This window comes from uncultured Fibrella sp., assembly GCF_964250085.1.
Taxonomy (GTDB): Bacteria; Bacteroidota; Bacteroidia; order Cytophagales; family Spirosomataceae; genus Fibrella.
The window spans coordinates 280,956-338,036 of sequence record NZ_CAXUEC010000005.1 but is presented as its reverse complement, the minus strand read 5'-3'; the positions used below and the strand labels follow the sequence as shown (position 1 = coordinate 338,036).

52 protein-coding genes (2 of these 52 running past the window's edge) are annotated in these 57,081 nt (G+C 53.9%); 23 read left to right on the top strand and 29 right to left on the bottom strand.

Annotation, left to right across the window (positions count from 1 at the left end):
- A protein-coding gene (locus tag ACFE8Q_RS18275) for a T9SS type A sorting domain-containing protein (RefSeq protein ID WP_375446868.1) crosses the window boundary here: on the bottom strand, positions 1–2,745 show its 5' portion. Its footprint begins 1,500 nt before the window's first position; 2,745 of the gene's 4,245 nt are visible here — the first part of the coding sequence; the start codon lies at positions 2,743–2,745; its stop codon lies beyond the left edge, outside the window.
- 650 nt (positions 2,746–3,395) lie between these two features.
- On the opposite strand from ACFE8Q_RS18275, the gene ACFE8Q_RS18270 reads away from it, so the two are divergent.
- Entirely contained in the window at positions 3,396–4,187 is a 792-nt protein-coding gene (locus ACFE8Q_RS18270) for a DUF3050 domain-containing protein (protein WP_375446867.1), read from the top strand.
- Between the two features lie 160 nt (positions 4,188–4,347).
- Here ACFE8Q_RS18270 and ACFE8Q_RS18265 read toward each other — a convergent pair whose 3' ends face one another.
- Positions 4,348–5,274 carry an LEA type 2 family protein gene (locus ACFE8Q_RS18265; RefSeq protein ID WP_375446866.1) on the bottom strand — a complete coding sequence of 309 codons (927 nt, stop codon included), beginning with the start codon at positions 5,272–5,274 and terminating at the stop codon, positions 4,348–4,350.
- A 141-nt stretch (positions 5,275–5,415) separates the two neighbouring features.
- Positions 5,416–5,811 (bottom strand): hypothetical protein, encoded by a 396-nt coding sequence (locus ACFE8Q_RS18260; protein WP_375446865.1) that lies wholly within the window; start codon positions 5,809–5,811, stop codon positions 5,416–5,418.
- Positions 5,812–6,050: 239 nt separating this feature from the next.
- Between ACFE8Q_RS18260 and rpsT the strand changes: the two genes are divergently transcribed.
- From rpsT to ACFE8Q_RS18240, 4 genes are all read left to right on the top strand, one after another.
- The gene (rpsT, locus tag ACFE8Q_RS18255; RefSeq protein ID WP_375446864.1) at positions 6,051–6,320 is read left to right on the top strand and encodes a 30S ribosomal protein S20; all 270 of its coding nucleotides are present in this window, start codon (positions 6,051–6,053) and stop codon (positions 6,318–6,320) included.
- Between the two features lie 120 nt (positions 6,321–6,440).
- Positions 6,441–7,139, top strand: coding sequence for a DNA repair protein RadC (radC, locus tag ACFE8Q_RS18250; protein ID WP_375446863.1), 699 nt, complete (start codon positions 6,441–6,443; stop codon positions 7,137–7,139).
- 118 nt (positions 7,140–7,257) lie between these two features.
- Entirely contained in the window at positions 7,258–7,890 is a 633-nt protein-coding gene (locus tag ACFE8Q_RS18245) for an HAD family hydrolase (RefSeq protein WP_375446862.1), read from the top strand.
- A 45-nt stretch (positions 7,891–7,935) separates the two neighbouring features.
- Positions 7,936–9,099 carry a site-2 protease family protein gene (locus ACFE8Q_RS18240; RefSeq protein ID WP_375446861.1) on the top strand — a complete coding sequence of 388 codons (1,164 nt, stop codon included), beginning with the start codon at positions 7,936–7,938 and terminating at the stop codon, positions 9,097–9,099.
- A gap of 8 nt (positions 9,100–9,107) precedes the next feature.
- Here the strand turns inward: ACFE8Q_RS18240 and trxA are convergent, their stop codons facing one another.
- From trxA to ACFE8Q_RS18225, 3 genes are all read right to left on the bottom strand, one after another.
- Positions 9,108–9,425: a thioredoxin gene (trxA, locus tag ACFE8Q_RS18235; protein WP_375446860.1), complete on the bottom strand. Its 318-nt coding sequence runs from the start codon at positions 9,423–9,425 to the stop codon at positions 9,108–9,110.
- A gap of 84 nt (positions 9,426–9,509) precedes the next feature.
- Positions 9,510–10,268, bottom strand: a complete 759-nt coding sequence (locus ACFE8Q_RS18230; RefSeq protein ID WP_375446859.1) for an oxygenase MpaB family protein — start codon at positions 10,266–10,268, stop codon at positions 9,510–9,512.
- Positions 10,269–10,410: 142 nt separating this feature from the next.
- Positions 10,411–11,130, bottom strand: a complete 720-nt coding sequence (locus ACFE8Q_RS18225; RefSeq protein ID WP_375446858.1) for an OmpA family protein — start codon at positions 11,128–11,130, stop codon at positions 10,411–10,413.
- A gap of 365 nt (positions 11,131–11,495) precedes the next feature.
- Between ACFE8Q_RS18225 and ACFE8Q_RS18220 the strand changes: the two genes are divergently transcribed.
- The 5 genes from ACFE8Q_RS18220 (at position 11,496) to ACFE8Q_RS18200 (ending at position 15,802) form a co-directional block, all read left to right on the top strand.
- A complete protein-coding gene (locus ACFE8Q_RS18220; protein WP_375446857.1) occupies positions 11,496–13,721 on the top strand; it encodes a prolyl oligopeptidase family serine peptidase in 2,226 nt (741 codons plus the stop codon).
- Between the two features lie 73 nt (positions 13,722–13,794).
- The gene (locus ACFE8Q_RS18215) at positions 13,795–14,202 is read left to right on the top strand and encodes a response regulator (RefSeq protein WP_375446856.1); all 408 of its coding nucleotides are present in this window, start codon (positions 13,795–13,797) and stop codon (positions 14,200–14,202) included.
- A 64-nt stretch (positions 14,203–14,266) separates the two neighbouring features.
- Positions 14,267–14,767, top strand: a complete 501-nt coding sequence (locus tag ACFE8Q_RS18210) for a methylated-DNA--[protein]-cysteine S-methyltransferase (RefSeq protein WP_375446855.1) — start codon at positions 14,267–14,269, stop codon at positions 14,765–14,767.
- Positions 14,768–14,822: 55 nt separating this feature from the next.
- On the top strand, positions 14,823–15,431 hold the full coding sequence (locus tag ACFE8Q_RS18205) for a hypothetical protein (RefSeq protein WP_375446854.1): 609 nt from the start codon (positions 14,823–14,825) through the stop codon (positions 15,429–15,431).
- 32 nt (positions 15,432–15,463) lie between these two features.
- The gene (locus ACFE8Q_RS18200; RefSeq protein ID WP_375446853.1) at positions 15,464–15,802 is read left to right on the top strand and encodes a hypothetical protein; all 339 of its coding nucleotides are present in this window, start codon (positions 15,464–15,466) and stop codon (positions 15,800–15,802) included.
- A gap of 74 nt (positions 15,803–15,876) precedes the next feature.
- On the opposite strand, the gene ACFE8Q_RS18195 is transcribed toward ACFE8Q_RS18200, so the two are convergent.
- A complete protein-coding gene (locus ACFE8Q_RS18195) occupies positions 15,877–17,208 on the bottom strand; it encodes an MFS transporter (protein ID WP_375446852.1) in 1,332 nt (443 codons plus the stop codon).
- Between the two features lie 164 nt (positions 17,209–17,372).
- Between ACFE8Q_RS18195 and ACFE8Q_RS18190 the strand changes: the two genes are divergently transcribed.
- Positions 17,373–17,915, top strand: coding sequence for an RBBP9/YdeN family alpha/beta hydrolase (locus ACFE8Q_RS18190; RefSeq protein WP_375446851.1), 543 nt, complete (start codon positions 17,373–17,375; stop codon positions 17,913–17,915).
- Between the two features lie 11 nt (positions 17,916–17,926).
- Here the strand turns inward: ACFE8Q_RS18190 and ACFE8Q_RS18185 are convergent, their stop codons facing one another.
- The gene (locus ACFE8Q_RS18185; RefSeq protein ID WP_375446850.1) at positions 17,927–18,562 is read right to left on the bottom strand and encodes a DNA-3-methyladenine glycosylase; all 636 of its coding nucleotides are present in this window, start codon (positions 18,560–18,562) and stop codon (positions 17,927–17,929) included.
- Positions 18,563–18,738: 176 nt separating this feature from the next.
- On the opposite strand from ACFE8Q_RS18185, the gene ACFE8Q_RS18180 reads away from it, so the two are divergent.
- Positions 18,739–19,092 carry a hypothetical protein gene (locus tag ACFE8Q_RS18180; RefSeq protein ID WP_375446849.1) on the top strand — a complete coding sequence of 118 codons (354 nt, stop codon included), beginning with the start codon at positions 18,739–18,741 and terminating at the stop codon, positions 19,090–19,092.
- Positions 19,093–19,224: 132 nt separating this feature from the next.
- Entirely contained in the window at positions 19,225–19,530 is a 306-nt protein-coding gene (locus tag ACFE8Q_RS18175) for a hypothetical protein (protein WP_375446848.1), read from the top strand.
- A gap of 3 nt (positions 19,531–19,533) precedes the next feature.
- Here ACFE8Q_RS18175 and ACFE8Q_RS18170 read toward each other — a convergent pair whose 3' ends face one another.
- Together ACFE8Q_RS18170 and pdxA are read right to left on the bottom strand one after the other, a co-directional pair.
- Positions 19,534–20,424: a YicC/YloC family endoribonuclease gene (locus tag ACFE8Q_RS18170; RefSeq protein ID WP_375446847.1), complete on the bottom strand. Its 891-nt coding sequence runs from the start codon at positions 20,422–20,424 to the stop codon at positions 19,534–19,536.
- 107 nt (positions 20,425–20,531) lie between these two features.
- Entirely contained in the window at positions 20,532–22,331 is a 1,800-nt protein-coding gene (gene pdxA / locus ACFE8Q_RS18165; RefSeq protein WP_375446846.1) for a 4-hydroxythreonine-4-phosphate dehydrogenase PdxA, read from the bottom strand.
- Positions 22,332–22,481: 150 nt separating this feature from the next.
- On the opposite strand from pdxA, the gene ACFE8Q_RS18160 reads away from it, so the two are divergent.
- Positions 22,482–23,435: a 2-hydroxyacid dehydrogenase gene (locus ACFE8Q_RS18160; RefSeq protein ID WP_375446845.1), complete on the top strand. Its 954-nt coding sequence runs from the start codon at positions 22,482–22,484 to the stop codon at positions 23,433–23,435.
- A 101-nt stretch (positions 23,436–23,536) separates the two neighbouring features.
- Here ACFE8Q_RS18160 and ACFE8Q_RS18155 read toward each other — a convergent pair whose 3' ends face one another.
- The gene (locus tag ACFE8Q_RS18155) at positions 23,537–23,938 is read right to left on the bottom strand and encodes a DUF423 domain-containing protein (protein WP_375446844.1); all 402 of its coding nucleotides are present in this window, start codon (positions 23,936–23,938) and stop codon (positions 23,537–23,539) included.
- 243 nt (positions 23,939–24,181) lie between these two features.
- Entirely contained in the window at positions 24,182–26,287 is a 2,106-nt protein-coding gene (glgX, locus tag ACFE8Q_RS18150; RefSeq protein WP_375446843.1) for a glycogen debranching protein GlgX, read from the bottom strand.
- A 144-nt stretch (positions 26,288–26,431) separates the two neighbouring features.
- Here glgX and ACFE8Q_RS18145 point away from each other — a divergent pair, with 144 nt between their 5' ends.
- Positions 26,432–27,475: an isoaspartyl peptidase/L-asparaginase family protein gene (locus ACFE8Q_RS18145; protein ID WP_375446842.1), complete on the top strand. Its 1,044-nt coding sequence runs from the start codon at positions 26,432–26,434 to the stop codon at positions 27,473–27,475.
- A 33-nt stretch (positions 27,476–27,508) separates the two neighbouring features.
- On the opposite strand, the gene ACFE8Q_RS18140 is transcribed toward ACFE8Q_RS18145, so the two are convergent.
- The 9 genes from ACFE8Q_RS18140 to ACFE8Q_RS18100 all read right to left on the bottom strand — a co-directional run bounded on the left by ACFE8Q_RS18140 (position 27,509) and on the right by ACFE8Q_RS18100 (position 36,664).
- A complete protein-coding gene (locus tag ACFE8Q_RS18140) occupies positions 27,509–28,573 on the bottom strand; it encodes a mevalonate kinase (RefSeq protein WP_375446841.1) in 1,065 nt (354 codons plus the stop codon).
- A gap of 124 nt (positions 28,574–28,697) precedes the next feature.
- Complete coding sequence (locus tag ACFE8Q_RS18135; protein WP_375446840.1) at positions 28,698–30,077, bottom strand: Gfo/Idh/MocA family protein; 1,380 nt, start codon at positions 30,075–30,077, stop codon at positions 28,698–28,700.
- Positions 30,078–30,173: 96 nt separating this feature from the next.
- A complete protein-coding gene (locus ACFE8Q_RS18130) occupies positions 30,174–30,629 on the bottom strand; it encodes a PA2169 family four-helix-bundle protein (protein ID WP_375446839.1) in 456 nt (151 codons plus the stop codon).
- 77 nt (positions 30,630–30,706) lie between these two features.
- Positions 30,707–31,048 (bottom strand): DUF3140 domain-containing protein, encoded by a 342-nt coding sequence (locus ACFE8Q_RS18125; protein ID WP_375446838.1) that lies wholly within the window; start codon positions 31,046–31,048, stop codon positions 30,707–30,709.
- 14 nt (positions 31,049–31,062) lie between these two features.
- Positions 31,063–31,770: an OmpA family protein gene (locus tag ACFE8Q_RS18120; RefSeq protein WP_375446837.1), complete on the bottom strand. Its 708-nt coding sequence runs from the start codon at positions 31,768–31,770 to the stop codon at positions 31,063–31,065.
- A 223-nt stretch (positions 31,771–31,993) separates the two neighbouring features.
- A complete protein-coding gene (locus ACFE8Q_RS18115; protein WP_375446836.1) occupies positions 31,994–32,752 on the bottom strand; it encodes a response regulator in 759 nt (252 codons plus the stop codon).
- Positions 32,753–32,894: 142 nt separating this feature from the next.
- A complete protein-coding gene (locus ACFE8Q_RS18110) occupies positions 32,895–33,608 on the bottom strand; it encodes a sensor histidine kinase (protein WP_375446835.1) in 714 nt (237 codons plus the stop codon).
- A 147-nt stretch (positions 33,609–33,755) separates the two neighbouring features.
- Complete coding sequence (locus tag ACFE8Q_RS18105; RefSeq protein WP_375446834.1) at positions 33,756–35,750, bottom strand: histidine kinase dimerization/phosphoacceptor domain -containing protein; 1,995 nt, start codon at positions 35,748–35,750, stop codon at positions 33,756–33,758.
- 161 nt (positions 35,751–35,911) lie between these two features.
- Positions 35,912–36,664, bottom strand: a complete 753-nt coding sequence (locus ACFE8Q_RS18100) for a DeoR/GlpR family DNA-binding transcription regulator (protein WP_375446833.1) — start codon at positions 36,662–36,664, stop codon at positions 35,912–35,914.
- A 54-nt stretch (positions 36,665–36,718) separates the two neighbouring features.
- Between ACFE8Q_RS18100 and nudK the strand changes: the two genes are divergently transcribed.
- The 3 genes from nudK (at position 36,719) to ACFE8Q_RS18085 (ending at position 38,673) form a co-directional block, all read left to right on the top strand.
- The gene (nudK, locus tag ACFE8Q_RS18095; RefSeq protein WP_375446832.1) at positions 36,719–37,327 is read left to right on the top strand and encodes a GDP-mannose pyrophosphatase NudK; all 609 of its coding nucleotides are present in this window, start codon (positions 36,719–36,721) and stop codon (positions 37,325–37,327) included.
- A 2-nt stretch (positions 37,328–37,329) separates the two neighbouring features.
- Entirely contained in the window at positions 37,330–37,683 is a 354-nt protein-coding gene (locus ACFE8Q_RS18090; protein ID WP_375446831.1) for a DUF4406 domain-containing protein, read from the top strand.
- 117 nt (positions 37,684–37,800) lie between these two features.
- Positions 37,801–38,673 (top strand): alpha/beta hydrolase family esterase, encoded by an 873-nt coding sequence (locus ACFE8Q_RS18085; protein ID WP_375446830.1) that lies wholly within the window; start codon positions 37,801–37,803, stop codon positions 38,671–38,673.
- Positions 38,674–38,704: 31 nt separating this feature from the next.
- Here ACFE8Q_RS18085 and ACFE8Q_RS18080 read toward each other — a convergent pair whose 3' ends face one another.
- The 3 genes from ACFE8Q_RS18080 to ACFE8Q_RS18070 all read right to left on the bottom strand — a co-directional run bounded on the left by ACFE8Q_RS18080 (position 38,705) and on the right by ACFE8Q_RS18070 (position 44,556).
- Positions 38,705–39,661, bottom strand: coding sequence for a glutaminyl-peptide cyclotransferase (locus ACFE8Q_RS18080; RefSeq protein WP_375446829.1), 957 nt, complete (start codon positions 39,659–39,661; stop codon positions 38,705–38,707).
- A gap of 238 nt (positions 39,662–39,899) precedes the next feature.
- Complete coding sequence (locus tag ACFE8Q_RS18075; RefSeq protein WP_375446828.1) at positions 39,900–42,860, bottom strand: prolyl oligopeptidase family serine peptidase; 2,961 nt, start codon at positions 42,858–42,860, stop codon at positions 39,900–39,902.
- Positions 42,861–42,984: 124 nt separating this feature from the next.
- The gene (locus ACFE8Q_RS18070; RefSeq protein ID WP_375446827.1) at positions 42,985–44,556 is read right to left on the bottom strand and encodes a carboxylesterase/lipase family protein; all 1,572 of its coding nucleotides are present in this window, start codon (positions 44,554–44,556) and stop codon (positions 42,985–42,987) included.
- 273 nt (positions 44,557–44,829) lie between these two features.
- On the opposite strand from ACFE8Q_RS18070, the gene ACFE8Q_RS18065 reads away from it, so the two are divergent.
- The 3 genes from ACFE8Q_RS18065 to ACFE8Q_RS18055 all read left to right on the top strand — a co-directional run bounded on the left by ACFE8Q_RS18065 (position 44,830) and on the right by ACFE8Q_RS18055 (position 49,973).
- Positions 44,830–46,311: an arabinose isomerase gene (locus tag ACFE8Q_RS18065; protein WP_375446826.1), complete on the top strand. Its 1,482-nt coding sequence runs from the start codon at positions 44,830–44,832 to the stop codon at positions 46,309–46,311.
- 33 nt (positions 46,312–46,344) lie between these two features.
- Positions 46,345–49,179 carry a family 78 glycoside hydrolase catalytic domain gene (locus ACFE8Q_RS18060; RefSeq protein WP_375446825.1) on the top strand — a complete coding sequence of 945 codons (2,835 nt, stop codon included), beginning with the start codon at positions 46,345–46,347 and terminating at the stop codon, positions 49,177–49,179.
- A 170-nt stretch (positions 49,180–49,349) separates the two neighbouring features.
- Entirely contained in the window at positions 49,350–49,973 is a 624-nt protein-coding gene (locus ACFE8Q_RS18055) for a hypothetical protein (protein WP_375446824.1), read from the top strand.
- A gap of 6 nt (positions 49,974–49,979) precedes the next feature.
- Here ACFE8Q_RS18055 and ACFE8Q_RS18050 read toward each other — a convergent pair whose 3' ends face one another.
- From ACFE8Q_RS18050 to ACFE8Q_RS18035, 4 genes are all read right to left on the bottom strand, one after another.
- Entirely contained in the window at positions 49,980–50,393 is a 414-nt protein-coding gene (locus ACFE8Q_RS18050) for a response regulator (RefSeq protein WP_375446823.1), read from the bottom strand.
- Positions 50,394–50,476: 83 nt separating this feature from the next.
- Entirely contained in the window at positions 50,477–52,684 is a 2,208-nt protein-coding gene (locus tag ACFE8Q_RS18045; protein ID WP_375446822.1) for a bifunctional alpha,alpha-trehalose-phosphate synthase (UDP-forming)/trehalose-phosphatase, read from the bottom strand.
- Between the two features lie 13 nt (positions 52,685–52,697).
- On the bottom strand, positions 52,698–52,829 hold the full coding sequence (locus tag ACFE8Q_RS18040; RefSeq protein WP_375446821.1) for a hypothetical protein: 132 nt from the start codon (positions 52,827–52,829) through the stop codon (positions 52,698–52,700).
- Between the two features lie 106 nt (positions 52,830–52,935).
- A complete protein-coding gene (locus tag ACFE8Q_RS18035) occupies positions 52,936–54,255 on the bottom strand; it encodes a sensor histidine kinase (protein WP_375446820.1) in 1,320 nt (439 codons plus the stop codon).
- A gap of 347 nt (positions 54,256–54,602) precedes the next feature.
- Here ACFE8Q_RS18035 and ACFE8Q_RS18030 point away from each other — a divergent pair, with 347 nt between their 5' ends.
- Positions 54,603–54,995, top strand: coding sequence for a DUF983 domain-containing protein (locus ACFE8Q_RS18030; protein WP_375446819.1), 393 nt, complete (start codon positions 54,603–54,605; stop codon positions 54,993–54,995).
- A 45-nt stretch (positions 54,996–55,040) separates the two neighbouring features.
- Here ACFE8Q_RS18030 and ACFE8Q_RS18025 read toward each other — a convergent pair whose 3' ends face one another.
- Positions 55,041–55,916, bottom strand: a complete 876-nt coding sequence (locus ACFE8Q_RS18025; RefSeq protein WP_375446818.1) for a helix-turn-helix domain-containing protein — start codon at positions 55,914–55,916, stop codon at positions 55,041–55,043.
- A 136-nt stretch (positions 55,917–56,052) separates the two neighbouring features.
- Between ACFE8Q_RS18025 and ACFE8Q_RS18020 the strand changes: the two genes are divergently transcribed.
- Positions 56,053–57,081, top strand: the 5' portion of a protein-coding gene (locus ACFE8Q_RS18020; protein WP_375446817.1) for an alpha/beta hydrolase family protein. 168 nt of this gene lie beyond the right edge of the window; the window shows 1,029 of its 1,197 coding nt (coding positions 1–1,029); the start codon lies at positions 56,053–56,055; its stop codon lies beyond the right edge, outside the window.

Genomic DNA, 57,081 nt, shown 5'->3' with positions numbered 1-57,081 from the left:
AAGGCCAGAACCGGCTGCTACTAGCGGACTAGCTTTGGCAAACTGGCAAAGATCAACTTTGGTGACACCTGGAGCCGAAGGCAATGCTTTTACCGTAACGGTCAACGGTGCTCTGGGTCCTTCACAGCCATCAAGGCTCTGACTGACATAATATATTGTTTGGCCAGCTTGTCCGGAGTTAACCAGCGGAGCGGTATTACTGGCTTCACCACCTGTACTAACTGGATACCACTTCAACCCCTGCCCTTCGGCGGTGAGTACAGGGGCTGTTTCATTCTGGCAAATCGACCGTGCCGACGTACCTGGCGCATCAGGTGTTCGCTTTACAGTCACCTTGATCTCAGCCCGATTGCTCTCGCAGCCATCTACAGTTTGCGTAACGAAATAGCTGACCGTACCAACAGTCTGCGCAGTAGGCGTGGGCGCATCTGTAACGGACTGATTAGTTGGTAGTGTCCAGCGTAGTTGCGTTCCTGTGGCACTTAAGGGGCTGGTGGGTTGATTCTGACAATAGGCTATTTGTCCTACCACACTAGGTTGAGCTAGTGTAGCTTTTACGGTGACTAAAACCTCTGCTCGATCGCCTTCGCAGCCATTTAATGATTGAGCTACATAGTACCGGAACGTACCTGCTTGATCTGTTGCTGGTCGGGGTGCAGTAGCGGAGCTAGTACCCCCCGTTGCATTTACACCGTACCAAACAAGGTTAGCGCCCGTATTCGCTGTTGCTGAAAGTAAATCGGCTGTCTGGTTCTGGCAATAGGTTATGGTGTTGTTCGTAATTGTCGGTTTTGTAGGTTTTGGATTGACGTCAACCTGAATAGTCGTTTCCGTTTCAGCATAACGAGGGCCACTCACATTACAAGACTTTGTTCCGTCAATTACATCATAGCGTAATCTGTAAGAAGTCCTACCTGGAGTAGATGTTGACGGGGTTGGGGCATTTGGAGTATATGTTGCCCCCTGCTCTGGGCCGAGGTATATTACCCGGTAGTTCTCAATGGGTGGTTTATGCCCGTTTGTATTTAAAGGTTGCGCCAGTTCGCCTTGGCAATATGTTATTCTGCCAGTGAATGCATCGAATTGATTTGCAGGACTTGGACCTACCCCAGGCACAAAAAGTGTACGTATGGTTGTTGGTATCCTCGCACTTTCGCACCCATCTACTGTTTGCGTCGCATAATAGGTAATCTCATTTACAGGATATTTGTAAGTACCAGAAGATCCGAATGAGTTGTAAATGAAGTTAAAACTTGACTCTGTTCTTGAAAAGTAGTTTGCTTGCGCACCATCTGCATTATAAAGCGATGCTGTTGCTCCTACGCTTATCTCTACATTAATAGGAAGCACACTTCCACCTAAATTGCCACCAATAGCTTGACAAATAGTCTTAACAGAATCAACTTTAGGGACCCCTGGTCTGCCTTTTACTGTCACCGTTACACTACTACGTGGACCTTCGCAGCTATTAATTTTTTGTGAAGCGTAATACAGTTTTGCGCCGATTGCATCTGTGTTTGGTCGCAAAGTGCTTACACCCGTGCCTCCCGATGGTTCCGTGTACCAGGTTATATTCTGCCCTGTAGCTACAAGCGAATTAGCAGTTGTACTCTGACAGGCTGCTACATTGGTTGAGCTTAGAATCGGAGCAGGCGGGATAGGATTCACTGTGACCGTTACCGGTACGCGCTGGCTCTCGCAATTGTTTCCAACTGTCTGGGCCACGTAAAAAATCTGAGTTGTAGCGTTGTTAGTTGTTGGCGTTGGCGCTGCCTGTGAACCAATACCACCTGAAGATGCTGTATACCAGAGCAGTGACCCACCACTGGCCGCAATGGCTGAAAGTGGTGACGCCTGCTGACCAACGCAGTAGGTCGGATTAGTGGCAGTTGGAACAACTGAAGCTGCCTTTACTTCCACCGTAATTTCGGCCCGGTCACTCTCGCAGTTGTTTAATATCTGCGCCGTATAGTATTTGAACGTACCTGTCTGCGTAGTTGATGGTCGGGGCACTGTTGTCGTGGCTGTGCTGCCCGTAGGCGTTGTATACCACAGAATGGAAGCTCCGGTTTCAGTGGCACTCGCAGCGAGTAGATTGGCTGTTTGGTTCTGGCAGTAAGTAAGGGTTGAAGTAGATAAGGAAGGCTTGGCCGGGCGGGCATTGACATCTACATATAGGTACGTTCGCACATTGGGCGCAGAAGGGGAATAGATGGGTGTACACGATCTTGTTGGGTCAATAGCTTCGTACTGCAACGCGTACATTGTGCGGCCGGGGGTATTAGTTGGAGGCGTAGGCGGATTGGGCGAAAAGGAAGAACCGAAACCATCTCCAAGTTGATAAATAATGCGGTAATTCTCAATAGCCGTTTCAACCCCTTTAACATTCAAAGGTACGGCAGTTTCTCCCTGGCAATATGCAATTTGTCCATACTGAGCGGTATATTGGTTAGCTGGATTTGGTCCTCCTGTAGGCCAGTAAAGTGTACGGACTTTGGTTTGTGCTCTATCACTTTCGCAGCCATCCAGAGTTTGTGTGGCATAAAATAATCGCTCAACGATAGTGAAATTTGGCGTAGTAGGTGATCGCTGAAAATCGCCGTAGCGAAAGTTAATGGTGACCACGTCGCCAAAGCGAGTAGTTGGGTAGTACCCCCCGGCTGGGTTTCCTTCAGGAGTATACATAGAAGCTGAAGCACCGGCGGCAACGGTTAGACTCACGCCAATTGAACTTGCCTGTTGCATAGCACTAACAGGCTGGCAAATCCGGTTGACAGAATCAATTTTAGGCACTCCCGGCTTAATCTTGACAGAAAGTTGTGTGTTGCTGGCTGTACCAATGACGGCGGGGTTGCTGGCCGTAACACGTACCCGGTAGGTTGTACCCGCTGCTGTACTGGCCGGAATAGTAGCCGTAACCGTGTACCGGCCCGTAGCATTATTGAAACTGGCCCCGCTCGTCGGGATGTTGACATACTCACTGCCATTCGAGAGCTGTACCGTAAACGCGTTGCCAGTCAGGTACGTACCCGAAGCAGTAAAGGGCACATCGAGGGTAGAGCCGGGGCAGATGCTGACAACAGACAGTGTCTGTGTAGTGATCGTATTTTGTGCAAATGCCACACCTACACAAAGCTGTAGCAGAACGATTAGAGATAAATAATGTAAACGTTGAAGCATAGAACGTGATTAAACAGGTTGAAAAATAGATAAAATCAAAACTACAAACGTATAGTGTGGTTACATAACGCCCGTCCATTTATCTATACGGGTTATGGGCGAAAGGTCAGTGGTGAGCGCGGAAAAAAGTGTACAGGGCAGAAACAGGGTCTCGTCAACAAACCTTTTGGTGATACAGTACGTAGATACATCGGAACATAACCTATGACTTTATCATGGAGCCGATGCTTGCTCAATTGACTACTGCGCTGGAACCCACACGCCAGCGCCTGCTCAGCCACCCCGTCTACGCCACCGTCCACGACCTCGACGGGCTGCGCGATCTGACTACCTACCACGCCTTTGCCGTTTGGGATTTTATGTCGCTCCTGAAAGCATTGCAGCGATCACTCACCTGCGTTTCTGTACCCTGGATGCCCGTTGGTGCCGGGAGTACACGATATCTCATCAACGAGATCGTGACCGGCGAAGAAAGCGACGAAGCCCCGGCCTGGCTCGGTGTGGCCAACTCGCACATTAGCCACTACGAACTTTACCGGATCGCCATGCAGCAACTGGGGGCCGATACGTCGCCCATCGATCAGTTTACAGACCGGGTTATGGCTGGAACGCCCATCCGGCAGGCACTACAGGAAACCGACGTACCTGAGGGGGTTCGGCAGTTCGTCCAGTATACGTTCGACGTAATCGCCACCGGTAAACCACACGTGATGGCGTCTGTCTTCACGTTTGGCCGCGAAGACCTGATTCCCGATATGTTCCTGCACCTGGTGCGTGCCCTTGACGCCGATGCGCCAGCGCAACTGCGGACCTTCCGCTACTACCTGGAACGGCATATCGAAATCGATGGCGATCATCATAGTCAGTTGGCCATGCAGATGGTGACCGAACTCTGTGCCGACGATGCCACCCGCTGGCAGGAAGCTACCGACTGGGCCATTCGCGGTATGGAAGCCCGCATTGGCCTCTGGAACGCCGTCTGCGAGCGCGTAGCTGTTGTGAATTAGGGGATTGATCAATTGCTTTCCTGCTCTAGGCCCTTCGACCGGCTCAGGGTGACAGGAAACTCAGGTACGTCTATGATGACCTTGAGTGGGATTGTCACCCTGAGCCGGTCGAAGGGCCTAGAGCAGGAAAACAATTGATCAATACTCATTAATCAACTAATCATCTACTCAACCCTTTTGCCTGCTTCATGAAGTCGGCGAGCGTGCCTTTGATGGTTGTCACTACCTTGCTCTCGTTAAACATCGGGTTGTCGCTCTTATCCAGAATCTTACAGCGAAAAGCGACTTCAACGGGCGTGTCTTTCTTGTCGAACAGCATTTTGGGTAACAAGCCCAGCGACTGGCCCGGCTTCACGGTCATGGGCACCACGAAGGGCGTTGATCCCTGCTTCTTGATCAGGATCGGCTCCGGCTGGTCGCCTTCGGCAATCTGTTTGCCATCGATCGTTACGGTATAGTGCGTATCGGTGATGTTGAACGGAAATTTGTTTTTGTTGGTGCAAACGATTTTGGTTGCCACGTCGGTCCGGTTCAGGCCAAATTTGCCCAGATCAATATCCGCGATCTTGAATTCCGGGATATAGAAGACCGGAGCCCGTATCGACTGGCTTACCGTGAAGGTACGTTCACCTGCAATGGGTACGTCCAGATCAAACGTGGTGCGTATCCGGTAATCGGTGCTGTCGGTGCCCGCTGCTTCGAGACGTTTCAACACACCGACCATCTTTTTGGTGTAGAGTTTTGCCGGTAATGACAGCAGCGTACTGTCCTGCGATTTCACATCGATGGTTTTGTCATAGGCGTCTTTGGCGACTTCCTCGTTGTTGATATACAGCGTGTAGTCTACTTTTCGGGCCTTGAAACCAACGGGCAACGGGTTGTCGATGAGCAGGTGCATGTTCAGTTGAACCGACTCATCCGTCAGGTTGGTCACATCGAAGCGGCTCAGTTCCAGCCGGGGTTTGAGCGTTCCGTCATAAGCACCCCCTTCCGACTGCGCCTTATTTTTCAGCGTGTTGTAGTAAACGTACCCGCCGATACCGAGCAATAGTAGTATGCCAATTGTAATGATCCATCCCTTTTTCATAGCGTCGCGTTTAGATCAGAACCCGCGCAACAGCCAATGGTTGTAACTAGTTACGCTACGTACCTGAAGCGATGGTCGCCCGCACTGCCGGTTTACAATGGCATTCCGACAGCACGAGGACAGTGATAGAAAGAAGGTCTATTAATTCAGGTGGACCAGCGCTGATTTATACACGCGCAACTCCAGTGTGTCGAGCCACTGATTGAGCGGTTCGCTCTTGTCGCGGGCATTGATCAGTTCGGCATCGACCTGGCGGAGCAGGAAATACAACTCATGAATGTGGCACCATTGCCGGTTCAGGGCGTCGGCCTGATCGGTGGTGGCAGGCAATTTGCGGCTTTCGGCGGTAAGCCGACGCAGGCTCTGCCGCAGGTGGTACCGCAGGGTCATCAACCGGCTGGCGATTGGCAGTGTTTGCGGCTGTTGCTCTAGTTTCGAGATACTCCGCGAGAGCAGGGTGTTGCGCTGATTCAGTTGATCAGACACAACCATCCAGGCCTGATCGGCCTGAAGTGATTCAAACGTTACGGTTCTCATGTTAGGTAGCTGTTACAATAGCAAATCTATTCATTTGACAGAATATGACAATAGTCCGTTTAGTCGATAGCCTAATTAAATTTTGACAATTGGTTGTTTCGCCAAACAGAACGGAGGGATGACGTAAATTCAGTGATATTGACTGGTTTACCCGTAAACAATACGGCTTCTATTTGTGATAATGCGCTCAAAGGCTTACCTTTGCGGACTCATTTCGGAAACCGAACCAAGTCCTGTCAATGGCAAATCATAAGAATACCAAAAAAGCAATCCGTACCAACGCCAAGAAGCGTCTGTTGAACCGGTACCAGGCTGTCACTAGCCGTAACCTCGTGAAGAAACTTCGCGCCACGTCAGATCACGCTGTTGCCAGCGATCTGCTGAAGACCGTGATCTCGAAACTCGACCGCCTGGCCAAGAAAAACATCATTCACAAGAACAAAGCAGCCAACAACAAGTCGAAACTGACTCGTTTGGTTAATAAACTGGCTCCTGCTACTGCTGCGTAAGTAGCACAGCCCCGGTGCATGTTCTTCCGGAAACAGACCTTATCTGCCAAAGCGGGTAAGGTTTTTTGTTTGTAGGTACGTTACTTTTAGGCAACGAAAGTTGTCGCTAAACCGTAACCTATGAACCCATATCAGCCGCTTCGCAGCATCAAAAGCTGGGCAGAAGAAGACCGCCCCCGCGAGAAATTAATGCTGAAAGGGACCGCCGCCCTGTCTGACGCCGAACTGGTGGCCATCCTGATAAACTCCGGCACGGCCGAACTGTCGGCAGTCGATGTGGCGCGGAAGGTGCTGGAAGGCGTGGGCAACAACCTGCACGAACTGGCTAAACGGAGCGTCAAAGACCTGTCGAAGTTTCGCGGAATTGGCGAAGCAAGGGCCATTAGTATCGTCGCCGCGCTGGAATTGGGCCGTCGTCGGCGGGAGCAGGCGCCTGTCGAGCGGCACCGTATTACCTGTTCACGGGATGCCTACGAAGAGTTGCGCCCTTACTTGATGGATAAGCAGCATGAAGAGTTCTGGGTGTTGCTCCTCAATCGGGCCAATGAAGTGATGCGACCCGTTCAGGTCAGCGCCGGCGGCGTATCGGGTACCGTTGCCGATCCTCGTTTGATCTTTAAGGTAGGGCTGGAATATTTGGCGAGTGGCGTAATTCTGGCGCATAACCACCCGTCGGGTAACCTCACGCCCTCGCAAGCTGATAAAGACCTGACCCGTAAACTCAAAGAAGCCGGCCGTTTCCTGGATATTCCCGTTCTTGACCACCTCATCATCACCGATCGAACGTACCTGAGCTTCGCTGATGAAGGAATTTTGTAATTGGTTAATTGGGAATTGGTTAATTGCTTACGCTGGGCCCTTCGACTAGGCGTAAGCAATTAACCAATTCCCTCAATCCCCAATCAACCAATCCCCTAATAACCAATACACCAACTCCATGAAAAACATCATTTTCGACCTTGGCGACGTCATTATTCCGATTGATCTGCGGGCGCCGCTGCGGAATTTCGCTCAGCTAGCCAATCGGTCTGAGGAAGAAATGGAAGCCCTCTGGAAAGAGCATGGCATCTGGAAACAGTACGAAACCGGCCTCGTCGATGATGAGGCATTCAGGGCGGCTGTCCGGTCGCTGGTCCGGGATGAATCGGATGAGCCTGACCGCTGGGCCGATGAGGTGATCGACACCGCCTGGAACAGTGTTCTGCTCGATTTACCGGTTGAGCGGATCGAGAAGATAAAGTCGTTGAAGGGCAAATACCGGCTGCTTCTGCTCAGTAATACAAACCCGATTCATATTCGGGAGGTGGATAATCGGCTGGCAGAGTTAGGGCAACCGTCGCTGGAGTCTATCTTTGACCAGGTCTTTTATTCGCATATTGTCAGGATGCTGAAGCCGAACCCCGACATTTACGGCCATGTGTTGGCGCAGGCTGATTTAGAGCCTTCGGAGACGCTTTTTCTGGACGACAATCTGTTGAACATACAGGCAGCAGCGGCGTTAGGTATCCGGGCGGTGCATGTGGTGCCACCCAAAACAATTCTGGATTACCTCGATGAGATCGGGGAATAAATAAGGTTGCCGTTTTCAGTTAGTTGAAAGGGCAAAATTCGTTTTATGCAGACACGCAAGTACCTCATCCATAGTATCTTATTTTTAGTTACCCTGGCCACTACTACCGCATCTGGTGCCGAGTGGATGTTTGGCCGTTTCTTTATTCCGTTTCCCGGTACCACGCCTATGGGCTGGCGGGAATTTATGGCAGGCTTCAACTTCTCTATTCCTTTCCTGACGGTGCTTACCGTTCACGAATTCGGTCATTACTTCGTTGCCAGGGCCAATCAGGTACGTGTCACGTTGCCCTATTACATTCCGTTCTGGTTTGGGCTGGGCGAAAGTATCGGCACAATGGGGGCGTTTATCCGTATCAAGGATTACATCAGCAGCCGCCGGAAATACTTCGATATTGGCGTTGCCGGGCCGTTGGCGGGCTTCGCCGTGGCGCTGGTGCTGCTCTGGTACGGGTTTACGCACCTGCCGCCGATCGACTATATTTTCACGATTCACCCCGAATACAAGAAGTACGGGGCGAATTATGGCGAGTTTGTAACCAGGAGCCTGGCCGAAGCAAAAGCGAAGGGGTTAGACGTATCGGCGGTGGCCTTTGGCGATAACCTGCTGTTCTGGTTTTTCAAGAAATACGTGGCCGACCAGTCGTTGCTGCCGCATCCTTACGAAATGATTCATTACCCGTATTTGCTGGCGGGTTACCTCTCGCTCTTCTTCACCTCGCTGAACCTGATTCCCATTGGTCAGCTCGACGGTGGTCACGTGCTGTATGCCTTGATCGGCAAGCGGAAATTCAATGCGCTGGCCCCGATATTCTTTGTCGGATTCGTCTTTTACGCGGGCCTGGGCTTTTTCCGCGTCTCTGATTTTGCCACGGGCGACGATGCCACTTTTGGCGATCAGTTGTACAAACTGGTACTCTACGCCGCCGCCCTTTTTCTGGCTTTTTCCCGCATCAACGACCGACCAATTACGGCGTTACTCATTGCCCTTTCCGTCATCGTTGCTCAGTTTGCGGTAACATTTATGTTCCCCAAGGCAGAAGGCTACATCGGCTTTATGGTGTTTGCTATTGTACTGGGCCGCTTTCTGGGCGTCTACCATCCCGAAACAGAGCAGGACGAACCCCTGAGCACAGGCCGCAAACTGATCGGCTGGCTGGCATTGCTGGTTTTCATCCTTTGCTTCAGCCCCAAGCCGTTTATTCTTTGAAAGAAAGTCTACCCAAGATGAGGCTTCACCGCGGCTTCGAGCTTGCCGATCGATTGCACGCCTGACATACGCCAGACCACCTTTCCGTCTTTAAACAGGATCATGGTTGGTACACTCTGAATCTGGAATTTAGTAGCAACCGGACGGGCACGGTCAATATCGACCTTTACGATCTTCAGCTTGTCGCCGGTGCGGTCGGAGAGGTGTTTCAACGTGGGGGCCAGTGCTTTGCAGGGGGCACACCAGGTTGCGAAAAATTCGACCAGCACGGGTTCGCCGCTTTTGATGAGGTCAGAGAAGGGGAGTTGCTGATTGGCTTTGTTCATCGGTTTGTTGCCAGGTACGTTATGCCTGCAAATTGAACGTATAGGACAAACCACACCAGGTACGTGCTGAGTTCCAATGTACCGCTACGGCGTTCGTTCCAGCGCCTGAATTCGGCTCAGGTACGTGGTTGGCAACAGAATGCGCTGAACCAGAGCCCGTAAACCCAAAACGCGGGCCGTGGGGTAGATCCAAAGCAACTTTGCCAGCCAGGGGCGTTGCGGCAAATCGAGCAGGTGAATGACCGGAGTGGGCACCAGTAGGCTTTGCGCCTGCCTGAGCAGGTTGTATCGCCAGTCGCCAATTTCTTCGCGGTACCGCCGGAAAAGCGTATCGGTATACTCGCTGCGTTCCAGGTCGTGGGCCAGATGGGTTTGCCGGTCGGCCTGCCAGTCGGCATAGGTCAGGGGCAAATCAGGTACGTTCATACCGTCGCCAACGCGGCGGAATACGTCGAAGAGTTCGGTACGTTCGGCGTCGGTAAGGGGGCGGTGAAGCAACGTATAGGCCCGTTCCGAATAGTCGATGAGCATATACAGCACATCTCGGTAGGCCCAGTCGGGAATAGCGTAGCCACGTTTGTTTTCAACCCCGGTATGGATCGACGCCATTCGGCCAACGGCCTGCCGGGCTTTCTGCTCGTCGGCGAAAACGATCTGCTGCGCGTACTGCACCGTTGAAAATAACCGGCCAATGGGGTCGGCGGGTAATTTTCCGGTGAAGAAAAGCCAGTCTACCGCTTTATTGAGGGCAAATTCAGCGGCCGACCCGGCGAAGACAAGCAGAATGACGTCGGCATCGCCCCAGATGCGACGGACAATAGAAGGTTCCTGAACGAAAGCCACGGCGATAGAAGGCTGATAAAGCTACGGTTTGTTGTCATTAGGCTTCGCCGTCATTAAGTCATTACATGGTCATTTATGGTAAACAACGAATGACCATGTAATGACTTAATGACGGCGAAGCCTAATGACGCCGCAGGTTAATTCAAAGTACAACAAACTCAACGCGGCGGTTCCGGCGTTTATTTTCTTCTACGTCGTTGGGGGCGGCGGGTCGGGTATCGCCGTAACCCGCATGGCGAAGGCGTTCTTCTTTTATGCCTTTGGTAACCAAGTAGTTGGTAATTACTTTGGCCCGGTTCTCCGACAGGAACTGATTGAGCCGGCGGTCGCCTACGTTGTCGGTATGGCCCGCAATTTCGATCTTCAGTGCAGGGTCGCCCTGGAGGGTACGCACCAGCTTGTCGAGCTGCTCGAAGGATTCGGGGCGCATGCGGTAGCTGCTTTGATCGAAATACACTTTGTCGAGCTGAATGGCTTTGCCTTTCGTCAGTTGCCGGAAAACGGTGTCCGTTTTGTCGAGCGGAACCGAGTAGCCGTAGGTGGCGCAGGTATCGCAGGGGGCCACCATCACAAATTCACCTTCATCATACCCCGATGCCGACGCGATGACCAGCAGTGAATCGGCGCGGGTCATGATAAACTCAAAATCGCGGACGGGCGTGGCTGGCCCGGCGTAATCTTTTTTAGCCAGGTAGGCATGTACTTTAAATTGCGCGGGAAGACGGGTTCCGGTTTTTGCGTCGACGGCCGCTAGCGAGAATACCGTATTTGTTGGCTTGTTCGACAGGATAATTGGCGCTTGCGGGGCCTGCCCCAGCGCAAGGCAGGGCAGCAGCAACAGCAGGTAGAATAAACGAGGCATAGTTTATGTGATATGGGTCGTAGAAAGGCACTCAAATTTCGGGCCGAATTGAGCGAACGGCCGCTACCCGTTTTAGGCGCAACATACGGCCGTAGCTGATCGTTTTGTACCTTGACAACCTAAACACAGCGAAACAATGGCTAAAGCACAGGATGCCCGTTCCGAGAAAAAGAAGGAACCGGCCAAATCGCCGAAAGAAAAAAAGGCGGCGAAGCAGGAAAAGAAAAGCGAGCGCAGCCGCCGTCAGGACTAAAAGAACTGAACGAGGTTTACCAACGCACCAGGTCCCATACGATCTGGTGCGTTGTGGTTTTATGCCATGTATACGCCCCTAATGCCTTTATTTGTAGCAAAACTGCCTCTCCATGCCCAATTGCTACGCGTTTTTACTCATTGTCGCCTGTTTTACCCGAAGTGCTGCCCAGTCTGTTTCGACAACTCAACCCAGTGCACTTACACAGCCTGCCGCTGTTCAGTCAGGTACGTCCCGCTCGTTTTCCATCGACGATGTGCTATCGGCACCGTACTGCCAGAATCTGTCGGGAAGAGGCAACCGGGTGATATGGGTCGTGAATGAGCGGGGTATGCGCAATCTCTACACGGCCACATTTCCCGACCCCACGCCCCGAAAACTCACCAACTACACCGCCGACGATGGGCAGGAACTTGGTGAGGTTACGCTCTCGCCCGATGGCCGGTGGGTTGCGTTTGTGCGCGGTGGTGGAAAAAACGGGCAGGGTACGCACCCAAACCCAAGCAGCGCACCCGCGCCCGTTGAGCAGGTCGTCTATGTATTACCCACTGCCTCGCCAGCCATGCCCGTGCGGGTGGGCGTGGGCAGCAAACCGGTTTGGGCACCCGAACCGGCCGGAACGCCCGGCGGCACGCAGCGACTGCTCTTTGCGCGGGGCGGGCAACTGTACCTGGCCCGACTCGCCGATCTGACCAACCAACGTACCCGTAAAGAGCCTGCATTACTTTTTACAGCGCGGGGTACGCAAGCCGATTATAGCTTCTCACCCGATGGCAGGCGCCTGGTCTTCACCAGCTACCGGGGCTACCATAACTTAATTGGTATCTACGACTTTGGCCAGCATCAGGTACGTTGGCTGGCCCCCGGCGTTGATCGGGATCAGTACCCGGCCTGGTCGCCCGATGGGCGGCAGGTGGCCTTTATTCGGGTGCCGGGGCAGCGGCATGGTGAACTGGAAAACATTCAGGGCGGCAATCCCTTCGCTATCTGGGTCACCTCCGCCGAACCGCTTGCCGACGGCCTGCCCGATCCGGGACGCATGCTCTGGCAGTCGCCCGCCGACGATGGAGGTTTTGCCCAGTATTACCCGACTGAGCCGCTTCGCTGGACGGTCACCAACCGCATTCTCTTCTTCTCGGAACATCAGCAGTGGATGCACCTGTACGCGCTGAACCCCGCCCTTGCTGGCGCCCCCGTCGATCTGACTCCGGGCGAAGCGGAAACGGAAGAAACCACGGTCTCGCCCGACGGAACGTACCTGTACTATAGCAGTAACCTCAACGATACCGATCGGCGGCATCTGTGGCGGGTACAGATCGAAACGGGTAAGCGCGAGGCAATCACTACCGTTAACTCGGGCGTTGACGAAGAAAGTAAAGGCATCGAAACAGACCCTGTATTGCTCGAAACAACAGCCGGGCAAACGCTGGTGTACCGCTCCGCTTCCTGGAATCAGCCAACGGGAATTGCGTATCTCTCCATCGGAATTCAACCAGAGAAGAAGCTATTCCCTGCCGAGTTGCCTGCTGCCTTTCCTTCGGCGTCGCTTACCGAACCCCGGTCGGTTACGTTCACCGCCGACGGAATGGTGGTGCATGGTCAGTTATTTCTGCCACCGGCTAGCGGCAGTAAAGCCCCGGCGCTGGTGTTTATGCACGGCGGCCCCATGCGGCAGATGTTGCTGGGCTGGCATTACCGGGGTACGTACTATGCCAACGCCTACGCCATGAATCAGTACCTGGCCGCGCAGGGGTACGTGGTTTTGTCGGTCAATTACCGCGCGGGTATCGGCTACGGCCGTGCGTTCCGGCGTGCCGACAAGCAGGGGCCGAGGGGTGCTTCGGAGTATCAGGATGTGGTGGCAGCGGCGCGTTACCTGCAAAAACGGCCGGAAGTGAACGCCACGCAGATCGGCCTCTGGGGCGGTTCATACGGCGGCTACCTGACGGCCCTGGGGCTGGCCCGTAACTCGGACCTGTTTGCCTGCGGCGTTGACCTGCACGGCGTTCACGACTGGTCGTGGCGGGGTAACATGTTTTCGCCGGGTGGCGGTTGGGGCATCGGCGAGGCAGAGACAAAAGAAGCGTTTACGTCGTCGCCTGTCGCGAACCTGGATTCGTGGCGGTCGCCCTGCCTGTTTATTCACGGCGACGATGACCGCAATGTGGCCTTTGCCGAAACCGTCGATCTGGTACAGAAACTCCGCGGCCGGAACGTACCCACCGAAGTGCTGATCTTCCCCGACGAGGTTCACAGTTTCCTGTTGCACCGCAATTGGCTGGCTATTTATCGAACTATGACTAAGTTTTTTGGGAAATACATGCCCGTTTCGCGTTAATCATAAAAAGTATTGATTCGTTACGCACATCTGGTCTCGAATTTGCGGGGCCAGTAGTGTCAACTCAACAGCTATGGATAAATATCTTCACTGTATTATGCTGGTCGATGATGACCCCGATGATAACTATATCCACCAGCTAGTCATCACCGATTGGGGGAAGTGCGATACCGTCCGCGTAGCTGAAACCGGTACCGAAGCACTTACCTATCTGGCCAATACGGCCCACCCCGACTATGTTCGCCCGGAAGTAATTCTGCTCGACATTAACATGCCCGGTATGAACGGGTTCGAGTTTCTGGAGGAATACCATCAGCTTGATAACCAGTTGAAAAGTAACGTGGTGGTGATGATGCTGACAACCTCGCTGAATCCCAATGACGAGCACCGCGCCGAGAAATTCAACGAAGTGACGGGTTACCGAAATAAACCGCTGACAAAAGCCATGCTTGACGATGTGCTGATCGAGCATTTTTCGTAAGTTAGCCTGAAGCAAGCAGCGGTGGCGTATCCGGTGGGTAGCCAATCAGGCTTGCTTCAGTTGTATGCATACGTACCTGTCTTCGCCGCTTGGCACCCTTCGCATAACCGGCGACGTATCGGGCGTGTCGGCCATTTCCTGCCTGGATGATCCCATGCCCGACCTATTCCTGATCCGCAATCTGCCTGCTCCCCTGCAACAGGCCTGCGACCAGCTTACCGACTATTTCGATGGTATTCGTAAAGATTTCACCTTTCTGATGTCGCCCATCGGTACGCCTTTCCAGCAGCGTGTGTGGGAAGCGCTGCTGACGGTGCCGTTTGGCCAAACGCGCTCCTACCTGTCGCTGGCCCGCCAACTGGGCGACGAGAAAGCGATTCGGGCCGTGGCCGCTGCCAATGGCCGTAACCCGCTGGCAATTGTCGTACCCTGTCATCGAGTCATTGGCTCAGATGGAAGCCTGACAGGCTATGCGGGCGGGCTGTGGCGCAAACAGTGGCTACTGGAACATGAAGGCTCGCGCCGTAAAGCCAATGAAGGGCAGCTAAGCCTGTTTGCTTTTTGACGGGCTCCCTACCATGATGGCTATTCGGAAAGCAGTTTTGCCAAACGCTCTTTTGATGCTGGTACCGCTACTGGGTATTGGCACATTTCTGGTTCTTTTTCTGCTGGCAACGTACCTGTATCCCGGCGGTTCACAGGCGGATAAACAGGCCGTAGGGTTTAGCTGGTTGCACAACTACTGGTGTAATCTGTTGAACGTGTATGCGATGAATGGGCAACCAAATCTGGCCAGGCCCGTTGCCCTGGCGGCAATGAGTGTGCTGTGTATATCGCTTTCAATCTTTTGGTATTTTCTGCCCCTGCTCTTCACATTCAGTCAGCGTGGTTCCCTACTCATACGGTCGACAGGAATCGGGTCGATGCTGTCTGCTCTCTTCATTTTTACGAATTTTCACGATCTGGTAATAAACATTGCCGGTTTTTTAGGGCTCATCACCCTCACAGGTACGTTCATTGGCCTGTACAAATGCCGCTTAATAAAGTTACTATGGCTTGGCATTGGGTGCTTGTTACTCATGGTTGTAAATAATTACATTTACTACACCAGTGACTCGCTCTACTACCTGCCACTTGTGCAGAAAGTTACGTTTGCTTTTGTTCTGCTCTGGATCTCACTGTTGACAATCCAGATGGTTGCTCAGCGTAAAGTCGCGATTACGGATTAGGCTACCTCTTCTGTCAATATCAATTTAAAACTATGAAAAAGCTCCTCTTGCCTTTGCTGATGCTATTTGTCGTTTGCCTTGTTGGTTTCAAACGGCCGGATATCAAAGTAACCCGAACCTATACCGACAATCAGATTGAACGGGTGGAGCGCCAGGTGCTCAAGCGGTATAAGGTCAAAGTAGCCATAAATGTGCTTAGCCGGAATGAGCGAAACGAAATAACAAATCTGGAACTGGTAAGGTATCAGAAGGATGGAAACAGGGGTAGTTCCTGTTCATCAGATAAATTTGGCCTCCTTATCATTACCGAAGACGGCTGCAAAATTGCCGATCTGGGTTACGAAAGCAAACTAGCCTCACTTGGAAGGTGATATGGGTTTGGTATAAGTAAACATCTTCTGTTCGAAGCGAAGCTGTCATAAATCGTGAGCCGGGTACTCGCGAGCTATGACAGCTTCGCTTTTTTTCGACTCGTCCAGATAACGAAAAACAACGCAGTTCCAGCCATTGCAGCCGCAAACAGCCCGATGACAGGTGCCGCAACGAAGCGCTGCGCGTGACCTGATATGAAAGCGCCGATTACATCGGAGAGGTTGACCAGTGCCATGTACGTTGTGAACTGCGAGCCTTCGACATTGGGGCGGCAGAGCGACATCAGGATCGGTATGGCTGCTACACTTAAACTGGGGTCCATCATATTCCAGAAAATGGCCCCCGCTGCGGCTACAGAAGGGTTGCTCCAGTAGGGCGATAAGAGGTTGATCGTCAGCAGGTAGGCGAAATGAAAGCCGATGATATACGGCAACAGTCGTTTGGGGCCAACGCGGTCTGCCAGCCAGCCGCCCGCCAGAATAATACCGATAACGATGAGCACGCCGTAACTGCCCGTAAGCCCCGACAAGGCCGTATCGCTCCAGCCGAGTTGCTGAATCAAGTGAACGTTGTAGGCCCGGATGAAGGCGTTTTGAGCAGAATACACCAGCAGAATGGGCAGAAACCACCGCAGACTATCGCGGGCAATTAACCCCCTGAACAGCTCACGAAACAGCCAGCCAATCGGGTACGTCGGGTACGTGGGCTGAAGCGTCGTAAACCCGGTTGTTTCGTTACCCGCCCTGCCAGGCAGCAGTGTATCGGTTGCTCGTTCGCGAATGAAAAACGTGATAACCGTCAGCGTCAACAGAAAAACCGATTGCGTAACAACGGCCGTATGGAAGCCCTTATGGCGTAATACGTACGACAGACCGGCGGCTCCAAGGCCGGTGCCCAGCAGAAAACCGCCCCGCATAAACGCGTTTATCCGGCCCCGTTCGTGATCGGGAATCGTTGAAATGGCCATGGCATCGACGCTGGCATCCTGTACGGAAGCAAAGGTGCCGTGTACCAGAAACGCAATGCCGAGCATTGTCACATTACTGGCTGGGTCATCGACGAATAGCATGGCCATTGATGCCAGAAACGCGAAGAATTGGGCCACCACGACCCAGGGTCTGCGCCGCCCTAGTCTTGAGCCCTGAAACCGGTCGATGAACGGCCCCCAAACGAATTGGAAAGTCCAGGGGAGGCCCTGCATGGCTACGAACGTACCTATACGGTCGGCGCGGAGGCCTTCGGCGGCAAGGTAGTTGGCCAGTGCGGTTGTGGCAAAACCGGCCGGAACACCCTGCATCACATACAGGTAAAAGAAGGTGATGAACCTTAGCCGCCTGTTCTGGGTCAGTACCAGTGCAGGGCGGGGGACAGACGGGAAAGCCGTTGTCGGTGCGTACTCTCCCATAGATACCGTAAACTACCCATGAGCCTGCTATAGCCTGTCCCGTAGAATAAGGAATCCGTTTTGCCGTCGGTCACGCCGAATTACCCGCTGACTAGCGCGGCTGATATGACACAATAATGCCCGTTCTTTACAGCCCATCACACAATACCTCAGTCTGCTGAATTATGGACTTTACCGCACGAATACTCATCTTACCCGGCCTGGGAAGTTCGGGCGAACAGCACTGGCAGAGCCTATGGGAACGCCAGTTCCCCGACTTTCAACGGGTGGAGCAGACTAACTGGGAAACACCCGTCTGTGCCGACTGGATTCGGCAGGTCGACGAGGCCGTGATGGCTGGCGATCCGGCAAAGACGATCCTGGTTGGGCATAGCCTGGCCTGTATCACGGTGGCCTATTGGGCAAAAACGTTTCAGCGGGCCATAAAGGGAGCCCTGCTTGTGGCACCGAGTGACACTGAAGCGGCGAGTTATCCGGCTGGCACCACCGGTTTTACGCCCGTGCCGTTAGAGCAGTTGCCTTTTCCGTCTATTGTTGTAACCAGCTCGTCGGACTTTTACGTCAGTCTGGAACGGGCCGCGCAGTTTGCCGGAGCATGGGGTAGTGAACTCGTGAACATCGGCGACGCCGGGCACATAAACGTAGCCGCTGGTTACGGCCAATGGCCCGACGGATTACACCTGCTTAAACAACTGGATGATAAATAACTAGTGCCAATCTATTTTTTGCTGACAAAACGATTGCCCTTCACATAATACCGGTAGGGGAGGTCAGCACCCTGGGTGATACCGATACGGGTGGTCGTTACCATGTCGAAATCTCTCAGCACGGGCGGACGAATATAGACGGAGCCGGTGACCAGCGACGAGAAATTGTGATCGGTCCGGGTGATGCCCAGCGAAATAACCAGCTTGCCGGGACCGTTGCAAAGGTTACGAAAGCCTTCCGACGTACCTGGATCGACGGTGTTGTTGCGGTAACGCTCAAAGCCCGTTTTAAACGCTTCGTTGCGCCGTATAGCCATCAGGTCGGTGCCTTCGGTTGGCTGGAGCGCCCGGATCAATACCGCTTCGCCAACGCCTTCGGGGCCGGTTACCACGTTGATGCAGTGGTAGTGATTGTAAATCTGGTAAACGTACAACGTACCTGCGGGGCCAAACATCGCGGCGTTGCGGGCTGTAGCGCGTCGGTAGGCATGGCAGGCCGGATCGCCGGTGATGTAGCCTTCTGTTTCAACAATGATGCCCGCCGCCGTTCCCTCCGGTGACTCATGCACCAGTTCGCAGCCAAGCAGTAGCTGGGAGAGTGTAAGCGTATCGTGTTGCTCGTAGAAGTCGAGAGGAAGCCGGTTCATAAGTAGCTCGTTGAGCGGATTATATGCTTAATTCGTACGTTATTAAAAAGTTATTAGATTAAAGACAGCTATAGATGAGATATCGCCACCTTACTATCCTATTCGTACTGGCCTCATTATGTGTGGTTTATCTGTCGCGTTGCCGATCTCTTGCATGTCAGAGTGGACCTACCCCATTGAGATTCAGGCCGCTGGCAAGCAACGGGGGAGAGCAGATCACCAGCACCAATGCCAGTAAAGTAACCCTGCGTTATTACGTTAATGGCCAACCTGCCACAATTGAGAATCTGAGTGTTCAACCCCCGCTTTTTAGTACCTATGATCTGGTGGAGAAAGCGCGTCGTGGCACTGACACAACACAATTTTACCTGTCTGTAAAGGATAAACCGTTGGGTGTACTTCAACTACGCACCTACATAGACTCCAGCCCATGCGATGGGTGGGTGCATGCAAGCGAGGTACGTTTCAACGGAAAGGTGATTACTTCCACAGCGGCTCCGTTCTACGCATTTGAGCTAACTGTTCCCTGAGCTTTTCCGGTTACTTCCACATAAGATCATTTCAATAGACAACCAGTAACTATGTGTAAACCGCTTTTTACGCTATTCATCGGGCTAATTACCGCTTTCGGTGCAGCCGCACAAAACCAACCCAAGCATGATATGGTACGCACTTACACGAATGCAGAGGGCGTACTGATCGTGTCGGTGTATTCGCGGGGGGCATATCAGTATATCCTGGTCATGCCGGACGCGACGGCCAAAACCCGGTACTATCCGGTGAACTTGTCTGACAGTTTGAAAGAGCAGGCACGAAAAACCGACCCGGCTACGCCCCTTCAGGTACGTTTCTCGGGTCGGTTGACGGGAAAGAAAGAAATCCTCAAGCAAGCCACCGCCAACGATGCCGGTGAAGCCGCCGGTGAACTTCCCCAGATAAAACTCACCTCGATCAGTGTCAGAAAATGACGTTTAAATCACGTTCATCGTCTGTTCCTTGATCTTTTCCAGTTCATCTTTCATCTGCACCACAAACCGCTGAATGGTGGCGTCGTTGGCTTTTGAGCCGATGGTGTTGATCTCCCGGCCAATTTCCTGGGCAATGAAATTGAGTTTTTTGCCATTCGCCTCCTCCGTCGCCAGCACTTCCATGAAGTAAAGCAGGTGGTTCTTCAGGCGGACTTTCTCTTCCGAAATGTCGAATTTCTCCACGAAGTACACCAGTTCCTGTTCAAAGCGGTTGCGGTCGAAATCGTCGCTGCTCAGCATGTCGGAGAGGTTGGTACGCATGCGTTCACGAACGGCGGGAATGCGCGTAACGTCCTGAACCTCAATGTCGGCAAGGCGGTCGGTGATGGTCTGTATGTATTCCTGAAATTTGTTTTCCAGCGATGCGCCCTCCTGCTGACGGAACTCGTTGCACCGACGGATGGCCTCGCTCACTGCTTCCTGAATGGTAGCCCAGTCTTCCTGTGCATTGTCGGTATTGCTGCTGGTTTCGCTCAGGTACGCGTTGGGCATACCGAGCGCCAGCCTGAACAGCTCGTCGTGCGAAATGCTGAGTGAGGTGACACCGGCCGCTTCGGTCAGGTCTTTTACGTAAGCAGCCACCAGCGGACGGTTGACCGTTACGGTGGGCCGGAGGTCGGCGGTGCGGGTAATGTTGAGGTTAAACTCCACTTTACCGCGTTCCAGTTGCTGGGTGAGGGTATTCCGCACCTCGATTTCGCGGTCGGAGAAGCCGCGTGGGAGGCGGCAAAAAATATCTAAAAACTTAGAATTCAGTGTTTTGACTTCTGCAGTTGCCGACAGACCGTTGGCTTCGACTGTGGCAGTGCCAAAACCGGTCATTGATTTGAGCATGAGAAAGGGGATTTTCTGCTTACCGTTTACTGCCTTCTGTTGCGCTGCCAACGTACCTGGCTTTGATCTGACAGCACAACCGACCACAGTAAACGGCAAACAGAAGACTATTTTTTAAGTGCGTTTGCTTCTAGTTCCTGGTATTCTTTGCGGCGGCGGACTACGTCGCAGGCGGTGTAGATGGCCTGAACCATCGATGTTTCGTCGGCCTGGCCTTTGCCCGCAATGTCATAGGCGGTGCCGTGGTCGGGCGAGGTACGTACAGCGGGCAGGCCGGCGGTGAAGTTCACGCCTTCTTCAAACGCGATCGACTTGAACGGAATCAGTCCCTGGTCGTGATACATGGCCAGAACGGCGTCGTATTTCCGGTACGATCGGGTGCCAAAGAACCCATCGGCTGGGAATGGACCGTAGATCAACTGCCCTTTCTGGCGCAGTTCGTTGATGAGTGGCGTGATGATGTCATTTTCTTCGTTGCCCAGCAGGCCACGTTCTCCCGCGTGCGGATTCAACCCCAATACGGCAATTTTTGGCCGACGAATGCCGAAATCCTGCTTCAGCGATTTGGTCATCATCTCCAGCTTCTGCGCGATCGCCCCTTTGTGAATACCCTGACGCACTTTGCCGATCGGTACGTGGCCAGTCACCACACCCACCTTCAGGATATCGCTCACCATAAACATCAGATCATCGGGAACGCCGAACGCATTGGCCAGGTATTCGGTATGGCCCGGAAACGAAAACGCCTCCGACTGAATATTATGCTTGTTGATGGGAGCCGTAACGAGCGCGTGAATCTTACCGGCTTTCAGGTCGTCGACGGCGCGGGTGAGGCAGGCAAAGGCAGCCAAACCTGCTTCGGGCGTTACCTTACCGGGCTGAATGTCGGTGGCAGGTTGGGGCGGAAGGGGCGTTTCGCCCTCGGCTACGGGTGGGCTGGGAATGGTATCGCTGAAGCAGGTGATGACGTTGGTCATTTTGTGGCTCGCCTGTTCTACCTGCTGAATACCGTTCAGATTCCAGTCTTTCAGGTTCAACAGATTCCGGTATCGATTCAGCACCCGCATGGATCCGTAAATAACCGGCGTACATATTTTCTGCAACTGATTGTATTGCAAGGCTTTCAGGATAACCTCAGGGCCAACGCCATTGAAATCGCCCAGCGAAATACCGATGATCAGGCGTTCCTGCTGGCTAGCTTCCGACAGCGGCGTACGCTCACTCCGGCCCGACCGGTCGCTATCCTCTTCAAAGACAGACGCCCCGGCGTAGCGATCAACCGCCATCGGCTCATACCGTTCCTGACGTTCGGGACGGGGCCGCTCGGGAATAATATCCTCTGTGCGATCATAAACGCTGCGTTCCCGTTCGGGTCGTTCGCTACGGTCAGATCCACCACGTTCGACGCGATCGCTGCTGCCACGTTCCATCCGTTCCGGCCGGCTGCGTTCCTGGTTTCGTTCGGGCCGAGCATTGCCATGCTGGGTACGTTCCGGGCGTTCCTGATTGTCGCGGCTGCGGTCGTTGTTGGGCTGGCGTTGCTGGTCGCGGGGTGGACGGGCATCGCGTTCCTGACCAGAGCGGGACTGACCTTGCCCAGAGCGCTCGTTCTGGGTATTGCGAGTAGGCTGGTCGTTGGTCGGACGGCTATCGGACGCTTTTTCTTTTGCGGGCTCAACAGGTGTAGTCAGGTCCGTATCGATAGCGCCTACCGACAGGTCATCGATCAGCGTCTCGTCGCCGACGGCACCCTGTTCGCCCCGAGCCTGTCCGTTCCGGTCTTTATCGCGCCCCCGATTCCGGTTCCGGTTTCTGTTGCGATTCCGGTTCCGATCTGACTGACCACCCGGGCGATTATCGGCCGGCCGGTCGTTCTGATTGTTGGTATTATTAGGTTGTTGTTCCATTGACCTTGCAGAGGTGGCTTGTCTTATCCAGGCCAGCCACCCTGAGGATGTACTCAACATTTACCGCTCATTCGCCTTTTTTGGCCCGTTGAATTGGTAATTGCTGACTGATTCTTGATAATTGCCGTTGCAAGTTACAAACTTCCCTACATGTCAACGACCCAGGCGGCTATTCTGATTGCCGATGAAATGCATCCTTCCCTCTTCGCCATGCTCGACGAGGCCGGTTTCACCTACGATTACCAGCCAACCATTGATCGGAAGACCTTACTGACTACCATTGCGCCGTTTGAAGGGCTCATTATTCGTAGTAAAACATATGTTGATAGTGAGATGTTTGATGCGGCTCCAGCACTCCGGTACATTGGCCGTGCCGGAGCCGGGCTTGATCTGATCGACATGGACGAGGCCACGGCGCGCGGTATTCGGGTATTCCATGCGGGAGCGGGCAATCGTGACGCCGTAGCCGAACATGTGGTCGGTATGCTGCTGGCCTTGTTTATCAACCTGCTTCGCGCCGACCGTCAGGTACGTCAGGGAATCTGGGACCGTGAAGGCAACCGGGGTATCGAACTGATGGGGAAAACCGTTGGGTTGTTTGGCTACGGTAACAACGGCCGGGCCACGGCGCGCCGCCTTAGTGGGTTCGGTTGCCGGGTGCTGACGTTCGATAAATACCGCACCAACTACGGCGATCAATTTGCCGAGCAAGTGACCGTTGAGCAGATTATGGCTGAATCCGACATTCTGAGCCTGCACGTACCGCTCACCGAGTATACCCGCCACTGGATCAATACTGACTTTGTGGCCCAGATGGCAAAGCCGTTTTTTCTGGTAAACGCCTCGCGGGGTGAAGTAGTCTCCCTGGATGCAGTCGTAGCAGGGTTGCAATCGGGCAAAATTCGGGGAGCGTGCCTGGATGTGCTGGAAAACGAAAAGCTGAAAACGCTGACACCCACCCAGCAGGTAACTTTCGATTACCTCCGCCAAGCCGATCAGGTAATTCTAACCCCCCACATCGCCGGCTGGACGCACGAAAGCTACGTCCGTATCAACGAGGTGCTGGTGAGGCAGTTGACCTCACCCCCAGCCCCTCTCCGTTAGAGAGGGGAGCCGCACTACAATAAGTTCGCCGGTCACTAGCCAAGCGGAGCTACTCCAAAGCGGCTCCCCTCTCTAACGGAGAGGGGCTGGGGGTGAGGTAACTACTTCCCTACTGCCCAGAATAAAAATCCCCAGCCGGCCAGGAAGAACAGGCCGCCGATGGGGGTGATGGCGCCGAGCCAGGTGACGCCCGAGAGGCAGAGAATATAGAGCGAACCGGAGAAGATCAACGTACCTGCCACGAAGCTCCAGGCCGACCAGTTCAGCGTTTTCAGTGCCGCCGGGTTATTGGCCAGCAGCTGGGTGATAATGCCCACCAACACCAGCGCAATGGCGTGATAAAACTGGTACTTCACTGCCGTTTCAAACGTATCCATCCGGCCAGCGGCTTCGAGGCGGGCGCGGAGGCTATGTGCCCCAAACGCACCGATGCTGACGCCCAGTACGCCAAGAATACTACCCATTTGTATGACCCAACGGGCCTGTGCAATCAAATTTTCCATAGAGTTCGATTCATTCTAATGACCCCGCGAAGGTACGGTCTATTGCGGCTCTCCTCGTAGGTCGCCAGCACGAATTGAGGTCAGTTTTTGGGTTTGATGAGCCGGAAGCTGATGATCGGTAGTGCGTCACAGCCAGTTTCAGAATGGGTCACCGCTGAGGTGGGTACGTTCGTTAACAGGCGCCAAAAAGCCCGCAACAGTCTGGTTGCGGGCCTTCAGCACTCCAGTATAAGTGAGCCGTACTTACACCATGCGTAGCAGCACTGATGAGCGGGCAGGTACGTTGAATGGTGTTTTTACATCGATCCGGTGGCCAGTTTCTACTTCACCAGCGGCTGTATCGACGATCACTTCGTAATGCGTTCGCGATTTGTGGGGAGCTGGCAGGCTGAACGGAATGTCTTCCCAATAACTGTTCAGTACCCATAATAGCTTGCTGGCACCCTCGTCTGTTTCATTGCTAAACTGACCGCTTTCGTCCTGCTCACTAACGCGTGCACCATCGACCCAAAGCGCCAGGCAGTGGGTATCGGGGTTCGCGTAATCTTCCGGGTGGAACGCCTGACCGTCGGGGCGGAGCCAGTCGATCTGCTCTGTTTCGTAGAATTTACGGCGGCTCAACAACGGGTATTTCTGGCGCAGGGCCGTTAGCTGCGACGTGAAATTAAACAGTGCCTGTTGTTTCTCGTCCCAATTCCAGTTGAACCAGCTAATCTCGTTATCCTGGTTGTAGCCGTTATTGTTACCATGCTGGGTACGTCCATATTCGTCGCCCATCATAAACATCGGTGCGCCCTGACTCAAGAGCAGCGTTGTCAGGAAATTACGTTTCTGCTGTTCGCGTACCTGATTGATGGCCGGATCGTCGGTGGGACCTTCTGCACCCATATTCCAGCTTTCGTTGTTGCTTTCGCCATCATTGTTATTCTCGCCGTTGGCCTCATTATGCTTGTCGTTATAGCTTACAAGGTCATTCAGGGTAAAACCATCGTGCGCAATGATGAAATTTACGCTATTGCCCGGTCCACGTCCGTCGGCATACAGATCGGGGCTACCCAATACGCGCAGCGTCATCTCATGAGCCTGGCCTTTGTCGCCTTTCCAGTACTTACGTACGCAGTCACGGTACTTGCCGTTCCATTCCGACCAGCGCACCGGGAACTGCCCAACATCATACGAACCAATGTCCCAGGGCTCGGCAATCAACTTCACCTGACTTAAAACAGGGTCCTGATTGACTGTATCAAGGAAAGACGATACGTTGTCGCCAAGCTCACGGAGAAGGGCTGAGGCCAGATCGAACCGGAACCCATCCACGTGCATTTCCTGTACCCAGTAACGCAGGCTGTCCATCACTACCCGTAACGTTTGCGAGTGGGTCAGATTGAAGGTATTACCCGTTCCCGTATGGTTCATGTAGAACTGCGGCTGCTCGGGTACGGTGTGGTAATACACCTTATTATCAATGCCCTTGAAGGAGATGGTAGGCCCCATCTCATTGCCCTCGGCGGTATGGTTATACACCACGTCGAGAATCACTTCGATACCCGCCCCATGCATGTTTTTCACCATCTGCTTGAACTCAGCTACCACATTGTCTGACGATGCGTAGCCGTTGTGGGGCGCAAAAAAACCGATGCTGTTGTAACCCCAGTAGCTTTCATTCGAAAACTGGTGAACCGGCAGTAACTCTACCGCCGTGATGCCCAGTTTCTTAAAGTAATCGATTGATTCAGGGGTTCCCAGGGCCGCATACGTGCCCCGGATTGATTCGTCGATGGTTGGATGCTGGTAGGTAAAACCCTTCACGTGCATTTCGTAGATCATCGATTTATGCATTGGCGTACGGGGGGCTTTGTCGTCGCCCCACTCGAAAGCTGTAGAGTCGACCACCACGCTTTTTGGCGCTACTTTGCCGCTATCGATGTTGCTCATGTACAGGTAACGATCCTCCGCTTCGCTTTCGAAATCGTAGCCCAGAATCTCGGTCGAGCCGCCAACGATGCCATGTACTTCGCGGGCGTAGGGGTCGAGCAGGAGTTGGTTGGCGTTGAAGTAATGCCCCTCTTCAGGTGCATATGGCCCATCAACCCGGTAACCATATAGCTGGCCGGGTTTGATGCCTTCAAGGTAGATATGCCACACGTTCTCGGTCTTCTCGATCAGTTCGATTCGGTGTGTTTCTTTCTCGCCGCGTTTCGACGAAAACAGGCACAGCGATACGCCTGTGGCATTTTCACTGTAAATGGAAAAGTTTACGCCCTGTTCATCGACAGTAGCGCCCAGCGGATAAGGCTGGCCAGGCCGCGACGGTATGTTGGCCGTTGAAGCAGTAGGAGAGGTTGTCATATTCGTTGAAATGAGTGGTATAGAGTACCATAAGAATAAACCCATATCTATGAAAAATGTTAGGTCTTCTCCGTAGTTGGCTGGGTATGTTGGAATTGGGCTCTCACTTGGGAGAAACATAAAGAAACCAGTATCTTGCCACTCATGACTTCACGACGAACCTTTTTGCGGGCCAGTGCACTACTGCTGCCCCCATTACTCACCAATCGGGCTGTTTCGGCTACGAAAGCGATTTTTGCGTCCAAACCAGTAGTTGTATCAACCTGGGATAGTGGCGCGATTGCCAACAAAGCGGCCTGGCCAGTACTCCAGCGAGGTGGCCGTGCGCTCGACGCTGTTGAGGCAGCCGGCATAGCCATCGAGAACGACATTAACTGTTGCGTTGGCCTGGGTGGCAATCCCGATCGCGACGGGTTCGTTACGCTCGATGCCTGCATCATGGACGAAAAGGCAAACTGTGGTTCGGTGGCTTTTCTGGAGCGGATCAAACACCCGGTTTCGGTTGCCCGCAAGGTGATGGAAAATTCACCGCATGTGATGCTGGTAGGGTCGGGCGCGCAACAGTTTGCGCTGGCCAATGGCTTCACGCTGGAGTCAGGTACGTTGTCGCCAGATGCCGAAAAGACGTACCGCGAGTGGTTGAAAAAGTCGGAGTACAAGCCGGTTATTAATATTGAGAACCAGAAACCCGTTCGCGGTGCCAAAGGGCACGGCCCCTTTGCTCCGTCTTTTTTCGACGACGGCACCCCGAACCACGATACAATGGGTACGGTAGCCCTCGATGCGTCGGGCAACCTGTCGGGTATGTGTACTACCAGTGGCATGGCCTTTAAACTACGCGGTCGACTGGGCGATTCACCGTTGATCGGCGCTGGCCTGTTTGTCGACAATGAAGTTGGGGCAGTTACCTGTTCGGGGCAGGGCGAAGAGGTGATTAGAATGGCTGGTTCACATACGGTGATCGAATTGATGCGCCAGGGCCTAACACCCGCTGACGCCTGTAAAAAAGCTGTCGAGCGCATTGTCACCCGCAATCCCGAGAAAGCCAAAACCTTTCAGGTAGGTTTTATTGCCCTGGGCCGAAACGGCGAAGTAGGGGCCTACGCTGTTCAGCCCGGCTTCAGTTACACGCTGACCAACGCCGAACAGAATGGGGTGCTGGTGAAATCGCCGAGCTATTTTAAATAAGCCTCATCGGGCTCTGCCCGGTGTAGCTTGTGATTAACTTATCCGCGTTCCCATATCCACCTCAATCAGGTATGCTCGTCCGCCGGCGCGTTCAATGGCTTCGGCAATGTGCCCGGCGTTCTCGGGAGCATAGGCAAACATGCAGCCACCCCCGCCCGACCCGTTGATCTTTGCCCCGTAGGCACCCGCGTCGAGTGCAGCGTCGATCATCCGCTCAATTTTTGGGGTTGATATGCGCTTCGCGTCGCGGAGGTTTTCCTGATGCATGGTCAGCAACCTGCCAAACGTATGATGATCGATGGCTGGCTGGCGAAGAATCATAAGTGCCTGACGGAGAATGTTACGGTCCAGGAGGTTGCCGCGAACCAGAATTTTTTCATCGTATGTGAGCAGGTGAACGTACCTGTCCAACTCATGGATTGGGAGGGTTTCGAGCGAAAACGTTGGGTCATAGGCCCGCATCTTGTCCATGGCGGCGAGCATACCGTACTTCACGTGTTTCAGCAGGCCAATAGTGTCTTTTGGCTCACCCGAATCACCCAGTACGAACGTACCTAGTGTCGGTGTAAAGGTGTCAACCTTAATCTGGGGAACTGATTCCAGGTAGATAACGCCGCCAAGGGCGGTTGAGTAGTGATCCATCCGTCCGCCGGGATCGCCGAATTCAAGCACTTCCGCTATATACCCGAATTCGGCCAGTTGGATGGGCGAGAAAGTGCGTGGCTCATCGGCCAGTTGACTCAGTATCGCCAGCCAGCTAATGAGCAGCGCCGACGAACTGGACGTGCCGGCGTTGATGGGAATGTTGCCGGATACCTCGCCGCTGATGCCCTCTGAAAAGCGTAGTCCTTCCCGGTACAACACGTTCAACGCACTGCTGAAATAATCGCGGTCGTGCAGGTACGTTAGCGGAAACGCGCTGATGTCGAAGGTTACTTCTCGATGAAGATCAGGGAGTTGGAGACGTACCTGTGGCGGCCCGCCCCGGTGCGCCGTTACCCCAATGCGCCTGGAAATTGCTGCCGCAATGACGGGCAAACCTAAATAATCCTGATGCTCACCAAATAAGCAAATTCGTCCGGGTGTTGAAGTGGTCATTAGGTGGTTATTTATTGTCATTAAGTGGTCATTAGCGATCAGTTATTGTTTATCGACTGATGACCATCAATGACCACCTAATGACCGGTCCGCCCGAGCGGGCGCAGCGTACTGACAGTTTCAGTTAATACGCATCGGTTAGCCCGAAAACAGGCTTGTTGGTTTTCCATTTGCCCCGCGTGAAATCAGGAATTTCGATAGGCTTACTGCCTTTGGCAATGCTCTGTTCCGACAGTGGGCTAATGGCACTCCAGGCGGCGGCATCGTACACGTCGATGGGTGGGGCGGTCTGGTTCTTGATCGCTTCCACAAAGGCCCGGAATACGAAGAAATCGATGCCACCGTGGCCGGCTTTTTCGGCGCTGGCTGCGTGCTGTTTCCAGAGCGGGTGATCGTACTTTTCCTGATAGTCTTTAAATGGCTCAAATACGTGTGGCTTGGCTGATACGCCCTCGAGGTAAATCACGTCGCCATCGTCCATCCAGACGCCCTGTGTGCCCTGCGCCCGAAACCCGAGCGAGTAGGGGCGGGGCGAATTGGTATCGTGGATGATCACGATGTTTTCGCCGTTGGCGCATTCGATCATGGTCGTGACCACATCGCCCAGCTTGAAATTTACGTTGGCGTTGGGGTGGTTGGCACCGCCTTTATCAACCACATACTTGTGTAGTCCGCGCGATTTGGTAGCCATCGACGTCAGGTACGTAAACTGGTTACCCCGGTTGATATTCAGCCAGTGGGCCACTGGTCCGAGGCCGTGGGTGGGGTACAGGTCGCCGTTTCGGTCAACGGAATGCTGCGTACGCCAGCGCGCTTCCGACATGGCATTCGCCCCAAATTCTACGCCGCCGCCATATACCTGTTTGCCATTGTTGAACTTTACATCGCGAAGGTCGTGCTGGTAGCCGCAGTGGGCATAGGTCATTTCGCCAAACATACCCTGGCGAACCATATTCAACACCGCCAGCACGTCGCGGCGGTAGCAAACGTTTTCAAGCAACATGCAATGCGCGCCGGTTTTCTCGTGCGCATTCACCAGATCCCATGATTCTTTGAGCGTTACGGTCGCCGACACTTCCAGACCGGCATATTTACCAGCCAGCATGGTGGCTACGGCCATCGGTGCGTGCCATTCCCAGGGCGTGGCGATGATTACCCCGTCGATATCGTCCCGTTTCAGCATGTCTTTGAACGCTTCGTCACCTTTCGAGAACGTAGGCGGCAGCGCACGACCCGCTTTCTGAAGTTGCGCATTGGCTTTACCCAAGGCAATCGGGTCGATATCGCACAGAGCGGTTATCTGTACATCGGGCCGGTAAATAGCCTGTTCCAGGTGATTCCGGCCGCGTTCGCCCAAGCCAATGAATGCCAGACGTACCTTTTCGAGCGGTGCTTTCGTGCCCGACTGCGCGTAAAGGGGTTGTGTCAGCAACGAGGGAAAGAGGGGAAGAGTAGCCGTGCTGAGCGCCGTTGTGCGCAGAAAAGAACGTCGGGAAGAGTGCATGGACATGTAGTTTTTGACTGCCTAAAATAGAGCAAATACCCTTAAAACAAAAAAGCCTGCACTCAACGAGCGCAGGCTTTCCGATCCCACCATTCACTACACTACCAAAGCCAAGCGTCCCATTGTTGCATGGGCCGACTCGACTTTACTCTTCTGGTGAAGCAACAACTCGCGGGTACTAGCTGCGATATCGGTCTGCTCCAACACATCTTTATAATCGTTTAATGCTTCTGAATCACCACGTTGGCATTCTTCGGCTACTGCTTTGTCTGTACTGTTCGACACTGCCGACTTAATGTTGATCCAGGCACGGTGTAGGTCTGATGCCAGACTCGTTCCGCTATCGGCGTCGCCGCCCAAAGCCCGGATTTCGCGGTCCAGTTCGGTAGCAAATTCGGCCCGCTGACGCGATTGAGCGAGGAACAGACTTTTCAGTTCGGCATCTTTTACACTGTCGGCCGCTTCCTGATACCCTTTTTCGGCATCATGGCTGCGTGTTAACAGTTTATTTAATTGATCGAGGATTTCGCCCCGCGTCTCTTTAACAGTCATAACGTTGTTGAGTTTACTAAAATGATGTACTGGTACCTTGTTAATACGTTGAGTAAATCAGAAAGCTACTTTTGGGGTTACTTCGTTGGGTCGTGCCCCCAGTTTTTAAGCGAATAAAGCCAGTGGCTGCCTTCCACTTCCGCTGGCTTCTGGGCCGAATGCCGTCGCACATAACTGATAACTTTGCGCATGTGTGCGTAATCGTCATCCGTTAGTTCAGCCTGCATCTTACCTAGAATGGTGATGATCTTCTTGCCCGACTCGTGGCCTATCGATTCACCTTCACCGTCTTTTTTCTGGCCTACTTCTTTCGACTCAGGCGTATCCAGCCATTTCGTTAACGAAGAGGCCGACATGTTTACGACTTCATCGAACTCGTTTCGGACCTCTTTCTTTTCAGCGTCGTTCAGCGTAGCCATCTTCGGAAATGAGGTTAATCGATGTTTCCATTTTTGGCGTCTCGCTGCATCTTCTCGTTAGCAAATACGGCAATATCGACCCGGCGGTTTTTTGCGCGACCCGTTTCCGTACTATTATCTGCAACGGGTTGTGATTCACCATAGCCTTTTTCGCTTAAACGGCCTCCTTTTACGCCCACCGACTTCAGGTAGCCCGACACAGCGTCGGCGCGTTGATTGGATAAACGCAGGTTCAGGTCGTCTGACCCGGTAGCGTCGGCGTGACCTTCAATAACCAGATTTGTATCTGGATACTTCTCTAAGGTCTGGGCAAAATCGGCCAACTGACGCTTTGTTACATCTTTCAGATCGGCCTTGCCCACGTCGAACAGGATGTCGGAATTGAAGGTAATCTTGATGCCTTCGCCAACGCGTTCTACCGTTGCGTTGGGCAGGTCTTTTTTCAGGTCTTCGGCCTGCTTATCCATCTTACGACCAATAACAGCCCCCGCTGCTCCACCAACCGTTGCACCCAGAATAGCCCCCAGTACGGTGTTACCCGACTTGCGGCCAATTATACCACCAGCTACGGCCCCGGCACCAGCCCCGATGCCGGCACCCCGCTGCGTTTTGTTTGTATTGTTCTTGATTGATTTGCAACTCATCAGCGCATCGCTGGACGTCAGGCCGGCGGCCAGGAGCAGAGCAATGAAGCTCTTGCTGTTGATTTTCATACTTGTCATAACGTGTGAGTGAAGTTGATTTAGCTACTACTAGCCAAAAGCTATACCAGCGCTCACGTCGTACTGAACAAATAGTTTGTATGAGTTTTTACTAACTGATTATCAGTGGGTTAAATAAGCGGTTAACGAGGCACTGGTTTCGTGCATACCAGTGTTATCGGTTGCCCTGTATAGCAACGAGTCGCCACTTTGTGGAATTAATTCTACGTACTAAGTGGGATAATTAATTCGACTGATGAAGGCTTTGCAGAAATTGCTCCTTATAGTGGCGTCCCAGCGGAACAAGACGTTCGGCAATTCTGATCTCATTTTCGTCAAACGTGTCAACAAGAAGCGTATTCACGGCGTGGGAGCGATGTACCCGCACTATTTTAGGATAATCCAGCTTGTCGAGGACCGTCGTGAGCGGCATGCGCAGTGAATATTTTTTGGTCGCTGTCAGAAAGGTGGTATAGATATCTTCGGCCACCAGCACATGAATGTCGCTGAGGTTGATTTTTACGAACTGATAGCCCTGCCGGATAAAGATATGCTGCCCGCTTTTCAGGATCATTTCCCGCGCGCTGACCATCGATTCAACGGCGGGCACAGGTGCCGACGGACTGGTTTGGGCCGACCTGTTGCCATTGTTTAGGGCAATTTCAATCGCCAGCCGTAGATTCATGATATCGTAGGGCTTGGTCAGGTAGGCGGCGGGGAAGGTTTGCTTGGCTCGCGACACGGTCTCTGCGTCGGAGTAGGCGGTCAGATAGATCACAGGTACGTTCCGAATGGCATTGATGCGGCGGGCCGTTTCTATACCGTCGAACTCCCCTTTGATGGTGATGTCGCAGAGGAGCAGATCTACCTGATTGTGTTGAAAAAGGTCGATGGCTTTAAGGCCATTATTAGCGATACCTACCACCCGATACCCTTCTGCTTCGAGATGGTCGCAGAGGGTCATCGCTAAAATTGCTTCGTCTTCAACAACTAAGAGGTTCATATTGATTTAGTTATTGGTTAGTAGTCACTGGTTATTGGGTAATAATTATTGGATAAGCGACATAATCTTGTGGGGCTGGCTGTTACTAAGCAACGCTAATGACTGATAACCAATAACCAATACCTGACAATCGATAGCCCGTTCATTTGGCAATATGTAATCTGAAATGCATACCCAGCCCTGGTTGCATAGAGCAGGCACCACCTATCTGTTCGCTCAGGCCTTCGATAAGCCGCTGAGGAAGCGCCACGCCCGCACGCGACCAGCGTGTACTTTGATTTTCCAGCGACGGCCCTTGGTCCGTTACCTCAAGGAGCAGGCCATCGCGCTGGGAGAGGCTCACCGTAAGCATTGGCCGTTGCGGGGCGGCGTGCAGGGCTGCGTCGGCTACCAGTTCATGCAGGATAAGGCCAACAGGCAAGGCCATGTCGGCGCTTAGTTCATCCGTATCCAGTAGCAGAATCAGGTCGGAGGCGTCATTGAGGGTCAGCGTCTGATACAACCGTTGCATGTATTGCCGCAGGTTCACGGCCGTGGGAGCACTGCCCTGATAAAGCCGTTGTTGCAGCAAGGCTACTGACCGTACCCGGCTTAAGCTTTGTTGAAGTGGGTACCGGGCCGGTTGGTCTATGACCTGGGCCAATTGGAGTTCCATCAACCCGATCACTACGGCCAGGTTGGTATTTACCCGGTGGCTCAACTCGCGGCGTAACGTCTGGATATCGTCTTCCTGTTTGCGTACTGCCTGTTTTACCTGCCGGAGTTTCTGCACCAGCAACCCACACGCCAGCAACAGGCCGCTCAGCATGCCGAGCGCCAGCCAGATAGAGATGGGAGAAAGGAAAGGTGGCAACATGTCGACGCATACGGGTTGCGTTGCGCTACCCGTGAGACCAGGTGGTGCAACGAAATCGGTACACTAAAATGCACAGAAAGTAGGTGAGGTGCCGATCAATGTCGGTAAACAACAGGCACACTGTGGTCGATGAGTAGTTTTTGTCGGTTAACTTACCTCCAGTACCTCCGTAGGAATATGCAGGCTGAAGCAGGTTCCCTTTTTTACCTCTATGTGTAAGGTAGCGCCCATCTGGTCGGTGAGGCTACGGATGAGCCTCCGGCCGAAAGACGCATTCCGCCCCAATACCTGATCCGTCTGCCACTCGCGCAGGTTCAAACCCGGCCCGTTGTCTGACAGAAACACGTTGAGTCCTTCTTTCTGCCAGATACGCAGGGTGAGCCGGGGCGTTGCGCCCAGATCAGGAAACGCGTATTTGAAGGCATTGGTCAGCAACTCGTTCAGAATGAGGCCTAGCGGAATGGCAATGTCGACATCTACTTCGGCTACTTCCACCGAGATTCGCCGGTCGATCCGATCCGGAGTGTAACCGTAAGCGGCCATTAGCGAATCGACAAGGCTATGCGTGTAATCGTTCAGGTCAATCTGGGTGGTTGTATCGGTCTGGTACAATCGCTGGTGGATGAGCGACATCGCCTGTACGCGCTGCTGGCTCTCGACAAACGCCTGCCGTACCGGTGTGTCTCCGAGGCGGTTGGCCTGTAACTCGAGCAGGCCCGATACCACCGCCAGGTTGTTTTTGACCCGGTGGTGCAGTTCGCGCATCAACAGCCGCATCTGTTCAGACTGGGTCTGAATCTTGGCGCGGCTATGGCGTACGCGGCGATAGAGCAACAGCAATAACCCCGATAGCAGGCAAAACAGACACGCGCCTACGCTAAGCCAGATCAACTGTAAACTCTGCCGATTGTTGGCTTCGCCTAATTGTTTGATAGTCTGCTGGTTGGATGCGCTGGCGTAGCGGGTTCTCAGTTCTTCTTTGTCGAGTGCGGCCCTGGCACTCACCCGCGAGAGGTCACGGGATTTGTCGGCGTCGATCCGGGCCAGGTCCCCTTCATGCCGGAGCAACAGGCGGGCTTTTGTTTCGGCTAGCAACCGGTCTTTCTGAGCCGTCACTTCGGCCAGTTGCCGGGTACGTTCGTTGTCGTATTTTGCCTGAAGTGCCAGAATCTGTTTGGCTTTGTCGACCCGCATGAGCGAATCCTCGATCGCTTTTTGCTCTTCGATAAGGGCAAGCGCCAACTGGTAATCGCCTTTGTCGCGGTAGGTTTGGTAAGCCACCATCAGCGTATTGAAGAGCCGATGTGGATCGCCAATTTGCCGGGAATATTGAATGGCTTTCTCAGCATGGACTGCCGATGAGTCGAGCTGTTTCCGCAATCGATAGACGTTCGCCAGATTACGGCGATTGTGTTCGAGGCTGGTAAGCTGCTTTATCTTCGTATTGATTGCCAGCGCTTTATTAATGGAAGCGATTGCCTGGTCATACTCTTTGTTGGCAATCATGATCTGCCCGATATTACCGTAAAGAATGGCCAGCGTTGACAGGTCTTTGGTTGATAGCGTGGCCTGTTGAGGTTCAAGACGGGCAATGGCCGACAGGTACATCTGGCGGGCGGCGTCCAGCTTTTTCAGGTCGCGCAGAATGATGCCAATTGTATTCTGCGCGCTTGCCAGGCTGCCCGCCGGGCAATGATGTTGCAGGTAGATAGCATACGCCTTTTCGGCGTAAGAAAGTGCCTGTTCATAAAATGAGGCCACTTTCTGGAAGTCGCCCATTCGCTTGTAAGTCAGCGCTATGTGTTGATATACGGTGCCAAGCTCTTCGGCATCGGTTAACCGTTCACGGTAAGCCAGCGCCTGCCGAAACAGAATCACGGCTTCGGCGTAACTACCCCGATCGCGTTCAACAATACCGAGGGTCATTAAACTCTGGGCTAAATCGCCGGGCAGTTTACTTTTCAGAGCAAGTTGATGCAGTTGCTGTGCGTAGTAGACCGACGAGTCGGGGCGGGTATAGCGTACCGCCTGCCAACGGTCGTACAACCTGTTACGCAGGAGCGAATCCGGTGGAACAGAGGCGCTTAACGGTAACATACCCCCAAGCCAGAAAAATACGGTCAGATAAAGGTAAGGCAACATTGCAGGCAGTTAAACTAGTAGAGCAGAAGGCTAAACTACAGAATAAGCTGTGAATAAATATTGTACTCTAATTATAAATCGGTAACAGTTGTTAGCGAATGGACCGCTTGGCTACGCTAACATACCGACAGCATGCTGCCTACTTACTCGTGAGAGTTAGGTTACTGAACAATATGTATGCCACGTTTCCGGTATTTGTTCAACTGGTCTATCGGTGCCTCTTTATCCGTGATCAGGGTGTGTGCCAGCGTGAGTGGCGCAAAATGTAGGTATTTGTCGCGCTCAAACTTCGATGAGTCGCAGAGTAGGTATACCTGCTTAGCCTGTTGCGCCATATGGATGGCCGTGCTGGCTTCTTTTTCACTGGCGGCGCTGAGCCCGTTTGCCGCCGAAATGCCATCAACACCAATAAACGCCCGGTCGGCCCGGTACTGGCGGATATGCTGCTCGGCCATAAAACCGTGTACAGCCTGGCGTTCCCTGTCAATTTCGCCACCAATCAGATTGATCTGTACCGAACTGTTTAGTAGTTCAGCCATGAGTGGCAAGGAGTTAGTAATAACCTGAATGCGTTTGTGGCGGATGTAAGGATGTATCCGAAAAATGGTGCTGCCACAGTCAAGAAAGATGGTTTCTCCCTCCTGAATTTGCTGCGCCGCCAACTGGCAGATATGATCTTTCTGCTCAGCCCGGCTTGCTGCCTTGTTTTCGAACCGAAACGGCTGGGCGGCCACGTCGACGCGCATTGCCCCGCCCCTTGTTCGGTATAAAAGCCCTTCTGCCGCCAATTGCGTCAGATCGCGGCGGATTGTCATCTCAGAGGTTTGCACATGAGCCGCCAGTTCGCGCACATCGACTGATTCCAGTTGTTCGACCAGCTCTAAAATTAATCGCTTCCGGTTTTGAAAGTTCATGAGTAACTAATTCATTTGTACAAAAATGAACAAATTCAAACAAAAATAAACAAAATGGGCAACCCTCGGGTACGAATTACCGACGAAAAGCTGCTTTCTGACAACTGGTACGTATTAAAACGATATACCTTCGATTACCAGCAGGCCAACGGCGACTGGGTCACACAACAACGTGAGGCCTACGACCGGGGCAACGGAGCTACCATATTGCTCCACAATCCAGCCACCGATTTGGTTATTCTGACCCGCCAGTTTCGCTTGCCTACCTATGTAAACGGAAATCCCTCAGGCATGCTGATCGAAACCTGCGCGGGCCTGCTCGACGATGACCATCCCGACGACGCCATCCGGCGCGAAATGGAGGAGGAAACGGGCTACCGGATTTCGGCCGTTGAAAAGGTTATGGAGGCGTACATGAGTCCGGGGTCGGTGACGGAGCGGCTCTTTTTTTACCTCGCCGAATACAGCGCCGATACAGCCCGGAACGCTGGCGGCGGCATTGACGAAGAAGATATCGACGTGCTGGAACTGCCGCTCACCGAAGCGTTGCGCATGATCGACGCCGGCGAAATTATGGATGGTAAAACGATCATGCTGCTCTATCACCTGCGGCTGCGTCAGCTTTCAAAAAATCTCCAATCCGAAATCCCCAATCCAAAATAACCATGATGATCCTCATTGCCGGGCCCTATCGTGGTGGCACCAACGACGACCCCGCCCTGATGGCGAAAAATCTGGCCCACCTCGAATCGGTGGCTTTGCCGCTGTTTCGGGCGGTGCACCTGCCCATGATTGGCGAATGGGTGGCCCTACCACTACTTACGCTTGGTGGATCTACCAAACCCGGCGACGATGTCTGGAACGAGATTCAGTATCCCGTCGCGCACCGCCTGCTCGATAGATGCGATGCGATTCTCCGGCTTGACGGTGATTCGGCAGGTGCTGATAACGACGTTCGGATTGCCAGAGAACGCGGTTTGCCTGTCTATTTCCGGTTAGAGGACGTACCTGGCGTTTAGTAAAGGTGTTAACTGCGCCGGGGCGTGTAGCTGCGATCGGTAAAAAACGATCGAAATGCCTGGTAGACTGGTAAGATCGCTGCTTTTGTGGTTACTAGTCCACTATGCATGTAGATCATGAAGCTTACAATTGGTCTTTCGTTACTACTCCTTAATTGCGCCGCTGCTTACGCACAGATAGTAAGTGATTCAATCCTGATCGACGGCCATTATCGGGTGTTCCACCTCAATAAACCGCCCAATTCGTTTCGTCAGCCCGATCTGGTTTTCGTACTGCATGGGTCGGGCGGGGATGGATTAGGCATGATGAAATCAGCGGTGAAGATGGACCAGCAGGCGGCTGGTGAAAACACGCTGGTTGTTTACCCGGATGGTTATAAACGATATTGGAACGAGTGCCGGAAAGCGTCACCAGCGCAGGCAAATATAGAAAACGTGAATGAACAGGCCTTTTTCGCCGGTATGATTCAGTACTTCAGAAAACAATACCGGGTGAATCCAGCTCACGTGTTTGCCGTAGGTACGTCGGGGGGCGGGCATATGGCCTATAAGCTTGCCCTGACCATGCCGCGCACGTTCCGGGCCATCACCGCTATCATCGCCAACCTGCCCGATACGACCAATCTGGATTGCGAACCGGCCGGGAAAGCCTTGCCGGTCATGATCATCAATGGCACCGACGATACCACAAATCCCTACAACGGTGGGGTGGTAATACTGGGCAAAAACATGAATATGGGCGCGGTGCGCTCAACGGATCGTACGTTGGCGTACTGGGCTAATCTGGCCCGTTACCAGGGCAAACCGACGATGGAGAACGTACCTGATGCCGATCCGAATGACGGCAAAACGATTGAGCGCTACACCTATAAGGCGAAAGGAAAGCCCGAAATTGTGCTGTTGAGAGTGAACGGCGGCAAGCACGATTACCCCAACGACATTGATGTGCATCTGGAGGCGCTGGCGTTCTTCAAACGGCAGATTCAGTAGTAGCAGGCCGGGGTAACGTACCTGAACAATGTTACTGCAACGTACCTGTGCGGCGGGCTTTCTGCAGTGCCGGTACCTGTAGCGTAAACAACGCAGGCCAGTTCTTGCCGGTCACATACAGCACCCCTTCTTCTGCCCGGTAGGCAATGCCGTTCAGGACGTTCTCTTTGGTGTCGATACTGGTTGGCAGGATGGCATCCAGCCGGAGTTCGCCGATTACTTTCCCGGTGGCCAGATCAATCTGGACGATCCGGTTTGTTTGCCAGACGTTGGCCAGCACGTACCCGTTTACATACTCCAACTCGTTCAGGTTGACCACCGGCCCTTTGTCGTCATAAACGGCCAGTTCACCCGTCCGGGTAAATGTAGGTGTGTAAAAGATCAGCCGGTTAGAGCCATCGCTCATAATAAGCGTGGTGTCGCGGTGGGTCAGGCCCCAACCCTGGGTGTGGTAAGTGAAAGTATTGTCCAGCACCAGTTCTTTGGTGTAGCGAAAACACTGTCCCGACGTCCAGGTGAGTTGATAGACGTGGTTACCAACAACCGTTATGCCTTCGCCAAAGTGCTGTTCGGGCAGCGATACCGCCTGCTGAATGGTCCCGCTCTTGAGATCAACCTTCATGAGTTTAGACTGTCCGTTCAGTCCGGTTCCTTCGTAGAGCGTACCCTGATCGAATTCAAGGCCCTGGGTAAAGCTGCTGGTCTGGTGTGGGTACGTTTGTAGCAACGAGTAGGTCAGCTTCTGCGGTTTTACGTCCGACCAGAGATCCACTGTCAGCGTATCGGCACTCGGTTCTTTATTGGCTAAAAAGCCCTGTATAACAACCTGATGGTGGCCTACTGCGTTGCCAATAGCCATGATTCTGACACTGTCTTTGCCGGTTGGTTTCGCCAAAACGACTACATTATCCCAGCTAACCGTCAGTTGACTAAGGGATTGACTGAGCTGAATTGTGATCGAGTCGCCGGGTTGATGTCCTGTTTTCAAGAGCGTTGCTACAGCCGGCCTGATAGGTATTTCTGGAAGGGATTCAGTCGGTTTCTTCTCGTTACAGCCAATGTGTAACAAGCCGAACAGGCACAAAACAGATAGTAAGCGGGTCCAATGGATCATGCACAATGATACGCGCCGTTTGGGAATTTGGCAACGTGGTTTCAGGTACGTTACAAACGAAGATCGCCCGGTTAGCTAACCGGGCGATCTTCGTTTATAACGTACCTGAAAATCAATACTTCATCTCGCCCCGGTCTTTTTCAACGGCGGTGCGGCCTTCTTTCATCCAGTTGGGCATCGGTGCGTCTTTCAGGTAATGGTCGAAGAACTGGTACATCCGAATGCTCAGGTCTTTGGCGTTGTGGCGCGCTGTGAGGTTATGTCCCTCTCCGTTGTAAACGACCATCCAGACGGGTTTATTCAGGCGGCGGAGGCCGGTGAAAAACTCAATTCCCTGCTGCCAGGGCACCGCGCCATCGGCATCGTTGTGCATCAGCATCAGCGGCGTCTCCACGCGGTTGGCGAAGAAGAGCGGCGAGTTTTCGATGTAATTCATCGGCTTATCCCAGAGCGTTCCGCCAATGCGGCTCTGTGTTTTTTCGTACTGAAACTGACGAACCACGCCCGTTTCCCAGCGAATACCGCCGTAGGCCGAGGTCATGTTGGCTACGGCCGCCCCCGCCTCGGCCGCCTTGAACAGGTTTGTCCGCGTGATGATATAGGCCGTTTGATACCCGCCCCAGCTTTGCCCCTGAATACCTAATCGAGCCCGGTCAATGTAGCCGCGTTCGAGCAGTTTCAGTACCCCCGGAACAATGCAGTCATATGCATTGGGCCCAGGCTGACCAGTGGTGTACACGATATCCGGCACAAAAACGGCGTATCCGTTCGATACGCAGAACGGAATATTGATCGTTGATCGGCTCGGCGACGGAGCCCGGTAATCGTTCAGTGTTTCGGCGTTGCGTTCGTAGAAGTACGTCAGCATCGGGTACTTTTTGTTTTTAGGAGCGCCCATCGGCCCGTCCTGTATCTCTTCCGGCTTGAAGAGCAACCCTTCGAGTGGTGTACCGTTTGTTCCGACCCATTTCACCAGTTCAACGCTGCCCCAACTGATGCTGTCCTGTTGTGGGTTTGTCTTCGTCAATTGTACGGGCGTGGCAAAGGTGGTATCGGTCAGAAACAGGTTGGTCGATTCCCTGAAATTGCCCCGGTAAAACGTCATCGTCGGCGCATTTTTCGCTTTGGCAAGACCTGCATACCGGTGGGCGCTGTTGGCCACGATACTAATGGCTACGGCTCCTTTGGCGGGTGGAGTGGCCTTTAGAACACCGGTATGTTTGTCACTTTCCCAGATTCCTGTTAGCCACAGATCATCTTTCGGGTTAATGGCTTTTTCGTCGGGGTCGAGGTCGGCGCGGCGCAGACGTACTTTGTTGGTACGACCCCAGCCATTGGTCATATTCAGCGGTTTCTCGCGGCCAGTGGGGTCTATCTGCCAGATGTCGTATCGGTCATAGAGCCAGATATATTTGTCGCCGGTTGTCCAGCCCGCGGCACCGTAGGCACCAGGCAGGTTAGGTGTGTCGTGTTCCTCATCGAAGAACTTGCTGGGCAGGCCGCGGGTCAGGTCAAGGCGCTTGTTATCGGCAATTGACCAGGCCCGCCAGAGCGAATCGCGCTCATCGAACCAGTAGGCATACGTACCCCCCGGCGAGAGGCGCGTTTCTGACGCCATAATATCGTTGGCAATCCGTTTTTTCTCGCCCGTCTGCGTATCGATCAGGTACAGATCGGTATGGCCGGGGTCCCACGAGGATTGTACCTGATAGGGTAAATCACTCAGGCCCAGCAGGTAACGTGTGTTTGCTTTTGGGTCGAAGTTGACCGTCGGTATTTCGCGGTTGGCCAGCAGGGCTACCCGGCCGAAGGTGTTGCCGGTCGGCGACAGGTCAGCGACGGTCAGAAAGCCGCGTTCTTTTTCTTCTTTCAGCCGCTTTTGCTGCATGGGTTGCAGGCGGTTGTCGGTCCAGCTCCAGACGTCCATCTTTACCTTCTCATCCTCGGGCGTCAGGGTGTCTTTGATTGGTTTTATGGCAATGGGCGAGGTAGAAAAGTAGAGCCGGGTGCCATCGTCCGAGAACTTGGGCTCGCGGTACTCGTTGGCTGTCCAGCGGTTGGGTAAGGCGTTGGCAGTGGTGTCCAGCAGGGTGCGGTAAGGCGGCTCCAGGGTAACCACTTTGCTGCGTTTCCCCTTGGTCGCAACGGGTGTGGGCGCCAGGTTTTTGTAGCGCAGCGAAAACACCCGGACGTCGGCGCCCGCGCTGTCGGGCGAGGTCATCCAGGCGAGTTGCTTACCCAGCTTATCGACTGCCAGCCCCTTGTAGAGTTTCGTCTTGGCACTGCTGTCAACCAGCATCGTCTGGCCGTTGCTGGTGTTGAAGACAAATACGCCGGGGATAAACGCCTCACCTGCTTTCAGCGAATCACGCGCCGACTCGCGACTGTAAAATACCGTTTGGCCGTTGTCCGACATGGCCACGTTCGAGACGAACGTCACCGTCTTGCGCGTCCCATCGGCCATATTCAGCAGCACCAGGTCGTCACCTTTGGGTTTTTTTGCCGGTCCTTTTTTGCCCGCTACCGTCGTTGTCGAAACCGGTTGTGTAGGCAACAGCGTATCTTTTTTCGACGATGGTTTGGCTTCGGCCGCCAGTTTTGGTGCGTTGGCGTCCTGCAAAATGGCCAGCCACGACCCGGCATCTTTGCCAATCATAAATGATTTAACATTGGGCAGTTTCGTGGTAACGCCCGTCGCCAGGTTTAGGACCAACAGACTGTCTTTGGGCATCTCGTCCGGCTTTTTCTTCTTCAGTTTAGCCTTCCGTGTATCGGCAAGCGGCACTTTCAACCGCATCACCAGAAACCGGCTGTCGGGTGTAAACTGGGCCATGTACCCGCGCGGAAAGGTGCGAACAGCCGCCTTGCGTGATACATCCGCCACCTCCAGCCGACCGTTTCCCTCCTGAGGGTCAATCTGATAGGTGATCCAGCGGCCATCCCGGCTCAGGTCTTCCGAACGAACACTTTCCCAGCGGTCGTAGTCAGCGGCAGTGAGGGGGCGTTTAGGTGTTTGGGCAGAAAGCGATTTTGTGAGGAATAAGCAGAGTAATAGAGTAGCGGTTCGAAGCATGAGTTAACATCAGGTTGTATGAAATGCCACTCAATATACGAACGCAGACCATGTAACGGGGACACCTAGTCCGCATTTGTGTAGAGACAAATGCGGACTAGGTGTCCCCGTTACATGGTCTGCGTTACGGTTTACTAAGAACCCCGAATAAAAAATCGAGCGAGGCGGCGTCCGGGAGGGTTCGGGCCTGCACCTTGTCGCCCAATACCATGATCTGTTTGTCGGAGACCGAATAGGCGGGCCAGTGCGGAACGCCTTTGCCATCGGGATTACCCGTTTTAATGAAGTTGACCCAGTAGGTAGACATCGTTCTGGCCAGTTCGTCATCTGTCGCCGTTAGCGGCCGGAGCTGATGGTCGATGAACTTCAGATTGTCGTAGGCGTAGGCCACTTCGCCGGTGTGGAAAGCCCCATACCGGGCGTAGTCGCCGGTAGCGGGCAGTTTGCGGGTGAACCGATACACATAAACCGTTTGCCCCTGCTGACTTTCCAGATTCGCCCAGCCGTAATTCTGTGCGCCAAACGTCTGATCACGCGACATGTTATTTTGCGAAGCCGCTGCCTGGGCGTCGGTTTCTCCCGGATAATGGACGAGCATCGTCTCCGCGTCGGCCCCGTATTGCTGCCTGATCTGTCGTTTATAGTCGGCTGCGGTTTTGGGCGGGCCAAACGACATGCCTTCATCTTCGTTCCAGCCCGTCAGCAGCGTAACCTTGTTCTGGCGACCCGCCCTGAACAACTCGCCCATCGGTTGCGGAATCACGTACCCGTCTACAATGGGGCCGCGCACATTGCCCTGACCCTTCTGCATAATCTCGGCGGCTGATTTGGTCCGAAGTTCCGCCAGCGACGACGTACCCAGCGTCTGCATCACCTTTGCGCCACTTTCCTCGGCCTGCTTCAGGGTCGACATAGGGCGGGCAATGCTGGCCCCGCTTTCGGCGATGGCTTTTTTGAACAGGCCTTTCGCCAGGGGAGAAGCCACCAGGCAGTTGACGCTCATCGACCCTGCCGATTGGCCAGCGATGGTTACATTGCCGGGATCGCCACCAAAGGCTGCAATATTCTGCTGCACCCACTGCAGTGCCGCAAGCTGGTCCATCAGCCCGTAATTCCCCGACGCTTTCCGGCCCGATTCATCCGTCAGTTCTGGATGAGCGAAAAAACCGAACGGGCCAACGCGGTAATTGACGCTGACAAAGATGATCCCTTTCTTCGCGGTTGCTTCACCGTCGTAGATCGGTACATTGCCGCCGCCACTGCCAAAACCGCCACCGTAAATCCAGACCAGCACAGGCAGGCGATCCTGTGGCCGACCAGCCGACCTGGCCTTGGTCCATAGGTTCAGGTACAGGCAATCTTCGCTGATCGGTTCCCTGGCAATCAGGAATTCGGCACTCCACGGGCCAAACGGATTCGGCTCCCCCTGCATTGGGCTTGCCCCAAATGCATCGCATGCCCGAACGCCCGACCAGGGCTTAACGGGTTGCGGTGCTTTCCAGCGCAGGTTGCCAACGGGCGGCGCGGCAAACGGAATGCCCCTATATAGCTGCACATCGCCATCCTTGTTCAACGTACCTGAAACCAGCCCGCCACTAACCCGCACCGGCTCTGGCGGTTTCACTAGTCCGGTTAAAGCCGTTGCACTCAGAAGAATCGAGAAGCTAAAAAGAAACAAACGCAGGGGCGTTTTCATAGGCATTGGTAGGGAAAGTTCGTTGTAGGCGAGCGCCTGCTAACGGCTGAAGTTATCTAATGAGGCTAATCATCCCGGTATTTACTCAGCAAGGGTAACAAGACCTTAGTCTACAGGCACCTTGCCTGAAGAGGTGTGTATCAAAAAAGACAACTAATTGATCAAAACGCCCATTTTGTAACCCTTCGCAATAGACTACGTTTGTTTGATAATATACCAAAAAGACACGCTCATCTGGTATTCCCTGACAAATGTTCATCATCTAGCTTACATATGGCCGTTTCTGCATCGTCTCCGCTTGTCTTTTTTGATACGTCACAACCAGCATCAATCAATACCCTGAAGGTTGGCCTGTTCGGCATCGGTTTGGACACGTACTGGCCGCAATTCGACGGGCTGGAAGCCCGGCTGACGGGTTATGTGCAGCAGGTTGGTGCCCGGCTCAAACGGCCAACTACGGACGTGATTAACCTGGGGCTGATTGATGCGCCTGAAAAAGCGATGCAGGCGGGCCACCGTTTCCGACAGGCAGATATTGATATTCTGTTCATTTACGTGACTACCTACGCCCTGTCGGCCACGGTATTGCCGGTGGTGCAGCGGGCCAATGTGCCGGTTATTTTGCTGAATCTGTCGCCGGAACCGGCCATTGATTATGACTGGTTCAACAGCCTCACCGACCGTACCCGCATGACCGGCGAATGGCTGGCTTTCTGCTCGGCCTGCCCGGTTCCTGAACTGGCCAACGTATTTCACCGGGCCGGTATTCCGTTTCAGCAGATCACCGGCGTCCTCAATAACGACCCCGACTGTTGGCGCGAAGTCGATGAATGGCTCGACGCGGCTTACGTGGCCCAGGTAATGGCGCACAACTGCCTGGGGCTGATGGGCAACTACTACAGCGGCATGCTCGATATCTATTCTGACCCGACGTTGCAACTGATCACGTTTGGCGGGCAGATGAAAATCCTGGAAGTAGATGAACTATCGGCCTTGAAAGAAGCCGTTAGTGAAACCGCCGTTCAGGAGCGGGTGCAGGCCTTTCACGACCTGTTCGATGTGCAACCCGATTGCTCCGTGGCGGAACTCGAACGCGCCGCCCGCACGTCGGTTGCGCTCGATCAACTGGCCGAAAAGTACCGGTTGGGATCGATGGCGTATTACCATAAAGGCACCGGTAATCCGACGAATGAAGACACCATGAGTTCCATCATTCTGGGTACGTCCCTGCTCACGGCTCGCGGTGTTCCGGTGGCGGGGGAGTACGAAATTAAAAATGCGCAGGCAATGAAAATCATGGATACGTTTGGTGCCGGTGGCTCATTCACCGAGTATTACGCGCTGGATTTCACCGACGATGTGGTGCTGATGGGGCACGATGGGCCGGGCCATATCCGTATTGCCGAAGGAAGAACCAAGGTACGTCCATTGCAGGTGTATCATGGCAAAGTGGGGGCTGGCCTGTCGGTCGAAATGTCGGTGCAGAACGGCCCCGTTACGTTGTTGTCGGTGGTGGAAGATGGGCGTGGCAAGCTGAAACTGCTGGTTGCCGAGGCCGAGTCGGTGGCGGGGCCAATCATGCAGATCGGTAATACCAATAGTCGGTATCGGTTTCCGATCGGTGCCCGGCAGTTTGTTAATGCCTGGAATAGCCACGGTCCGGCCCATCATTGCGCGGTTGGCGTGGGGCATATTGCCTCGAAGATCAGCAAGTTGGGTACGTTGCTTCAGATAGAAACGATTCAGGTTTGCTAAAACGGCTTAAAGAACCACCTTCCTACAGTTCACATGAAAAATCAGATTAGTCAGCTACTGGTCCTGCTGCTGGCGGTTATGACCAGTCACGCACAGGTTTCGCCGGTTGACCCGTTGCAGATCAGCCGCCTTCGCTGTAACTATCAGGTTGATCCACTGGGTGTTGAAACACCGCGTCCGGCGCTTAGCTGGCAGTTGGTATCGGCCGGGCGCAACCAGAAGCAGACGGCTTACCGCGTGCTCGTTGCCGATAACGCTGCCGCCCTGGCCAATCGGCAGGGAAACCTGTGGGATTCGGGCAAGCAAGTCAGCGATCAGTCTATCCAGGTGGCGTATGGAGGTAAGCCGCTGCTGGCCGGAAAGGTGTATTACTGGATGGTGCAAGTCTGGGATCAGGCAGAACGCCTGTCGGCCTGGAGCGCACCCGCTAGCTGGCAGATGGGCCTGCTGACCAACGCTGACTGGGGCAATGCCCGCTGGATTGCCTTGTCAACGATTCCCGATAGTGCGCGTATCGTGCCGTTCATTCATGCGCCGGAAGAAGCGCGCAAACTGGGGAACCGTAAGGTGGCGCGTCATGCGTTACCGCAGTTTCGCAAAGAATTAACTGTGGTTAAGCCCCTGAAACGGGCTACGGCGTTCATTTCCGGGCTTGGTCATTACGAACTCAGCCTCAACGGCCGGAAAGTAAACGACCACTTCCTTGATCCGGGCTGGACGAACTACAACCAGTATTGCCTGTACGCGACCTACGACATTACGGCTTCGCTCAGAAAGGGCGTAAACGTGGTAGGCGTGTTGCTGGGCAACGGCTTTTATTCGATTCCCAACGAACGCTACCGGAAGATGACCGGTACGTTCGGCGACCCTAAACTGATCGCCAAATTGTTGCTGGAATTCACCGACGGAACCACGGCCGAACTGGTGACGGATCAATCCTGGAAAACAACGGCCAGCCCCGTTACCTACAGCAGCATCTACGGCGGCGAGGACTGGAACGCTACCCACGAGCAGACTGGCTGGCAACGGGCTGGTTATCAGGATGCGAGCTGGCAAATGCCGTTGCTGGTGCAGGGGCCGCCTCAGGTACGTTCGCAAACGGCTCCGCCTGTGAAAATCATGGACACGTTCGCCCCCGTCCGAATCTCGCAGCCTAAACCCGGTATCTGGATCGTCGATCTGGGGCAGAACGCCTCCGCCATTCCGCAGATTTCGGTACGGGGCAAAGCGGGTTCCGTCGTGAAGATTACGCCCGGCGAACTACTCGGTGCCGATAGCCTCGTGACGCAGGAAAGTTCGGGTGGTCCCCATTTCTATCAGTACACACTGGCCGGAAAGGGGACAGAAACCTGGCACCCGCTGTTTACTTACTTCGGTTTCCGCTACCTGCAAATCGAAGGAGCCGCGCCTGATAAAGCCCTGATGCGCCAGGCAAATTCGGCCCGGATTAGTGCCCCGACGAATCCGGCCAACGTACCTGTGCTGACCGACGTTCGGGGCTTACACGTGCGTAGTTCGGCCGAAACGATTGGCGGGTTTACCTCGTCGAACGAACTGTTTAACAAGACATTCCAACTGATCGACTGGGCCATCAGGAGCAACGTCGTGAGTGTGATGACCGATTGCCCGCATCGCGAAAAACTGGGGTGGCTGGAAGAAACGCACCTGATGGGCGGCTCGGTGCATTACACCTACGACCTGGCTACGCTGTTGCCCAAGATTATCCAGGATATGCAGGCGGCCCAACTGCCAAATGGACTCATTCCCGATATTGCGCCCGAATTTACGGCCTTCGACGAAGGGTTTCGGGATTCGCCGGAGTGGGGGAGTGCCGGGGTTATTCTGCCCTGGTATGCCTATCAGTGGTACGGCGACCGGCAGTTGCTGGCCGATAGCTACGCCATGATGACGAAGTATGTAGACTACCTGAGCCACAAGGCCACGAACTACCTGCTGACTCACGGCCTGGGCGATTGGTATGATCTTGGCCCGAAGCATCCCGGCAAATCGCAACTGACGCCCAAAGGCATTACGGCCACGGCCATGTACTATTACGACCTCACGATTCTGGAAAGAGTAGCTACCCTGCTGGGCAAGCCAACGGAGGCTGACCGCTACAGGCAGATGGCGGCGGCGGTGAAAAAGACGTTTAACGGCGCCTACTACAACCCGGCAACCCGGCAGTACGGCACGGGCAGCCAAACGGCCAATGCCATGCCGCTCTACATGAACCTGACTACGCCGGAAACGAAAGCCGCCGTGACTGAGAATCTATTAAAAAATATTCGCGCTACCGATTACCGGCTCACGGCGGGCGATGTTGGCTACCGGTATCTGCTGCGGGCGCTGGAAGATGCCGGTGCGTCGGAGGTGATTTACCGGATGAATAACCGCTCCGACGTACCTGGCTACGGCTACCAGCTTGCCCACGGGGCCACTGCCCTTACCGAATCCTGGTCGGCCCTGCGCGACCCGTCGAACAACCATTTCATGCTGGGGCATCTGGCCGAATGGTTTTACAGCGGCCTGGGTGGCATTCAACAGGCCGAGGACGTACCTGCGTTTAAAGCTGTGGTGATCCGGCCTGCGCTGGTGGGCGATATGAGCAGCGCATCGGCCCGTTACCAATCACCCTACGGCCTCATTCGCAGCGAGTGGCAACGGACCGACAAAACGATAACGCTGACGGTTGAGATTCCCGCCAACTGTACGGCAAAGGTCTATCTGCCCGCTTCATCAGCCGCTGCCGTAAGCGAAAGCGGACAGCCTGTTGTTGGAAATGCGTCGATTCAACTGGTTGATAACGAGAAGAGTAAGCCAGTCGTGGCGATCGGGTCGGGTATATATACGTTCACCATCGTCCGTTAGTTATTGAGGCAAGGAGTTAGGCCATATCTTGGAGATATGGCCTAACTCCTTGCCTCAATAACTAACGGACGGGCTTCCGTTTCCTTACTTCTACCGCCATTACGACACCAGGCTTTGGGTGGTTCTGTTTATAAAGTATGCTTTCTGCAAACTGTTTATTCCCGAAAGCAATGCTAAAAAGACGTATGGATCTGAAATCAATAGCTGACAAAGTGCAGCATGAGGTGAACGTAGTGCAGGGCAATGAGGCCAGAGACGTCTCGTATGTGAGTCAGAATACGTTCGCCAACGACGTTGAAACGGATAACGCATTTGCCCGTTCCGTCGAAAAACTACTGCACGTGAATGGCTGGTCGGGGCTTTCCAACTTCACGGCTGATTTTGAGTTGTACGACCAGCACGGGCAACGCAAACCGGATGGCAAAGCAGACATAGGCGACTACATCAAGATTGTGCTGCCCGGCCCAATGCCCGAAAACTGGGTACGTGTCATCGACTGTTCCGCGAAAAAACATTGCGTCGACTTCACCGTTCAGCCGACGCACGACCCTGCCAGCCCCAACCCTGAGCAGGTGGATCACTTTTTTAGCAACGAAGCCCGCAGCATTTTCCGGGTCGAACGGGTGGGCACCACCATTACGGCGTCTGAAATTGGTCGCCACGAAGCCATCAATAATCAGCAGCCGGCGGCGGGCGACCGAGCCATCGTCAACACGGCCATTGCCGAGGGTGGCTGGCTTTTTTACCAGAAACTGCAATGGAAATTACTAACCGATTGCCTGGTGCATTTATAAACAGCCTTACAGCAGGGCGTGTATCAGGCCGGTGAGTTGGGCTGCGAGCCTACTAGGTTGCGTTTCGCCGGGAAGTACCAGCCCGTATCCGATTTGCTGGCATCGGGCCTCATCGATTTGCTGGTTTTGCCGGGTCATGATTACGACCGGAATCGTTTGCCAGGCGGCCGTTCGGGCCAGTGTTGCCAGGGTTTCGTAGCCGTTCAGGCCGTCCATCGGCCCGTCTATAAGCAGTAGTGATGGTCGGGGATATACGTAGCCCCGGAGAGCAGTAATCAGTTCGGAGCCGTGGGCGAAAAAATAAAGAACGGCGGTTGGGGCCGCCTCGCTGAAAGCCTGTCGGTAGCGGTAATGAGCGTCCGGCTGATCAACGATAATAAAAATAACCGGCGCGTCGACGGTTCGTTTGGCAGCGTCCATCGTGCAGTATGTGTCTGTCGGTTTGGCGAAGAAGATTTTTCAACACAGCGGCGGACTGCCGCTGTGTTGAAAAAATTTACTGACTACGTTGATTTGGCTAGTTGGGGCGGATGCGCGAACGACCGCAGGAGCGACAGCACATCGGCTACCGTATTGACCCGATACCCGGCATTGGTTGCGCCCGGACCAACTTTTACCGTGTAGGTGGTCAAGCCCTCTAAGGCCAGAAACGTGTCTTCATCGGTGCGGTCATCGCCAACGGCCATCATAAATTCGTAGGGGTGGGCCAGTGCCAGTTGTCGGGCTACGCGGCCTTTGTCGGTGTCTGCGTTTTTAACTTCCACCACCTTATTGCCGTCCATAACCCGCAGTTGGTAGGGGAGAAGGGCGTCGAGGGTGGCAATCAGCTCCCGCGACCGATCGAAGCCCGACGTTTCGCTCACGTTCCGGTAATGCCAGGCCAGCGAGTGGTCCTTTTCCTCGATGAACGATTCTGCGCACCGGCTCACAAAATCGGCCATCAGCGGGCGTACGGACTCTTTCCAGTCGCCATCATCCAGAACCAGGCTGCGCCATTCGCCCTCCTGCCGGATGTAGGTGCCGTGCTCAGCCACAATGTCGAGGGGCAGCCCGTCGAGCCAGCGTTCGAGTATGTCGTGGACGCGGCCACTGATGACAACGACCTTGTTCTCAGGTACGTTGGCGAGGTCGCGCAGCAAGTCGAGGAGTTCGGCCGACGGAACTGCCTGCTCAGGCTTGGTCGTGAATTCGGTCAGTGTGCCGTCGTAATCCAGCAAAATCAGGCGGGATTTGGCCTGGCTGTAGGCCTCCTGTAGTTTATGCCGTCCGCTACCGCGCAGATAACGAACGTACCGGGTTGTCTTGCTTTGGCGACTGCGTTGCAACGCGTCGAAGAAGTCGTTGGCCCATCGCTTCACGTCGTAGTAGTCCACGCGTTGCTGCATGATCGCCATGCGTCGCTGCTGTTCGTCGGGCGGCATCGTCAGGGCTCTGTGCAACTGGTCGGCCACTTCGTATTCATCCAGCGGATTCACCAGCAGCGCTTCGCCCAGTTCATTGGCGGCCCCGGTTAATTCACTCAGTACCAGAACGCCCTGCTGATCCTGCCGGGTGGCAATAAACTCCTTGGCTACCAGGTTCATACCATCGCGAAGCGGCGTGATCATAGCCACATTGCAGGCGGTGTAGAGGGCCAGCAACTGCGGAAACGACAGCGACGCGTAGCGGTACACGATGGGCACCCAGGTTAACGTCGCGAACTTGCCGTTGATGCGGCCAACGGCCTGCTCGATCATCTGTTTCCGCTCCCAATACGTCTGAATTTCATCGCGCGAAGGCACCACCACCAGGATGAACACGATGTTCCCTTTCCAGTCTGGATGGGCTTCCAGAAACGCTTCCAGCGCGTCGAGCCGTTGCATGACGCCCTTGGTGTAATCGAGCCGGTCGACCGAGAAAATGATCTTGCCGGGATACGAGGCTTTCAATTCATCGCGTTCGGCCACGACCTCGGGCTGATCGTACGCGTCGTGATACAGCCCGTAGTTGATCCCGATCGGAAACGACTGACAGAGCGTGGTGCGGTCTTGGTAATAAATAGCCGCCATCGAATGCGGCAGCCCCAGGTTCAGTTGAACCGATTCCAGAAAGTGGAGCAGGTAATCGTTGGTATGGAAACCCAGCAGATCGGCACCCAGCATACCTTTGAGCAGGTAGTCGCGACATCGCCTGGGTAGCAGCCGGAGCAATTCGTTGGATGGAAAAGGAATGTGCAGGAAGAAACCGATGGTGGCATCGGGTGCTTGCTCGCGGATGAGTTGGGGCAGAGCCAGAAAATGGTAGTCGTGGACCCATACCAGATCATTGGGTTGCAGTAACTCAATTACTTTGGCGCACACCGCCTGATTGGCCGCCTGATACGCGATGAAATGCTCGTCGTGGTAGTCGACGTACGACGGGAAATAGTGAAACAGCGGCCAAAGCACCGAGTTGGCAAACCCGTTGTAGAAGGCTTTGTTGGTTGCTTTGTCCAGAAAAACCGGTACGTACTCGAAATCGTCGCTGACCTTATGGCCGTGTTTTTCCCAGGTACGTTGCGTAAAATCGGCGCAGCCAATCCAGATCGGTTTTTGCGACGACCCGCTGAGGTCCAGCGATTTAACCGCCGTTACCAGCCCACCCGCCGAGGGCTTGATCACCGTTGTTTTGTTCTGGGTCTTTATCGAAAAGGGCAGCCGATACGAGATGATCACCAGTCGGTTGTTCGTCATAACTACTTGCTGATCACTCGTCGTCGTCTAAGTCAACGCCCGATTCCATCGCGGCCACTTCATTGTCGTTGGTCGCCCGGTCGAATTCGACTGAATCGTAGTCGGTATCGGCCAGTGATTGCTCCTGAGGGTCCTGATTTTCCATGTCGTTTATTGTTATGTTCAATGAACAAACTCCAGTAGATTGGGGCAGGTGCTAATGAATGAGGTTATGGCCGGGCAGTACGCTTTACGTCTACCGTAGGGGAAACTTATTCCTGCTCAGGTGCCTGCATGTTCATCCGAATACGGAAGAGCGTGCCCCGCCCCTTGATACTCTCAAGCTCCATAGTGGCACCGACCAGTTCGCACAGGCGTTTCACAATTTGCAGGCCAACACCTTCGCGCCTGTCTGTGGCGTTGGTCGGTTCATCCAGTAAATGCTCCGAGGGTATTCGATGGTCATCATTGGGAATAGAAGGTGTGGGCTGGCCTTCATCGGGGGAGAGCACGCTGGTTTCTTCAACAATCGGTTTAAGCTGCTTGTGGAAGTACTCCATTAAGTGACCGGGCAAGCCTAATCCCGAATCCTGGACGCTGAATCCCCAGCGCCAGTCGTTCTCGGCCGACCAGGAAACGGAAACCATACCCGGTTTTTCTGAACTGGATGGTGTGTGCGTCAGCGCGTTGACAATCAGATTCTGAGCGATCCGGTAGATCTTGAGCCGGTCGTTTTTTACCACCAATTTCTCGGGACCATCGGCTCGTAGAATCAGGCTTCGTTCGGCCGCTTTGGGTTGTGCGTTGGCCACCAGCTCGTTGAGCATCTGGGCCGCATCGAACTCCTCCAGTTGGGTCGGTTCCTGGCCAGCTTCGAGGCGGGCTAAGTCCATGAGGTTGTTCAGCATCGACTGCACATGGGTCAGGTTTCGGTTCAGCATATCAACGTATTGATCGCGTTCTTCCTGACTCAGGCCCTCCATCTGGAGAAAGTAGGCCGCCCCCATACTAAGCCCAAGGCCGCTGCGCAGGTCATGAGACGACGTGCGCAACAGGTCGCCCCGCTGGCGGGAGAGGTCCTGCATTTCCTGTAAGGCCTGCTCCAGACTGGCCGCCCGGTTAGCCGCCTGTAGCCGTTGAAGTTCGTCGTGCTTGGTGACGCTGCCGCTGATGGTTTCATTCATGAGCATCATGATCTGTTGCTGCGACTGTAAGACCACATTGGCGTCTGACTGCGGAAAAAGCTGCCGGAAAAGTTTTAGTTCCTCGAATAAAATCCGAGACAGATGATGAAGTTCTTTCAGCAGTTCGGGGAGGCCAAGCGACTTCTGCCAGCGGTGCAACCCATGCGACCGGGCCGTAATTGCGGGGTCAATCGGGGAGGTGTTGCCCAGCAATCGTTGCTCAAGAATGTCGAGGATAATGGGCATCAGGTTGTTGAACTCCTCCCGCGCCAGGATTGAAATTTTCTTCAGCGACGCATCGGCTTCGCAAGCCGACCGCCAGTTGTTGAGCAGGGTTTCCCGCCGGTTGAAGAGGAAGGCAACCAGGTCGTTAACCGCTTTTTGATAAGTTGATGGGAGAGATTCCATACGGTAGCTAATTTGAATAGATGATGCATCGTATCTATGAAGAACCGTTTGGTGAATAAACTGGCTGAAAAGGCTATCCTAGCACAAAACAGGCCCGTCCATAAGTTAGATAATGGATATCTGTTTTACTGGCAAACCGGTGGTTCACCTTACATCTGGTAACCTATCTGCCGGAACAATAAAGCGATAAGTTAAGTGCTTGAATTTGAATTGATTAATGCTGGAGGTATAAAAACCCGGTAGTTACTGGCCCAATCAATTTGTGCCACAAATGGAGGGATTTGTCCTTAAAATAGCAGTCGGCCAAAGCGACCTTTGTTCCATAAATCAATCAACTGAACAACGCCATGCCAACCAGCAATCGATTATACAGCATCGTCTTTAACAAATGTCCACGCTGCCATGAAGGCGATTTTTTCAAGACAAAAAGCGCGTTCAGTCGGCACTTCGATCAGATGCACGATCATTGTCCGCACTGTAATCTGAACTACATGCCTGAGCCGGGTTTCTACTGGGCATCCATGTTTGTCAGCTACGCTTACTCGAGCCTGTGGACCCTGGCCACCTTTTTTATCGTGGTGATCGGCCTGAACGTCGATCTGGATTATTACCTGATCGGCCTTGTGCCTACCTTACTGCTATTGACGCCACTCTTTTTCAGAATGGCCCGACGTACCTGGCTCCTTATTTTCGTCAAGCCTGAAGTCAAGAAGTCGTACCCGGCACCAGCCGTCTGGTAAAGAGACAACCAATTATGTCAACTAAACGGCTGGTGCCGCTTATGACTATTGGTACGAACGGCGGAATTGGTCGGGTGTCTTACCCGTTTCTTTTCGGAAGAAGCGGTTAAAGTAAGAGTGATCCAGGAAGTTGAGCCGGTCTGCCACCTGAGCCACCGACAGGTCGGTATGAACCAGTAACCGCTTGGCTTCGAGCACCAACCGCTCCTGAATGATTTTCTGGAGCGGTTTCCCCAGGGCCGTCTGGCAAATCGAATACAACTGCTTTTCCGACAAGGCCATCATATCGGCGTAATCCCGCACGGTCTTGTGGGCTACGAAGTTTTTTTCCACCAGCCTTTCGAGTTGCCGAATCTGGCTCTGTACGTGCGACGAACGCTGAGGTGGCTGACTGGCCAGACAAAAGCCGCTTAATTTCACCAGCAGAACATTCAGATACGACCGGATAACATCGTCGCGGTGGTACCCGCTGCCTGTATATTCCCGATGCACCAGCGTGAAAACACCGCCAATATCGGCCGATTCCAGGTCGGTCAACTGAACCACGGGGGGCGTGGCCAGGGCATGAAAAAGTGGCAGGTCGCTTAGCTTTCGGGCGGGATAATCGACCAGATAAAATGCGGGATTGAAAAAGATCAGGTAGCCGTCGGTATCTTCCGAGAATGTCCAGTTGTGAACCTGAGCGGGCGACATGAAGAAAGCGTTTCCCGGCTGAATAGGGTAATCTACAAAATCGATGGTATGCGTGCCTTGCCCCTTCGTAAACAGCACCAGCATATAAAAATCGTGGCGATGGGGCGTCCGGACGAACTGGTACTGCGCCACATGCTCGGCGAACAACTGCACATACACATCGGGATGATGGGTGTGGGTACGTTCGAAGTCATCCAGTTGCAGGATAGGCAGGGACTTTTCTTTCATAAAAGTGTAACGCGGACTTCAGTCCGCATTTTGGATACAAAAAAATGCGGACTGAAGTCCGCGTTACACCATCGGAAAAACGGAACGGAAGGGGTTCATACGGTGTTTTTTTAAGTAACAATCACTCAACGTTTTCATGATAAAAATTCTGATGCTAGCAGTCCTTTTTGGGCTGACAGCGCTGGCACCTTCTGCGTGCCGTCAGGCCGCGCCGGCCGATGTTGTTACCGCCCCCAAACCCCGCACGCTGGTTTCTGCTGAATTGCTGGGTACGTATACCGCCGACCAGTTGAAGGGGCGTTATAATGGTGCAACATCGTTTTTACGGTTGCTCACCCAATTCGGCATCAAGGTATATCGGCTTACGTACAATACCACCAACACCGACGGCAGCGCTATTGTAGCGTCGGGGGCGGTGCTGGTGCCGCAGACCACGCAGGCGCTCTCGCTGATCAGCATGCAGCATGGCACCATCAGCAGCGACGACCAGGCACCATCGTATTACCGGAGCAGTAGTGAATCGTACACGTTCGGTTCTGTGTTTGCCTCGGTGGGCTACATCGTGGCTGCCCCGGATTACATTGGTTACGGCGCCTCGAACAAACTGCCCCATCCCTACGAGCATAACGCCTCGCTGGCTTCGGCTTCGCTGGATATGTTGCGGGCAACCAAAGAGTTTCTGGCCGACGAAAAAGTGAACTGGAACCAGAAACTGTATACGGCGGGCTACTCGGAAGGCGGTTATGCTACGATGGCCTTACACAAAAAGCTGGAAGCTGAAGCCCTCACCGAGTTTAACCTGATCGCGTCGAGTGCGGGCGCGGGGGCGTATGACAAACCTGCGTTCATGCGCTACATCGTGAACACACGTACCCAGGGGAGCGTGGATTATAACCGGCTGTATCTGTGGGTGTTGCTGACGTACGATCGCGTATATGGCCTGAATCGCCCGGCGTCGTACTACTTCAAAGAACCGTATGCCAGCCGGGTAGCGGCCAATGGACAGGGGGCGTTGATCAACGTCAGTTTCAACGAAGCCCTAACCGATACCTTCCGGCAGGCGGTGCAAAACGGAACGGATATCGACTTCATCCGGGCGGTGCAGGATAACGACATCCACGACTGGAAACCGCTGGCCCCCACCCGCCTGTATCATGGTGATGCC

Excerpts from the sequence above, each read along its gene's own strand:
- ACFE8Q_RS18070 (WP_375446827.1), bottom strand. The coding sequence starts at position 44,556 with ATGAAAACGCCCCTGCGTTTGTTTCTTTTTAGCTTCTCGATTCTTCTG.
- nudK (WP_375446832.1), top strand. The coding sequence starts at position 36,719 with ATGGGCAACCCTCGGGTACGAATTACCGACGAAAAGCTGCTTTCTGAC.
- ACFE8Q_RS18050 (WP_375446823.1), bottom strand. The coding sequence starts at position 50,393 with ATGGACGCTGCCAAACGAACCGTCGACGCGCCGGTTATTTTTATTATC.
- rpsT (WP_375446864.1), top strand. The coding sequence starts at position 6,051 with ATGGCAAATCATAAGAATACCAAAAAAGCAATCCGTACCAACGCCAAG.
- ACFE8Q_RS18100 (WP_375446833.1), bottom strand. The coding sequence starts at position 36,664 with ATGAACTTTCAAAACCGGAAGCGATTAATTTTAGAGCTGGTCGAACAA.
- ACFE8Q_RS18145 (WP_375446842.1), top strand. The coding sequence starts at position 26,432 with ATGACTTCACGACGAACCTTTTTGCGGGCCAGTGCACTACTGCTGCCC.
- ACFE8Q_RS18130 (WP_375446839.1), bottom strand. The coding sequence starts at position 30,629 with ATGACTGTTAAAGAGACGCGGGGCGAAATCCTCGATCAATTAAATAAA.
- ACFE8Q_RS18125 (WP_375446838.1), bottom strand. The coding sequence starts at position 31,048 with ATGGCTACGCTGAACGACGCTGAAAAGAAAGAGGTCCGAAACGAGTTC.
- ACFE8Q_RS18225 (WP_375446858.1), bottom strand. The coding sequence starts at position 11,130 with ATGCCTCGTTTATTCTACCTGCTGTTGCTGCTGCCCTGCCTTGCGCTG.
- ACFE8Q_RS18240 (WP_375446861.1), top strand. The coding sequence starts at position 7,936 with ATGCAGACACGCAAGTACCTCATCCATAGTATCTTATTTTTAGTTACC.
- ACFE8Q_RS18210 (WP_375446855.1), top strand. The coding sequence starts at position 14,267 with ATGCATACGTACCTGTCTTCGCCGCTTGGCACCCTTCGCATAACCGGC.
- ACFE8Q_RS18190 (WP_375446851.1), top strand. The coding sequence starts at position 17,373 with ATGGACTTTACCGCACGAATACTCATCTTACCCGGCCTGGGAAGTTCG.
- ACFE8Q_RS18185 (WP_375446850.1), bottom strand. The coding sequence starts at position 18,562 with ATGAACCGGCTTCCTCTCGACTTCTACGAGCAACACGATACGCTTACA.
- ACFE8Q_RS18215 (WP_375446856.1), top strand. The coding sequence starts at position 13,795 with ATGGATAAATATCTTCACTGTATTATGCTGGTCGATGATGACCCCGAT.
- ACFE8Q_RS18105 (WP_375446834.1), bottom strand. The coding sequence starts at position 35,750 with ATGTTGCCTTACCTTTATCTGACCGTATTTTTCTGGCTTGGGGGTATG.
- ACFE8Q_RS18135 (WP_375446840.1), bottom strand. The coding sequence starts at position 30,077 with ATGCACTCTTCCCGACGTTCTTTTCTGCGCACAACGGCGCTCAGCACG.
- ACFE8Q_RS18035 (WP_375446820.1), bottom strand. The coding sequence starts at position 54,255 with ATGGAATCTCTCCCATCAACTTATCAAAAAGCGGTTAACGACCTGGTT.
- ACFE8Q_RS18195 (WP_375446852.1), bottom strand. The coding sequence starts at position 17,208 with ATGGGAGAGTACGCACCGACAACGGCTTTCCCGTCTGTCCCCCGCCCT.
- ACFE8Q_RS18030 (WP_375446819.1), top strand. The coding sequence starts at position 54,603 with ATGCCAACCAGCAATCGATTATACAGCATCGTCTTTAACAAATGTCCA.
- glgX (WP_375446843.1), bottom strand. The coding sequence starts at position 26,287 with ATGACAACCTCTCCTACTGCTTCAACGGCCAACATACCGTCGCGGCCT.
- ACFE8Q_RS18040 (WP_375446821.1), bottom strand. The coding sequence starts at position 52,829 with ATGGAAAATCAGGACCCTCAGGAGCAATCACTGGCCGATACCGACTAC.
- ACFE8Q_RS18065 (WP_375446826.1), top strand. The coding sequence starts at position 44,830 with ATGGCCGTTTCTGCATCGTCTCCGCTTGTCTTTTTTGATACGTCACAA.
- radC (WP_375446863.1), top strand. The coding sequence starts at position 6,441 with ATGAACCCATATCAGCCGCTTCGCAGCATCAAAAGCTGGGCAGAAGAA.
- ACFE8Q_RS18175 (WP_375446848.1), top strand. The coding sequence starts at position 19,225 with ATGGTACGCACTTACACGAATGCAGAGGGCGTACTGATCGTGTCGGTG.
- ACFE8Q_RS18115 (WP_375446836.1), bottom strand. The coding sequence starts at position 32,752 with ATGAACCTCTTAGTTGTTGAAGACGAAGCAATTTTAGCGATGACCCTC.
- trxA (WP_375446860.1), bottom strand. The coding sequence starts at position 9,425 with ATGAACAAAGCCAATCAGCAACTCCCCTTCTCTGACCTCATCAAAAGC.
- ACFE8Q_RS18140 (WP_375446841.1), bottom strand. The coding sequence starts at position 28,573 with ATGACCACTTCAACACCCGGACGAATTTGCTTATTTGGTGAGCATCAG.
- ACFE8Q_RS18085 (WP_375446830.1), top strand. The coding sequence starts at position 37,801 with ATGAAGCTTACAATTGGTCTTTCGTTACTACTCCTTAATTGCGCCGCT.
- ACFE8Q_RS18090 (WP_375446831.1), top strand. The coding sequence starts at position 37,330 with ATGATGATCCTCATTGCCGGGCCCTATCGTGGTGGCACCAACGACGAC.
- ACFE8Q_RS18220 (WP_375446857.1), top strand. The coding sequence starts at position 11,496 with ATGCCCAATTGCTACGCGTTTTTACTCATTGTCGCCTGTTTTACCCGA.
- ACFE8Q_RS18160 (WP_375446845.1), top strand. The coding sequence starts at position 22,482 with ATGTCAACGACCCAGGCGGCTATTCTGATTGCCGATGAAATGCATCCT.
- ACFE8Q_RS18200 (WP_375446853.1), top strand. The coding sequence starts at position 15,464 with ATGAAAAAGCTCCTCTTGCCTTTGCTGATGCTATTTGTCGTTTGCCTT.
- ACFE8Q_RS18245 (WP_375446862.1), top strand. The coding sequence starts at position 7,258 with ATGAAAAACATCATTTTCGACCTTGGCGACGTCATTATTCCGATTGAT.
- ACFE8Q_RS18260 (WP_375446865.1), bottom strand. The coding sequence starts at position 5,811 with ATGAGAACCGTAACGTTTGAATCACTTCAGGCCGATCAGGCCTGGATG.
- ACFE8Q_RS18055 (WP_375446824.1), top strand. The coding sequence starts at position 49,350 with ATGCTAAAAAGACGTATGGATCTGAAATCAATAGCTGACAAAGTGCAG.
- ACFE8Q_RS18060 (WP_375446825.1), top strand. The coding sequence starts at position 46,345 with ATGAAAAATCAGATTAGTCAGCTACTGGTCCTGCTGCTGGCGGTTATG.
- ACFE8Q_RS18075 (WP_375446828.1), bottom strand. The coding sequence starts at position 42,860 with ATGCTTCGAACCGCTACTCTATTACTCTGCTTATTCCTCACAAAATCG.
- ACFE8Q_RS18110 (WP_375446835.1), bottom strand. The coding sequence starts at position 33,608 with ATGTTGCCACCTTTCCTTTCTCCCATCTCTATCTGGCTGGCGCTCGGC.
- pdxA (WP_375446846.1), bottom strand. The coding sequence starts at position 22,331 with ATGGAACAACAACCTAATAATACCAACAATCAGAACGACCGGCCGGCC.
- ACFE8Q_RS18270 (WP_375446867.1), top strand. The coding sequence starts at position 3,396 with ATGGAGCCGATGCTTGCTCAATTGACTACTGCGCTGGAACCCACACGC.
- ACFE8Q_RS18120 (WP_375446837.1), bottom strand. The coding sequence starts at position 31,770 with ATGACAAGTATGAAAATCAACAGCAAGAGCTTCATTGCTCTGCTCCTG.
- ACFE8Q_RS18045 (WP_375446822.1), bottom strand. The coding sequence starts at position 52,684 with ATGACGAACAACCGACTGGTGATCATCTCGTATCGGCTGCCCTTTTCG.
- ACFE8Q_RS18205 (WP_375446854.1), top strand. The coding sequence starts at position 14,823 with ATGCTGGTACCGCTACTGGGTATTGGCACATTTCTGGTTCTTTTTCTG.
- ACFE8Q_RS18025 (WP_375446818.1), bottom strand. The coding sequence starts at position 55,916 with ATGAAAGAAAAGTCCCTGCCTATCCTGCAACTGGATGACTTCGAACGT.
- ACFE8Q_RS18170 (WP_375446847.1), bottom strand. The coding sequence starts at position 20,424 with ATGCTCAAATCAATGACCGGTTTTGGCACTGCCACAGTCGAAGCCAAC.
- ACFE8Q_RS18155 (WP_375446844.1), bottom strand. The coding sequence starts at position 23,938 with ATGGAAAATTTGATTGCACAGGCCCGTTGGGTCATACAAATGGGTAGT.
- ACFE8Q_RS18265 (WP_375446866.1), bottom strand. The coding sequence starts at position 5,274 with ATGAAAAAGGGATGGATCATTACAATTGGCATACTACTATTGCTCGGT.